Source organism: Natrononativus sp. DTA114 (genome assembly GCF_059736515.1).
Map to the genome: position 1 here is coordinate 1 of NZ_JCASSN010000005.1, position 56,429 is coordinate 56,429.

Genomic DNA, 56,429 nt, shown 5'->3' on the forward strand with positions numbered 1-56,429 from the left:
GGAGGATGTCTATCGATCCGATTAGTGCTCAGTCGAGCTAATGGATTCACTGACCGTAGCCAGCTCTTTGCTCGCTTGCATCACTGATGGAATCCGGTCGTCGGGCCACACAACGTTCACGTCAGGCTCGTAGTGAATCAACCCGTCGTCGGCCAGTTTCGGGAGTCGGTTGTGAACTAACTCGAGTTGTACCTCCTGTGGATCTGTCTCTTCAACCGTCGCGATCTGGGCGGCAAGCGATCCAACGTCGAGTGGTTCGTCCGCCAGTCTGAGCGCGCAGATAACGTACCACGATCGCGTATCTGCTGCGAGTTCGGCGAACGCCTGCGCGTCGGCGGAAAACGGTGCAGCACCCGCGGCAACCAGTCGGTGTTCATCGGTATCGAGAGCAACATCCAGATACCGTCGCTCGTTGGAGATCGCCGTGAACAGCGACACGACTCCTCCACCGAGAGCGCCCAGCAAGACCAGCAGTTCGGGGTTGAGGACGGTTTCCCCCCCTATCTGTTCGGCGCTCACATACCCAAAGAGGAGTACTGCTGCGACGACCGTCCCCGCGAGAAACCACTTCACAATGTACCAGCCATCACCACGAGGCATCTCGTGCGCCGCGATCCAGTAGCCACCGTAGACGATCGCTGCAGCCGGAGCACTGACGAGTACGAGTTCGACAGCCCAGACGGTGACCGGTTCTGGATGAGTGACGAGATACGTAACGCCAGCAATCCCCAGTACGATGCCGACAGCCGTAACGAGCCACGATGCCCAATCGTACTGGACATTCAAGGCTCCATGATTGTTATTAACTCCCATGATCTCTCGTATCGATATACGCAGCCACCGTAAAAAGACTTTCTCAGTAAGGATTACCCAATCAGGAAAGTAGGGAGTGTGACGGCCACTTACTGTGGGGTCCGGGAGTGTTCCTCTGAGGGGTCCTCGAACGAGGAAGCGATACCCTCCGTTTCGGTGGGGCGTGCGTTCTCGAGATCCCGATCGTCATCGCTCGAGTAGTACTCCGTGCGGAAGGTTTCGACGATAGCGACGAGCACGCCGATCAGGATGGGGCCAACGAACAGCCCGACGAATCCGAGAGTGTACACCCCGCCGAAGACGCCAATGAGGATTACTGCGGGGTTGAGCTGGGCGCGCGTGTCGATCACGATCGGTCTGACGTAGTAATCGATGAAGCTCACGATGAGCAGCCCGTAGGCGGTGAGAAAGGCCGCACCGGTCGGGTCGCCGACGAGATACAGGTACGCCGCCGCGGGCGCCCAGACGACGAACACGCCGATCAGCGGCAAGAACGCCAGGATCACCATGACGATCGTCCAGAACACCACGTTCGGGAGACCCACGATATAGAAGCCGACGCCCGCAACCAGGGCCTGGACGACGGCGGCAAAGGCGTGCCCGACGACGGCGCCCCAGGTCGTGCGGTCGATCTGGGCGACGAGCGTCGCACTGACTGTCGACGAGAGCGGACTCGCATCGGTGAGCCACGCGACGAGCGCGGGGCCGTCGATCAGGAGATAAAAGACCAGAAACAGGAGTAAGGCTCCGCCGAGCGAGAAGTGCAACATCGTCGCGAACAGCCCGGAGACGTCGCCGAAGAACATGCCGAATAGCCACTCGCTGGCGAGTGCGACTCCCTCCTCGAGATTGACGTGTACGCCTGCGGCGTCGGCGAGTTGCGTTTCGATCACGTCCGTCTCGAGGCCCGTCTCGCCACGGGCAAGTTCCTGGAGATCCGAGACGAACGCGAGCAACACGTAGCTGAGCGGCACGACGACTGCGACGAGACTCCCCACGATCAGGGTAAGCGCCGAGAGATGATCCGCGAAGTGCTTCGCTGGGGTGTATTGCTCGAGGGCGCTGGCCAGTCGAACGTGGAGGGGAAAGAGCACGTAGGCGAGGATCAATCCCAGAAGGACGTACTCCAGAAAGGGGCGGACGATCACGAACACGAAAAGAGAGACGATTACCAGGAGACTGAGAAGGAACCCGCGCCCACGATCCATAGGTCGGCATTACAGTCAATCTAAATGAGCTTTGTGGCTGAGAGCGCACTCGAGAGCGCCGCGTCGTCAGCTCAGCACGGTTCGACTGAACCTGTGGCTCTGTTGAAATCCTATTCTTTAGTGATACTGCTGTTCCAATTGTAGCGCTTTGGTGATTGCTGTATCGAATTTCTCCAAAAGTTCTTCACTGAACTCGTGGACGTGTGGATCTTGTTTCACGAGTGTTAGTGACTCCCAATCACCCGGTTCTGTCGCAGAATATAACTGCGTAAACCGTTGTCCGTTGTTTCCATACACAATTACGATTACGTGAGGACTGTCTTCGTCTTGGGTATCGATGTGAGATTCACTCAATCCAGTCGTCTCACTCACGCTCACCCGATTGAAGTCGGTCAGTTCAACACTGAATCCTCCTGTGCCGAGGCGCTGGACCAACCACTCTCGGTCCCACTCTTGGGACTCGTCTGTATCGATGTTTTTCCCGGTGACAGTATCTGTCGATATTGTCTCGATCCGCCACTTCGAGAGCGTTTGTGAGTCCATTGTTTGGGGTGTCTGCGTGCGAACGTCGCCTTCTTGTACCCGGTCTCCTTCCTGAACGCGAATGTAACGCGGCGTATTTGCTGGCAGGTCTAGAAAGAGTTCACCAGGGTCAAGATTGATGAGCGCCTCAACACCATCGATTGTCTGAAACGTGTGTTTTCGCATCGAGTTATGATCAGCCATTATGGATAGTAGGAGATGAAGACGGTTGATGTTGTTGTGTGGTTTTCACTGACGCTCTACTCATTTGGATGGAGTCCTCGGTGAGTATCGGACCCAAATTGATGGAACATCTTGGTTATGTGAACCGCAGGCGCAAAACCTCGCCCTTTAGGGCGGGGATACGCGCGAGTGCGATACGGTTGCGAACGCGGATGTGAACGGTGCGGAGAACATCCGACGAAAAGTAACTCCGAGTCCTTCCGAGGATAGGAGTAACGGCTGGTTGGCACAGCCTTCAGTCCATCTGTTCGATCGTAGCGAGGGCCGTTTTGCCCCGCGAGAACAGGTCGTGGACTGTGAACCTTAATATCCCAACGCGGAGGGAATCTCGTCCCTTTAGGGGCGGGAGGATGTCAACTGAGGAAGCGAGCTCTAATGAGACTTCGATGCAGTGGACTCACCGTCGGTCATCGTCTCGAGACGTGTAGAAACTGAGGCGATTGTACAGCAGTAGCACGGAGGATCAGTGGTTGGGACCCTACCGAACTCCGTGCCAAATGAACGTTCGGGGTAGTCCGGTATAACCTTACTGTGATTATCTGGGTGACTGAGTTTTCGGTACTACCACTGCCTAGTTGGTCTGCGTCGAACTGATGGTATCAGGGTACATAGGACGTGGTCTCGTAGGAGCACTATGGGCCGAGAACTAGACGAAATCGACAGAGGCATCCTGTACATGCTGCAGCGGGAAGCTCGCAACACGACCGCTCAAGAGATCAGTGAGACGATTGGCGTCTCACCCAGCACCGTTCGCAATCGAATCGACCAACTCGAATCTGACGACGTCATCCGGGGGTATCACCCAGAAATCGATTACGAGGCGGCGAATCTCCCCTTACGCGTGCTCTTCGTCTGTACCGCCCCGGCAACCAGACGGACGGAGTTAACAGACAAGGTCATGAACGTCCAGGGCGTAGTTGATGTCTGCGAAATGATGACCGGACGGCGAAACGTCCACATCGAGATCGTCGCTACGGATACGACCGATATTTCCCGTATTTCGGATGCGATCCACGAACTGGGGCTCGAAATCGAGAGCTCCGAACTCATGAAACGACGCCAAATGCAACCGTTTAATCACTTCCAGTTTATCGAGTTGGACGAGGAAGCCACAGACGCTACTGGCGAGTAGCTAGATGTTATATCCGCACTCAAACCCGCCAATTTTCCGACTTTCGCATCAATGAATTCGACATTCCAGGATTAGTTGCCCCTATATCTGTTGTAAGCGCAAACTGATCGCTACCATTCAAATAGGATTCATAGGTACTGAGCGACTGGAAGTCAGTATGGAACACAGTCGGGACCGTTCGGCTTCACAAGAACTCTCTTGTGCGCACCGAAACAATACCGAAGAGAGTACCGGCCACGCCGGTACCATGGTTGGGACCCATGAACGAATTATCTAATCATCAACGAGCGGTCGAATTGCTCCAGCAACTGGGTCTGAAAGAGTACGAGGCGAAGTGCTTCGTCGCCTTATCCCGGATGCCGAAGGGAACGGCCAAAGAGATCAGCGAGACCTCCGAGGTTCCTCGGACGCGTGTGTATGATGCGATTCGCGTGCTGGAAACGAAAGGACTCGTGGAGATCCAGCACTCGAATCCCCAGCAGTTTCGGGCCGTCCCGATCGATGAGGGAGCCGAAACACTGCGCCAAGAGTACGAATCACGGATGGAGACACTCGTCGAGGCAGTCGAAGGGATCGACCCAGCACCAGCAGACGACGACGAGGAAGTGTCACACGAGGTCTGGTCGCTAACGGGACAGACGGCGATCGCAACTCGCACCCAGCAACTCATCGATGGGTCTGGAGAGGAAATCGTGTTCGTCGTAGGCCGTGAAGATGTTCTCACAGAGGAGTTGTTCACGCACCTCCAGGAGGCGCAGGAGACGGGAATTACGGTCGTCGTCGGAACCGCCTCCGAACACCTCCGTGATACCGTTCAGGAGGTGCTCCCCGACGCTAACGTGTTCGTCTCCGGACTGGAGTGGCTGAGCAGTAATCCGACTGATAGCACCGACGACACGACGATCAGCCGACTGCTCCTGATCGACCGCAACACGATTCTGGTCAGTTCGGTACACGAGGCTGCTTCGGAGGCAGCAGAAACTGAGAGGGCAGTGTTCGGCAGGGGCTTCACCAATGGCCTGGTCGTCATTGCCCGGCGGTTGATGGCGACGGGCCTGGAGACAAGTGATGATCCCAAGCTATTCGAAAGAGACTAACCAGCACCGTCAGCAGAGAAACGATCTGAGAAGCAGTCGTTCCCGCCGCGATGCGATACGGTGAGGGCTACTTCTGGAACACTTCGCCGTCTCGGAGGCCCTCGTGATGTGCAGCCAGCAGTTCCAAGACAGGTTTAATCTCGTCGAATCGCGGGCCTCGTTCGACGCGGTCCGCACTGGGACTCCACTCGATAAACCCATTGTCGGCTAATTTGGGCAGATGAACGTGGTGGTATTCGACACGATTCGTGTCATCAGCGAGTGCAGTGTCAGGTGGTGTGTCGAGGTCACTCGGCACCTGTGTTTTGGGGGTGTTCCCCAGCAAGGAAAACATCAGGCGCCGCCGATGCACGTTCGACAACACAGCGTATAAATTGTCATGAATTTTTCCCATGTCTGAGTGTAGTGTACAGTCGCTAACCACTTATAACCGTCAACATTTCACACAGAGTCGAGTTTTGATTAACCGGGTGAATCGAACTGCTAACTAAGCAATTACTGCTTCTCGAGAATCGTCCCGCCACTTGTGCGACATTCGCGCTCCCGACGCGATCACCGCCGGCGAGGGTGCACCCGTGCACACCCACCAGCGCCTGGGTAACGGCACACTGCAGGTACGGTTCCGGGCGGGCCAGACCGGCTACGAAACCGACCACGCGCCAGGAGCCGCCTACCTCCACGGCGAACTCGAGGACGGCACACCGATCGCCGGAGCCGACCTCGTCGCACAGGTTTACCGCCCCTGAACGCGGGGTTCGGGTAGATTAGCGGTGTGTATGGAGCGTGTGATAACGGTGAACAGAACCGCGGTCGCGGGTTTCGGAAGTTTCGGAAACGACCCGCTACCGTTTATGTGGCTACCCGCTGAATCTGCCGGATGTGATCGCAGACGCCCGCGTCTTTCAGGATTCGTTCGTCCCGGAAGAAGTGGTTCATCGAAACGCCGAGCTGAACCGGCTGTCCGGGATCGTCGAGCCGGTCCTGCGGGGCGAACCCGCGGATACGGTTTGTCTGTTCGGCCCCACGGGCGTCGGGAAGACCTGCTGTGCACAGTACATCCTCGAGGAACTCCGCGAGACGACGTTCGACGTCAGAACGGCGTACGTCAACTGCTGGCACAACTACAACAGCTATCGCGTCCTGTATCGGCTGCTCGAGGAGCTCAATCGGACACTCGACGTCCACCGCCAATCCACCCCGCAGGACGAACTCTACGAACGATTGCGGCGGGCGGACAGCTACCCGTACATCGTCGTCCTCGACGAGGTCGACCAACTCGAGGACAAGGACGTCCTCTACGACCTCTATGCGCTCCCGCAACTGACGTTACTCCTGATCGCAAACGACGAACAGGATTTGTTTTCGGGACTCGACGACCGCCTCTACAGCCGGTTCAGAGGCAGCGAGTGTATCCAGTTCGACCGCTACAGCGTCGACGAACTCGTCTCGATCCTCGAAACCCGCGTTCGACGCGGGCTCGAAGAGGGGGCGCTCACGCACGAGCACCTCGAGGTCGTCGCCGACGCCGCCGCCGGCGATGCGAGAGTTGCGATCGGCATCCTCAGAACCGCTGCGCGGAGCGCGAGTCGGAGCAATACGAACCGGCTGACGATCGCGGAGATTGAAGAGGCGATTCCGCGCGCCCGGTCGAACCTGCGCCAGAAAACCATCGACCAGCTCATCGCCGACCAGCAACTCCTGTACACGATCATCGGAGAGCACGGTGAACTCGCCCCGGGCACGCTGTACGAGGAGTACGAGCGGCGAAGCGACGGGCCGAAGTCACGGCGCATGGTTCGAAACTATCTCTCGAAGATGGAACACTACAACATCATCGAGGCCGACGGCGAGAAGCGCAGTCGAGTGTACCGCGTTTCGGAACCCGAATTCGGAAACGGCGAACGGTAGGCGGGAATCGCCCGAGGGGGCGGAGCTGTCTCGGTGTCCCCACCGCTTTCGGAAGGGGTGGAAACCCCACGCCGGCGCTTATTCGACCACGTCGTGATCACAGAACTAAGATGTACGATCACGAGAGGTCATCCCGGCAGATTCCCGAACTCCCCACGCTCGAGACAGGAATTCACCTCCTGGAAACCGACGGTGAACCGCGGGGGCCGTTACACGCACTCGTCGTCGACCGGATCCTGACCAGCCAGGGGCCGGCGTACTGGGTGGATACACACGGCCACGCGACCACGCAACCGGTGGCTCGCCTCGCACCGAGCGCGCGGGTTCTCGACCGCATCCAGGTCGCCCGAGGGTTCACCCCGTACCAGCACTACGCGATCCTCGAGACCCTCGGTGATCTCGTTGACGAGGAAACCGCGCTACTCGTCGTTCCCGCGGTCGACGGCCTGTACAGATCCGGCGACGTCGACACCGGCGAACGGGAGACGCTTCTGGTTCGGGCGCTCGCGCTGCTCGCCCGGTACAGCCGCGAGTACGCGGTTTCGGTTCTCCTCACGCGGGCCAGCGACGATGCGTTCTCGAGGCCGATTGCCAACGCCGCGACCGAGGTGATCCGCTGTGAAAACACCAGCCAAGGGCCACGGTTCATCGCCGACAGCTTCGAGACGCTGGTGTATCCGGCGACAGACGGTCATCTTCAGACGACGCTCGCGTTCTGGCATCGCATCCTCGAGGCGCGCCGACCGCTGTACGACCGGCTCTCAGCGAACGCGAAGGCACCGTCCACGGAGGTGACGGCCCGTGGGTCGTACTAATCCGACGTTCCGGGACACCCTCCGGCGCCTCGAGAGCCAGTGGTCGGCGTACCGTCGCGGCCTTCGGCGAACGGATCAAGAACACTTCGACCGGTTGTTCGAGCGGGCGCGGAAACACGCCGACGCGAGCGGCTATCTGAACCATCCCGAGCCGATGTACGCCGTCCTCGTCTCGATCGCACTCGAGCAAGAAGCCCAACTCGCAGCGCTCGACGATCGCATCGAGGCGCTCGAGAGGTCAGCCGTGAAGGACTCCAACGAGACGTAGCGATGGCGTTCACGATCGACTACCGCGAAGACGGGCTCTACCTGTGGACGACGACGACGGACGGTGCCGAGTACGAGGTGATCGACGACTACACCCCCTCGTTCTACGTGGCGGGTGGCTCGGACTCCGTAAGTGCGGTAAACGGTCTCCGCGACCGACTGGACCGCCACCCCGCAGTCGTCACGACCGCAATCGAACGGTGGCGCCCTGGATTTCGACACGGCTACGAGGATGTCCTGCGGGTCGACGTCGACGACATCGAGGCGGTTCGGACCGTCGCACACGACGTTCGAAAACGGGGGCGACCCGGGACCTACAGGTGCTTCAACGTCGATTTCTCGCGGGAGTTTCGCTACTGTCTCGAAACCGAGACCGATCCGACGCCGTCGTCGGTGCTCTCGACGCTGGAAATCGACGTCGCGCCGCCAGAACTCGCGGAGATGCCGATCACGGCGGTAACGGTCGACGGCGACACGCTGACGGGGTCGCCGACTGCGGTACTCGAGGCAGTCCAGAACCGACTCGAGACTACCGATCCCGACGTGCTCGTCCTTTCCTCGGGTGAGATCGTGCCCGCACTCTACGCGAGCGCCGACGAGCACGATTTCGACCTCGCACTCGGGCGACTCCCGGGCTGGCAGCGACTCGCCGGGGCGTCGACGTACGAGAGCTACGGCGCCGTCGGCCACTCGCCGGCCCGTTACACCGTTCCCGGGCGGGCACTCATCGACAGATCGAACACGTTCTTCTATCGCCAGGCGGGACTCGGTGGCTGTCTCGATCTCGTTGCCCGGTCGCGAAAACCGCTGCAGGAACTCGGGTGGGCGTCGATCGGGAACGTCCTGACCGCGATTCAGGTCCGAGAGGCTCGCGAACGGGACGTCCTGGTACCCTGGAAGTCGTGGCGCCACGAATCGTTCAAGTCGATGCGGACGCTGCACGCTGCCGACCGGGGCGGCTATACGTTCACCCCGGAGGTCGGGTTTCACGAGGACGTCCACGAACTCGATTTCTCGAGTCTCTACCCCAACATCATCTGTGAATACAACGTCAGCCCCGAAACGATCCGGTGTGACTGCCACGCAGGTCGGGCTGACGTTCCCGGCCTCGACTATGCGATCTGTGACGAGCCGGGGTACCTGCCCGAGGTTCTCCGGCCGCTGATCGACGACCGCGACGCGATCAAAGCTGAACTCCGGACGACCGAAGACGAGGAACGAGCCGCCATCCTCCGGAGTCGGTCGGCCGCGATCAAGTGGATTCTCGTCTCGTGTTTCGGCTACCAGGGGTTCAACAACGCGAAGTTCGGTCGGATCGAGTGCCACGAGGCGATCAACGCCTACGCACGCGAGATCCTCCTCGAGGCGAAGGGGATTTTCGAGCGCAACGGCTGGCACCTGGTTCACGGAATCGTCGACAGCGTCTGGGTCACTCCCGTCGAGAACGAGCCTCAGACCCCGCTCGACGACCTCGCGGCGGAGATCACCGACCGGATCGGTATCCGACTCGAGTACGAAACCGCCTTCGACTGGGTCGCGTTCGTTCCGTTAGCGAACAGCGACGAGGGCGCGCTCACGAAGTACTTCGGCAAGCACCGCGACGATAACGCGTACAAATACCGTGGAATCGAGTGCCGACAGCGTTCCACGCCCGCGTGGATCGAAACGACCCAGCGGGAGCTCATCCGAACGCTCGAGGAGTATCGGACGCCCGAGGCCGTCTGTGCACGCCTACAGCGGGCACTGCAGGAGTTGCGCGCAGGCGACGTCGATCCGGAGTCGCTGCTGATTCGCAATCGGACGTCCAAACCGCTGGACGAGTACCAGCAGTCCACGCGAACGGTCGCTGCCCTCGAGCGCGCGGCGGCTGCAGGACTCGACCCCCGGCCGGGCCAGGACGTTTCGTACGTGGTCGTTAACGACGACAAACGCTCGCGCGACCGGGTTCGCATCGAGTACGAAGACCTCGACCGCTACGACGCCGAGTTCTACGCCAAGTTGCTGATCGATGCCGCCGAAGCCGTCTGTTCGCCGCTTGGCTGGCGTCGCGCTGAGATCGAGCGGTACCTCTCCGAGCGGGTCGACGCCTCCCTGACGACGTTCACGGTCGGTGGGGTAACCGATCGGTGACCGACCGGTACGGACCCCATGACACATCCGCAGGGGGGACAAAGCGGTCGTTGAGCGGGAGTAGGGACTCGATTACAAACGGGCAGTGTCGCGGACGACCGATATGGGCGAGTCTTTCCCGCAAACCGATACCTGTCCCTGGTGTACCGAACTCCTGACCGACGAGACGGTTCAGGTCGGCCCGCCGCCGTTCGCCGGCACCGACACCCACCGCTGGGAACTCCACCGTGCCTGCGTCGCCGAGTGGCACGCTTTCGCCGAACAGCTCCACCGCCTGTCGCGCATCGGTGCCGGACGCACCCTCGTCGAGTACCCTAAGAATCACGGGACCGAGAAGTTGCTCGAGGGCGCACAGCTCTCCCGCTCGTCAGCGACCCACGACTAAAAGTGGGGTTTGCACGCCGTCTTCGTGTGATCCGGATTTCGGAACCCACGAAGCCACAACACGCGCGAGTGGTCAGTTTTCGACCTTGATCTCGACGCCCTCGTCGGGATCCCACCGTGGTCGCCGCCACCGGCGCCATCTATCGATGATCTCCATGTCTATTTTTCTGTACTGTATGGAAATATAGATTGTGGTTCCGTCAGGTCGGCCTCGGCCCGGGGAGTACGACTCGAGACGCCGGCCGTGGCACGTATTACTACCTCTCGCGCGATGCCGGAACCCGGTGCGTTTAGTGGCTGTCTCCCCCATCGACGGGTATGGCCAGTTCGTTTCAGTCGACAGCCGACCTCTGTGCGACCCTCGAAGAGCATTCCTTCGACCGGGCGCCGGCGCTCGTCGCTAACGCCCACATCACGGGTGGGAGCGTCGCGCGGGCGCTCGCCGCCCACGACGTCCCCGTGGTCGCCCTGGACCGGAACGGCGACGGCGTCGGCCCCTACACCGACGCCGTCGTCGCCGCGGGCGAAGTCAGCTTCCCGCTCGACGATCCAGCGGGGTTCCGCGAGGACGTCGAACGCATCGCCGCCGCCTGCGACCACGAACCCGTGGCGTTCGCCTGCATGGACGAGTGGGTCCACGCGTTCGCGGACACCGAACCCGACGGGGTCAGACTCCCCTTCGCCGACCGGGAGGTGATCGACGCCGTCCTCGACAAGGAGTCGCTGTACGCCCTCGCCGAGGAACTCGAGGTGCCCTATCCCGAAACCTACCGTCTCGCGGAGGTCGATCCGGAGACCGCCGCCGACCGCCTGGGCTACCCGTTCGTCGTCAAACCCGCCCGCAAACGCGAGTTCGAGGAGTTGCTGGGGACGAACGTCGTCGAGGTCGGCGACGACGCCGAGTTCGAAGAGGTCGTTGCCAGCGCCCGCGAAGCGGGCGTGCGGGTGATGGCCCAGGAGAAGGTGCCGATTGCGACCGGCGAGGACCGGTCGTTCGCCTCCTACGTCTCACCTGAGGGCGAAACGATCGGCGTCGTCGGCAACGCTCGGGTCCGGTATCCGCGAGCCTACGGCACCTCCTGTGTCGTCGATACGGTGTCCGACCCCGTCCTCGAGGAGCGCGCCCGTTCGATCCTCGAGACCGCTGGCTATCACGGAATCAGCGAAGCCGAGTTCGTCTACGACGAGAGCCGCGAGGAGTACGTCCTCCTGGATATCAACACCCGTCCCTGGAAGTGGATCTCGATGCCGGTCGAAGCCGGCGCGAACCTCCCTTACGCCGCCTACGCCGACGCCGTCGACGCCGCATACGACCCAGTGCCGATCGCGGAGACGCGGTGGGTCTACCTCCGGGACTACCTGGCGGGACTCGCGAGCGACCCCACCGCGACCGACGTGCTCTCGAACGACGAGTGGCGGGCGCTGCTTTCGGGTGAGTTCGAGACCGCCCAGGGGCTGACCACCGGCGTCTACCGCCCCTCGGATCCGGGTCCGACGCTCCAGTTGCTCGAGACTGAGTTCGGCGGTCCCGACTACTACTGTTCGTGCTGAACCCGCCGGAAGAGAAGTAGCGGCTGTGAATACGGCTCAATCGGCGAACGCAAGTACATCAGTCCTGTACGCTTCGACACGGACTGTCTCGCCAGTTTCGAACTCCCGGTCGATGATCATGTCACGGTTGTAATCCACAAACAGTGTTCCGCCGGCAATATCGAGCGTGAGCCCAGACCCGGTTGCCGAATCGGACCACGACGGTTGCTCATTGCTCTCCTGGACAGCCCCGACGTATCGATGAGGAGGTTCTCCACCCGCTACGACCGCGCTCTTGTGGGGACAGTTCACAACGGACGCCGCTCGAGCAACGAGCGTTAAATCTGTAGTAACACCCACCAAATCGCGCTTGACAGTCGGCACAGTGCTATCGAACAGGTGGAGTCTTTCGCCAGTTAGAAGCGTTACCACCACGGTCTGGGTGTAGATCGAACCCCCGTACTGTGCTTCCGGAACGATGTCAGTGATTTTGCAGCGTATCATACGCTCTCATGGCTCTGTTGATATCCTCAGCAAATGAAGGGAATTGCCTGTTGAATACAGAGGGTGGGTGCAGCACAACGACTTCGTTTGTTTCACGCCGAGGCAGTGGATCATATGCTCACTACACGTATGAATCTATCACTCGTTCTCATGGCAATATTCTGTTCTGTAGGTGATGGAGAAGACCCCGGAAGGTCAGTCAAGCAGATACAGTGAGATCTCAGTGGAGGCGTTGTGTTGCTTCAGGACGCTGGGTGACCTCCTGACTGAAGATCAAAGCAGCTAAATGAATATCTGCTCAATTACTCAATCATGTCTCAATCGAAGTCACGCCTTCGCCGTCTCCTTTCTGATAAACTCGGCGAATGCTGCGATGCCGACATCGAACAGCGACTCAACGAACTGGAAGAACTCACCGAGACGGTCCCCGAAAACCATCGATCCGACCTGCGAACACTGAAAACACTCGGAAACGATACGCGTTACGAGATCGTTCGGTTGCTCACTGCCGCCGAGGATGAACTCTGTGTTTGTGAGATCACACCACTCATGGATGTGAGCGAAAGCGCCGTGAGTCACGCACTATCCGATTTGATGGATTCAGGGCTGGTCACTCGCCGAAAAGACGGAACGTGGCGTTACTACGAACCAACTGAACGAGCTGAGCAGCTCATTGCTGCGCTTGATTCAACACGGGAGCGAGGACATGAGTAGAATAGACTCAAATCACCCGTATCGGGTCGCGTTCGTCTGCGTCCAAAACGCGGGTCGGAGTCAGATGGCACACGCATTTGCCAATCGGGAGCGCGACCGACGCGATGTAGCTGATCAGATTGAGATCGTAGCTGGCGGTACGCAGCCAGCAGAACACGTTCACGGTGTCGTTGTGGATTCGATGCAGGAGCGCGATATCGATCTTAGTGACCGGACGCCGCGAGAAATCACGTTTGACGAACTGCAGGGTGTCGATATCGTCATTACCATGGGTTGTTCCGCTGAGAATGTGTGTCCTGCAACGTGGAGTGGAGACAACCGCGATTGGGCACTAGACGATCCCCACGACCGTTCGCTCGAAGAAGTCAGAACTATTCGTGACGAAATTGAACGGCGCGTTACCGATCTTTTCAACGAACTCCTCGCCGACAATGGAGACGGGCGCACCTAATTAGACATGGAAGTTGCAGACCTATGGGCGTGGGAACTGTTGTTGGCAGCGTTTGCAGGAGGAGCGTTCGGGGCAGCCATCGGAGCCCTCAATTCCTTCTCACTGGCTGGCTTGATAGTCATCGTCGGCGAATTATATACGCTCGTTCATCGAACCGTTGGCCCTGAGGCCGCTGTCGCTCCCGTAGATATTACTGGCTCAATTGCCTTCGGGGTAGTTCTCGGTCCTCACGTTGCGTTCGGGGGTGGCGCAGCGGCTGTTGCCTACGCTGCTAAGCGAGGGTATCTCGATACCGACTTCGACTACCACGAGGCAAAGAACGTCGTTCAAGGGCTCGGGAGTCGCCCCGATGTGTTGGTCGTCGGCGGTATTTTCGGCATCGTCGGATACTGGATCGCGACCGCCTCTACAGTCCTCGGCTTACCGACTGATGCGGTCGCGCTCGGGGTCGTCCTCTCGGCAATCATTCACCGGCTCGTATTCGGCTACAGCGTGATCGGTGCTTCCCCGGCGCAGTTATTCGATATGTCTCCGTTCGAACGCGGCGAACGCCGTCAACCGGGTGGAACGTTCGCAACTGATGGCGGGCGGGGGCGGTTCGTCGTCGAACCGTGGCTGCCGTACCAGTACCGCTGGTCGCACGTCACAATCCTGGGTGCCGTTGTCGGTATCCTCGGTGGGTATCTCGCATACCTCACCGGGAGTGCATTTCTCGCGTTCGGGATCAGCGTCGTCGCACTCACGTTTCTCTGCGCCGGCGTTGCACAAATCCCTGTCACTCACCACATGTCGCTTCCTGCGAGTACAGTCGTTATTGCCAGCGTCGATTCCTCGGCACCGCTCACCCCTGACCTCGTTTCCGCATCAGTACCACTCGGAGAGGCAGTCATACTGGGAGCCGCATTTGGCATCATCGGGGCTCTTACTGGAGAGATCACCCAACGAGTATTCTATGCACACGCTGAGACACATCTCGATCCACCGGCTGCAAGTATCGTCGTTACCTCATTTCTGATAGGTGTCTTGGCGCTGATCGGTATTCTTCCGAGTTCAGCGTGGATACCACTGCCATGACTGTGCTGTTTATCGTAGCCATTGAAAGTCAGTGCACACCTGCTCGCGATGACTCGGGCATCGAATGCGAGCAGTGTGTAACTCGTTTCAGTTGTTGCCATCGAAGTGTGACACTCCTCGGGGAGATTAATTGCTACTCCGTTACCTGTTTGACCTGTACTGACCGATCACTCCGTTCGCAGATCAAGCTGAATCTCGTGCCACAGTTGCGCTCTGTATCCGGCACAACTGCTGAAATTGTTGACATCCCCCTCCGTCTTCAGACGGAGGAATCCTGAGCGCTGGAGATATAAGCACCCATCGCAGTTCGCAGCCATCTTCAGTCCGTGGGATCGCCCGCCGCCGGACCTGCTCATGTCTTACCGGTGTCGACCGCTCTTTTAGGCGGGCGCCGAAACGGGCACACCATGAGCGAGCCGCTGCACTTCAACCTCTTTACGATGAACTCCGTCGAGCACGTCTCGCCGGGCACCTGGACCATTCCCGGCGACCAGTCCCACCGCTACACCGACCGCGAGTACTGGACCGAGGTAGCACGAACGGCTGAACGCGGCGGCCTCGACGCCATCTTCTTCGCGGACGTTCGCGGCATCTACGACGTCTACGGCGAGAGCCGCGACCCTGCCATTCGGCGGGCGATCCAGACCCCCTCGAACGCCCCCCAGGCGCTGGTGCCCGCGATGGCCGAGGTGACCGACCACGTCGGCTTCGCGATCACCCGCTCGACCTCCTACACCCACCCCTACCAGCTCGCCCGGGAGCTCTCGACGCTCGATCACGTCACCGACGGCCGGATCGCCTTCAACATCGTGACGTCGTACCTCGAGAGCGCCGCCGAAAACCTCGGTCTCGAGGGCCGGATCGACCACGACGAGCGCTACGACCGCGCCGACGAGTTCATGGCGGTCTGCTACCGCCTCTGGGAGGACTCCTGGGAGGATGACGCCGTCGTCCGCGACCGCGAGGCCGGCACCTACACCGACCCTGAGAAGGTCCACAGCATCGACTTCGAGGGCGACTACTTCTCGGTGCCGGGCCCCCACGGCTGCGAACCCTCCCCCCAGCGCACGCCCGTGCTCTACCAGGCGGGCTCCTCGGACCGCGGCCGCGAGTTCGCCGCGCGAAACGCCGAGGCGGTGTTCGTCTCCCAGCCGACGAAGGCGGCGACCCGCGACTACGTCGAGGACATGCGCGAGCGCGCCGCGAGCCACGGCCGCGACCCCGACGCTCTCAAATTCTTCCCCGGCGTCGTCGTGATCACCGGCGAGAGTGAGGCCATCGCCCGCGAGAAGTACGACACCTACAAGGAACACGTCAGCGTCGAGGGCACGCTCTCGCTGCTGAGCGGCTTTCTCGACATGGACCTCTCGGAACTCGAGGCCGACCAGCCGATCGAACACATCGAAACCGAGGCGATCCAGGGGGCGATGAACGCCTTTACGACCAACGACGACCGCGAGTGGACCGTCGGCGAGGCCGCCCGATTCGCAGGGCTGGGATCGACCTCGCCCGTCGTCGTCGGCTCGCCCGAACAGGTGGCCGACGAACTCGAGAGCTGGCGCGAGGAGGTCGGCGTCGACGGCTTCAACCTCAAGGAGGTCACCCGGCCGGGCACCCTTCAGGATTTCGTCGACCTCGTGGTCCCGGTGTTGCGAGAGCGCGGGCTGATCCGGGAGTCCTACGAGACCGATACCCTCCGCGAGAACGTTCTGGGACGGCGGCGACTGGCCGACGATCACCCCGCACGGCAGTCCTGAGAGGAGGATGTCAAGTGGTGTAGGAATACTTTCTGCTACTATTCTTCAAGGAGCGAATCCCGCCGTTTAAGGCGAGAAGAATGTGACTGTACCAGCACCACTGTAATCGCTACCGCGTTCTCGATCCACCAGAACACTCAAGTCATTATCGCAATAATCATTATCTAGAGTATGACCTTCTACAACCGGACTGACGAACTTGACGCGCTGGAAACTGCGTTGGCGTCACCCGGCTCTGCGTTCTACGTCGTCTACGGGCGCAGGCGTGTCGGGAAAACTGAACTACTCAAAGAGTTCTGCACCGAGCACCCACACGTCTACTTCCTCGCAGCTCAGGAGGCAGAGGACCGCCAACGAGAGAAATTCGTCGAGCAAGTCGCTACAACCTTCGACGACCGCCTCCCGCTGATCGACGGATGGGATGGTGCGTTCGAATATCTTGGAGAAAAGCTCACTGGAGAACAGCGGATCGTCGTCATCGATGAATTCCCGTACCTAATCGAAGAGAACGATTCGCTCCCGTCCTACATACAGGCGTTTGTCGACGAACAGCTCCAAAATACCGACTCGATGCTGGTGCTCTGTGGCTCGAGCGTGAGCACGATGGAATCGGCGGTGCTCGGTCACGAAAGCCCGCTGTACGGCCGACGGACTGGACAGATCGATCTCCAGCCGTTTTCATTCCAGCAAGCCCGCGAAGTAATCACGTACGACATCGTCGATGGGATTCGGTCATATTCAATCACTGGCGGCACGCCGATGTATCTCACACTCTTTGACTATGACCAGTCGCTTGCCGACAACATCAGGTCTCACATCCTCTCGCCGACAGCGGTACTCTACAACGAGCCGGAGTTCTTGCTTCGAACCGAACTGCGAAATCCGGCACGCTATTTGAGCATCCTGGAAGCGGTGTCGCTGGGCCACACGACACCGAACAAAATTTCTGGTGCCACTGGCATCAATCCGGGCCCACTTTCGAAGTACCTCGCGACACTTCGGCGACTTCGACTGCTCGAGCGCGACATCCCCGTCACCGCCTCCGCGAAGAAATCCAAACGATCTCGGTACCGCGTTGGTGATGAGTTTCTCCGCTTCTGGTTCCGGTACGTCGAACCGAACCGCTCCAGTATTCAGGAAGCGCCGGCCGTTGTGTTTGATAGCGCGATCGAACCCGATCTCCCCACACACGTTGCAGCGACGTTCGAGGACGTCTGTGAGGAAGCCGTCTGGGAATTGATCAGGGGCGGTGACCTCGATCCGTACGCTGACGTCGGGCGCTGGTGGTACGGTGAAGAGGAGATCGATATCGTCGGACTCGCTCCCGCTGATGATCGTCTCCTTGCCGCCGAATGTAAATGGACCAGTGAGCCGGTTGGTCACGGACTCGTTTCGGATCTTCGAGAGAAGGTCGACAGCGTTCGGTGGGGCCCCGACGATCGAAGTGAGCAGTTCGCTCTCTTTTCGAAAAGTGGGTTCGTCGACGGCCTCGAGAACGAACTCACTGACGAGTGGACGCTTTTTGACCTCGACGACCTGGATCGGATCTTCTCACGCGGGTGAAATATCAGGCGTGATCACGGTCCCGAGTACTCGAGCAACTCCATCTCGAGAACCGGCTCTCCGGTCTCTTCGTCGTAGTATGCGACGTATGCTGGAAACGCTAACTCGGGGGAAAGACAGCTCTCGTGGACGGCGACCTCATCGATTTCGGTAACGGCGACGTAACACTCGTAGCCAACGTAGTCGTCCGTCTCCTCGACTGCATAGCGGAGACTCCCTTCGTCAGTACCGATGCGCCACTCGTATCCCACGTACACTCCTTCGTTGGCCGCGACGTGGGGCGAGTGTAAGCCCGAACCGACGAAAATCGCTGCCGGTGTGGCCATCAGCTCCGAGAAGATCTCGTCTTGCGTCCCGGTTACCGTCCGGGCGAACTCCTCGCCTCCGTCGAAGGTGAGTTCGGTTTCGACTGTGAGGCGGTCTTCGCCAGCATCTTCGACGCTCCAGAGAAAGACGCCGGAACCGTCCTCTTCGTTCTCGACGCGATATTCGTAGGACTCGCCGGCGGCGAACTCGTACAGACGCCAGTCGTCGGTCGTCTCGGGTCCCTCGTCGGGAATTTCGACGTCGAATCCCGTTCGGTTGCTCAGTTCCTCGCTGGCGCGGCTCCGGGTCTCGTCTCGAACCCGGTCTCTGATAGCGTCGGTGCTCAGACAGCCGCTCAAGGCAGCGAGCCCGCTAATCCCACCGATGACGACTGTTCGTCGCCGGAGTGTCATCAGACGTGCCTCTCGGCGATCTTTCCGACGACGGGTAGTCCGTACTGCTGCCCCTTGTAGGCCTTCACGACCAGGAGGAGCCAGACGATGAAGCCGACTGGCAGCAAGAGCAGCGAGAAGAACCACAGCCCGAGCCCCATGAGCCAGCCGACGACGGGAATCATCTCGAGGACGAACCCGAGAATCATGATGCTCATGTAAAAGACGAACATCGCGCCGGCGATGAGCATACACTGAACCGAGTGAAAGCGAACGAACTCGTTGTCGTCCTCGAGCAGATAGAATATCACGGCGAGGATCGGCGCGAAGAAATATGCGAGTGCTCCCGCAACGTTTTCGCTCAATCCGCCGACCACCGTCGTGTCGGTATTCGCCGGCTGTGAACCGTCTGAGACGGCTTCCGATTGTTGTGCATCCAGTTCCGTATCGATGTGTGTATCATCTGTTGCCATTGGTATCACGTTGAGTTTCGCGGAGGAGAGGTTTGATCTGCGAGGGGTATCTGGCACGGCTACCCTGTACTGAAAAATTTTGATGGAATCTGCCCCCCAACCATACAGTGACAAGACCGTGAGAAGCGAACGCTGCCGTCCCCAAAGAGCGGGCCTGGCCGCTCCCCCCTTCTGGATCTCGTGAGCCGGTGTCGTTACGACACCCGCGAGCTCCCGGTGGATCTCTCGACCGGCGCTGACAGTGAGAACGGATCGTCCGAGTCCGTCCATCTGCTCGGGACGGAGCAGATGATCGAACGCTTCTTCGCGGGCAGGTCACTAACATGGTGCTTCGTTCGCTGTTGCGGTACCGGTGATCACCTTTGCACTCACGGTGAGCCTCGCCCACAGCCGCTGGAATCCGATTCTCTTCGGCTGTGGGTTCGCCCCGTCCCCCATGTCACTGCTGGCGCAGGTGAACCGTTCGTACCGCATGACACTCATACTCGAATCGAAGTAGAAGCCTTTCTACGCCATACATCGTGTGTTACACATCTCAATCACAAATTTACAGAGTGTCGGACACCGCACGGATCGACGTATGAAGACGGTACGTATTTCAGTTCGGCGTGCCAACGTACTACATTCCGGCTTCAAAGTAGCACCGTTCACGACGAGAGTACGCGCCGACGAAACACGTAGATCTCTACTGAACTCTGTTGACACCCGGCCCACAGAGAGGTGTCAGTCCTCTATGAGTGTCTGAAATACTTTCTGTTCGGCTGCGCGAAGATGATGTAGGTACGTGGAGTGAGCAATCCCTACGATTTCTGCAATCTCGCTCGCAGAGTGTTTTCGCTCCCGTTCGAAGTAGCCATGGTGATACGCAGCCTCCAGCGCCGCCGCCTGTTTGTCCGTCAGATCACTCTCATCAATGGACGGATTCGCTCGAAGTTGGGTTAGGTCGGCCTCAGTGCACGACAGTACGGCCACGCGACCATACTTGTCATCGAGCGCACTAACGAGTGAACTCAAGTTTTTCTTCGACGGCAACCCGATTCGCAATATCGTACGATCGGCGGTAATACGTGTGGACTGGACAAGGGCATTGTACGGTACGAGGGTTGACTCTGGAGTCGGGGCGGTTACTATCAGATGAAAGAGCGTCTTATCCGTGGAACGTATTGAGACGAGTTCGTGAACGGCAGGGTGGCTCTCTGCGGCTTCACAGAACGGTTCAGCGGATCCGGAAGCGAGAGAAACGTACTGGGAGACCGTGTCGTTTTCGTGAGGGGATGTGCTGTGTACGACGATCTCTACATTTGAGGGGTCTGTCTGGGAATCGTAGATGATCTCGCTGAGATAGTGGGCATCCGTTGGTAACTCGATGCTAGCTTCGACACCGTGGTCGGCGGTCAACGCCTTGCGAGCATCGAGATGGTGTATCGCATATCCAACCGTCGCCGCGAGGTTTGTGAGGAGTGTACGTTCGTCATCGCTCAACAGCTCCCGCTGGCTACTGTACGCGGTGAGTATTCCGTATGTAATACCCTCGTAGGCAAGCGGCAGCGCGATTGCAGCCTGAAATCCGGACTCGAGTGCAGCGTTCCGCCAGTCAGTCGAAAAGAGTGTTTCGAGGTCGTCGATCACTTGCGGTTCGCCAGTTCGGGCGGCCCAGACGCTTGGCTCACCTTCGGACGACGGCTGGTCGACTCGAAGCTCAACCCTCTCGAGATACTCAGAATCGCCTGCAACGGCTCGTGGCTGTACTCGTGTTTCGGATACCGATCCGATCCAGGCAAGACCGTATCCCAACTCGGCGAGTTCGGTCACGATCGCCGTCTCGAGTTCCTCTCGGGTTTGAGCGGTTACGAGTGTTCGCTGAACACGGCTGTTGAGGTTCCGTTCTCGACGGAGTTGTATCTCCTGTGCTCGTTTCTCCGTCACGTCTCTAATCGACAGCATAGTCGCTTTACTCCCGTCGTACGTGATCGCTCGGCCGGTGTACTCACAGTGGCGAATTCCCCGGTTGTCGGACAGGAGCCGGACATCGTGGATGCCGTCTCCGAGAAGGTCCTTTCTGGACTCATACACGATATCTCTGAATCGTCCTTGATCTTCATCGTCGACGAACGTTTCAGCAAAATTTGTACCGATGAGTTCCGTCATCGGAGCGTCAGTGAGGCGAGTCAACTGTTCGTTCCCGAAGACGACCCGCTCAGATTGAAGAATCACGATCGCATCTCGGCTTTGCTCGGTTACTGTCCGATACCGCTGTTCGCCGGCCTCGATTACCTTTCTCAGCGCACGTCGCTCGACGACGCTACGGATCTTGCTGGTCAAGACTGGTGCCTGGTCGACCTTTGGGTTTTTCGTGAGGTAATCCGTCACACCAGCATCGATGGCACGAGCGGCAACCTCCTCACTTCCCTCGCCTGTTACCAGTATACACGGGAGCTCAGGATAGTCGGCCCGGATTCGTTTCAAGAGTTGAATTCCATTGATCTCCGGCATCTGATAGTCGAGGATCACGCAATCGGTGTCGGCCTCCTCCAGCGCTGAGAGTGCCTCGTTCGCACTCGAGGACGTGCGAACCTCTAACACCGAATCATGGTGCTCTAGCTCTTCAGCGATGAACGTAGCCCACCGTTCATTGTCATCGACGAGCAAGACCGTAATCGACTCTAACACCGTTCCACTCCCGCCGACATCCGGTACTGTTTCGGTCATTGAATCATCCCCTTAGGCGAGACAGCGCAAGACGGAGGTCCGCCCTCGAACGATCATGACGAACCATGTTCACCATTCTCAATCAATCTTTGGTCACACTATGAAGAGGCGATATCACGGAGCGGACGGGTCATCCACCCTCACGTGAGGCTGGGCAGGTTGCTCGTCCATCGTCCGCTCCAGGTCGACTGTGATCGTCGTCCCAGATGGGTGGTTCTCGGCGACCGAGAGTTCAGCCCCGTAACGTTCTGCGAGTGAACAAACGATGTAGAGGCCGTATCCGTCCTCGGTATACTCTGCGAAATCGAACCGGTCGGTGAGCAACTGCTGTGTTCGCTCGGGCAGGCCAGGCCCATTGTCTGTGATACCGACTGCGATCCGCCGTTCTGTTCCCGTTACCGAGACAGACACCTGCGGGGTCGATTTGTCGTTGTGGACGACGGCGTTCGTCAACAGATTATAGAAGAGCGAGGAAAGCATTTCATCCGCCTGAACTGTGACGTCCGGAACCTCGGTTTCGATTGCGATAGTCGCATCCTCGAAGGCCGCGTCGACAACGGTGATCTGGTTCTCGAGAACTGGTTGAATTTCGACAGGCTCCGGGCTTCGCTCGTGGTGGGCGATCGCCTGGAGGATGTCACCGACCGTCTCGGTGAGATCGACGACGTGCTCACAGTTCTGTCTGACCCGTTCCGTAGATTCCAGTAACTGCGTCTGTGTTTCAGGGTCGATCGTGTCGAGTGTCTCGAGGTCCGAATCGACTCGACGGAGTAATCCAAGGACGAGATCCATCTCGTTTCGGATATCGTGTCGAACCAGTTGATTCAATAACTCGCTTTGCTCGTTTCGCAACTCGAGCGATCGCTCGTATCGCTTCTGAGACGTGACGTCTCGGAGGACAACGACGCGGCCGACGACGGAGTCCTGTGATTGCAGTCGCTGGGATCGGACCGAAAACACGCGAGACGTCTCTCCTCTCGTAATCTCGATCACCTGTTCATCATCGTGATCGATGCTATCGGTTGGGAGGATACGCTCGGCCGATTGGCCGACTGGAGACGTCGATAACCGCAGCAATTTCTCGACGCTGTCGTTCGTCTGAACGACGGTACCCGTCGAGTCGAGAACGAGGATTCCGTCCGGCGAGTTCCGCATCGTCGTCGTGTACGCGATCAACGGCAGATTGAGCAAGCGATACCGGAACGTAGCGATCCCAAGAACGGCGACAGAGACGCCTGCTGCGGACGGAACGAGGTTGACCGCTTCGTGGCCAAACGGGGGAATACCAACGACAGTCATGACACTCGCGGCGATCGGTGCGATAACGGCGACAGAGATCAGTGCTGCTTGCGGGTAGTACGCCCGCCCCGTTCGTATCGTCTCGTAAATCACGATACTGAGTGTAACTCCCGCCATGAGAACAGCGTACGTGAAGCTGAGTGCGACGCTTGCCGGGCCGCGTTCCGTGCGCAGAATTATCAGATCACTCGTTTCGATCAGGCGAGTCTCCAGGATTGCGATGTTGCCCGGGTTTGTGAACAATAGGGTGAGGAAGACGACCGGAACGACGAACAACCCCGCAGCGATCGGACGCGTAAGCCAGTTGCTGCGGTCGGTGTACGCGAGTACAAACAACACCAGTAGCGGACCGACTGCTGCACTCCCGATATGGAGAAGGCGGTAGCTGTGAAATTTAATGGTCGGGTCAGTACTGAGAAGCTTGAGAGCGGCGAATGCCGTCCAGATCGTAATTGCCACAGTCATCGCTGCAAACGTAAGGAGCGTTGTCGACTGCCCACGGTGTCGGATCTGGACGACCGTATACACACCTAACGTGAGCGAAAGCGCGGTCGCGAAAAGAATAGGGTACGCGAATGTGGTGTGTTGCCACGCCATACCAAATTCGTTGAACAGGAGTCATATAGTAATTCCGGTAAAATCAATTATAGTCACTGACAATCGCTGTCAGTTTAGCACATGGCGGCGGTTCCGGTAATATCCCCGTGTTGTGTAATTCAGTTGATTGGTCGGAGATATCTACTAGCTCCGGTGGAAAAGATCCTCTGTGACCTCCATCGTGACCCGAATCGAGTCCGTGTCTAAACGGGTAACGACGATATCGAGACGAGAGTAACACTGCGGACAGATCGCCTGTATGCGGATTTCCGCTTCCGTGACCTCCGGTCTGCTGATCGTGCGAAGCCTGTCGAAGTCGTTTGTCGGTTCGCGACAGCATGGATATCGTTGCCCCCCCTGTTGTTGTCCCATTGGGTACCCCATCTTTTGAATTGAAAACGTGGCTGTAAGTTCGTTTACTCGAATATATGCAATTACAAACACAAACATAGTACATTAATTCGATAGCATTGGGTTGGGGCGACGAGAGAATCGCCACACTTTCACTGTGCTCGGGAGTCACTACGCCAATTGAGGTACAATCGAATCCCACAGAAGTGTCAGACTCCATGCCGATCTCGCAACCGGCTTGCCAGTGGAAGTTCCGGTTATTTTTCCTTCCTCGTAGCGGTTTTCCTATGAGGCAGATAAGCAGGCGAACGGCACTCACACTGCTCGGGTCGGGGTTCGCTCTCTACGTCGCTGGAGGCGCACTTGCCCAGAAAGACGAGGAGGAACCGGACTACGGCGACTGGTTCGAAGACGTCGAGAACTACGAGGAAACCGAGGATCTGACCGACGAGGACGAAGTCACCGTCGAGGTCGGGGCCGGCGACGACGGCTTCGAGTTCGAGCCGCCCGCGATCCGTATCGCCCAGGAGACGACCGTCACCTGGGAGTGGACCGGCGAAGGTGGCCAGCACAACGTCGTCCACTCCCCGGAAGACGAGGAGGACGAAGAGATCGAAGACGCAACTGAGGCGGACGAACCCGTCTTCGAAAGCGATCTCGAGGACGAGGAGGGGTTCACCTTCGAACACGACTTCGAAGACGAGGAGTCGGGGACGTACCTCTACGTCTGTGAAGTCCACCGCGAACAAGGGATGAAGGGCGCGGTCGTCCTCGAGGAGTAGTTGACAAACGGCGGTCCGGGCCGGGACCTGTTCCGCCGTTGGACGCTGGACTAGTTCGTCGCGTCGTCCGTGTCGACGCCGATAGTGACCACGTCGGTCCCGAACGGCTGGAGAGTGTCCTCGAAGGTCGCCGTCAGTTCGGTGTTCGGGAAGAACCCGAGCACGCGGGCGGTCGTCTCACCGGTGTTCTCGAGCGCGTGGGGGACCATCTCGGGGACGATCGCACACGCACCGTCTGTAAGCTCGAGGGTGTCCTCGCCGATCGTCGCCTCGACGCTGCCGGCCGTGACGACCAGCAGTTCCTCGTTGCTGTCGCGGTGGGTCGGAAGGTAGTTCCCCGGTTCGATCTCGAGACAGACGAGCATGAGGTTCTCGCCGTCTACCTCGCTCGCATTCGGCGTCCCCGGCGAGAGCGGGAAGTAGCCGCGGAGTCGCGCCCGATCGTCGCCTTCCTGCCAGACGTCGACTCCGTCGAACTGGTAGAGGTCGATCGCTCGAGCGGGGTGGTTCTGTGTGTCGGTTGTCGTAGCCATGCATCTCACTCCATGTGATTCTCCGAGCATGCGAGGAAGGATCAAAGAACTCCGCTAGCTGCCCTGGAATCACTGTGCAGTAGGCTCGCACGGCGCATAACCGTTGCGCGACTCGACTCGAGATTGGTGGTCGAGCTGAGACTCACCACGAGACTGTGTCCGTGTCGCAGCTCGATTCGAGACAGCGACTCGCGTTGCGGTTCGCTCGGACCGGCGCACGAACGATCCTTCGAGCGCAAAAAGCGACGTCTAGAGGACGTACTGGTTTGCAACCTCCTCCGGCGAGATCACGTCGAGGTCACCGGCGTCTCGCAGTTCCGCGAGGCGCGAGGCCAGCGCCTCGAGGGACTCGGTGTCCTCCTCGTCGGTCATGTAGTAGACGATCGTCGTGAGCCCGCCGTGTTCGGCGGTCCAGTCGAGCGCGTCGACGACATCGTTTGCGTCGAGGTTCCGCCGACCCACCTCTCCCGAGATGCGGGTGAGGGTGTAGGGGTTGGCCGCCCAGCCCTGGGACCGGTGGCGACCCGCCCAGCCGAGTTCGTAGTTATCCTCGACGAGTCCGAACATCTCCTCGTTGTATCGGCCGCCGGGGAACGCGTAGTAGTTCGCGTCGTCGTAACCGTGTTCGTCGAACCACTCGAGGGGGCTGAGGACCTCGGATTCGATCTCGTCCTCGCTGTACGTGTCCATGTGAAGCCCGCGCGCACCGACGGTGCCGAGCGACCAGCCGGCGTCGACGAGTTCCTCAAGCTGGCTCTCGGTCAGCCGAGAGCCGTCGGTTCCGCTGGTGGGACGGATTCTGGAGGTGGGAACGAACGTCGAGGCCGTCAGGTCGTGCGCCTCGAGGATCGGGAAGGCGTGCGTGTAGTCCGACTCGTGACCGCCCTGGAACTGGATCATCACCTGCCCCGTGTTGATCTGCGGGACGAAGTGGAGGTCGTCGACCCAGAGCTCACCTTCGTGTTCGTCACCGGTCCAGTAGATGAGCTGGATCTCGGTGATCTCGCTCATATCGATGTCCCCGGAGACGCTCGTGAACCCGAAGTTGTGTCGGTGGAACGGGTGGTCCATGTGGACGTGCTGGCGGTACTGGGCGACGTTGCCGTCGGCGTCGTGGAGCTGAATCGACGGCGTCGCCGCTCTCGCCGCCTCGCTGGTCGCGAGCGCCAGTCCGGGGACGAGTCCTTCGACGTCGATCGGGTCCTCGAGTTCCCGGGCGATCCGGACCTGATCCTCCGATTCTGCCGTCGACAGGTACGCCGACTGCGAGCCCTCGTAGGAGAATCCCGTGTCCGGCGCGAGCGATCCGAGGATCGTCTGCCAGGCCCCCAGATCCTCGAAGTCGTCGAAGGTGCCCACGAGATCCGGGTGGTCGTCCTCGCCGTTCTCTTCGTCCTCGCCGTTGGCTTCGGGGTCATCGTCCCCGTTGGCTTCGGGGTCGTCGTCCCCGTTAGCTTCCGGGTCGTCGTCGGTGGTGTTCGTGTCGTTGTTGACGTCGTCGCCGCCCATACAGCCGGCGAGTGTCGCCGCGGCGGTCGCTGAGGCCGCCGTGAGATAGGTTCGTCGTTTCATGGAAGGCCGTACCTCCCTCGAAACCGGCTCACCTGTTTGTTATTCGGAGCGTGATTCTCTTCCGGCGGTGACTACGGGAGCCGGGACGGTCCGACAACAATCAGCGCTGGAGCTGTAGGGCCGGTGGCTCCGTGCGGGCCCGATCTACCCACTGTGACGGTCATCGACGCCTCACAGCCACACCCTACCCGACCGTAGGCGCTCGTTTCGGTGGTCTGGAGAGAGACGTCAACTCAGGTTCCGACCTCGAATCAGATCAGTCGATTCGCATGCCGGTTTCGGAACGTTTGAGACGATCAGCCGGAAACAGTGACTGTGGCCCGCGCCCGACTCTTCGCCTCCCTCTGTGGACTCGTCTTCTTTCTCAATCTCGCGAGGATCATCTTCGCACCGCTGCTGGACGTGTTTATCGCCGAGTTCGCCATCGGCGAGGCGACTGCTGGGCTCATCGTTACCCTGACATGGGTCGGGAGCGCCTCCCTTCGCCTCCCGACCGGCTGGGTGCTAACGAAAGTCCCCCGCCACCACGTCGTCCTCGGCTCCGGTGTGATCCTCGCGGGCTCCTCGGCTATCGCAGCGACTGCGACGACCGTCCCACACCTCATGGTCGGTGCCTTTCTCATGGGAATCGCCTCCGGCGTCTACTTCGTCTCGGCGAACCCGCTGTTGAGCGAACTCTACCCCGATCGCGTCGGCCGGGTTCTCGGGATCCACGGAGCGGCCAGCCAGCTCGCCGCGGTGGTCGCCGCCCCGTTCGTCGTCCTCACACTGCTCGTCGACTGGCGCCTCTCGCTGTGGACGATCGCAGTCGGTGCGGCGGTCCTCACGGCATATACGTGGCTCGCCGCACGAAAGACCGATCTCCCCCGGGCGGGTGACGCCGACCGCGACTTCGTCGGCGGCGCGCTCTCCGAGTGGCGGATCATCGCGACGGCGCTGGCGCTCGTCGGACTGACGTCCTTCATCTGGCAGGGTGTGTTCAACTTCTACGAACTGTACATGCAGTCAAAGGGGCTCTCGAGCGCCGCTTCGGGAGCGATGCTTACGGTCGTCTTCGCCGCCGGCGTCCCCGCATTCTTCTTCGGCGGGGATCTGGCCGACCGCCTTCCACACGTCCCGTACCTGCTGGGGATCATCGGGGCGTTCGCCGCGAGTCTCCTGGCATCGACCGTCATCGACGGCTTGTTCGGATTGATCGTGATCAGCGCGGCCCTCGGCTTCGTTATCCACGCGTTGTTTCCGGCGGTCGACACTTACCTGCTCGATACGCTTCCCGACTCGACGCGGGGGAGCGCCTACGCGGTCTTCAGTTCCATCTGGGTGCTGGCCCAGTCGCTCGGATCGCTCGGACTGGGCGTGCTCATCGAGGAGGGGTACGGTTACGATTCGGTCTTCGCCGGCGCCGCACTCACCCTCGGCGTGACGATCGTCGTTCTCATCGTACTCGAGCGGGCCGGCCGGCTTCCCGGATGAGTTGATTCCCTATGTCGCCTGGAACGCAGTCTTGGGGGCTGATACGGTCAAAAAGACCATCAAATCGCCGACAATCGTTATGGCTGCAGACGTGGTCCACCATACTATGACCCCACAGGCCGAAAAGCGACGGGCACCGGCGATCTGCGATCACTGTGGCTCCGTGTACACCGTTCGCGTTCTCCCGGACGGAACGCTCGAGCCGATCGGCGCAGTAGCGTGTTCGTGCGGGAGCGACGAGTTTCATGTCGTTACTTAGAGAGCTAGCAGATCCGGAACAGGCCGAGTGCCGCCCGAGAGTGGTACTTGGTCTGTTCGTGCTCACACGATTCGAGCGCCTTCTCGAGATGGTCGTCTCCCCCACAGTCGTCGGGGCCACTACCGTCCAGAATCGGCTCCCTCCGGTGGCGAGGTATGGCGGCTATCTGGATCTCGAATCCTCGCTCGAGTCCGGAGGCTCGGGCGCACTTGACGATTCGTCGCCCGACCGGGCTAACTCGTTACCGGGGCCGACGTCCTCGCCCTCCTGGATCGCCTGGGCTTCCCGCTCCATCGCTTCGACGTCCATGTCGGCTTCCTCGTCGATCTCGCCGATCATCTCGCTGATGTCGTCGAGCCCGATGAGTTCGCGGGTTTCGTCGTCGAACTCGAGGCTGTCGAGCACCTGGCCGTCCTCCTTGATGTCGCTGCCCGAGAGGTGTTTGCCGTAGCGTCCGAGCATCGAGGACAGTTCCTGCGGGAGAACGACGGTCGTCGACTCGCTCTGGCCGATTTCGGCGAGCGTGTCCATCCCCATGTCGATGATCGCGCGTTCGCCCATCGATTCGGCGGCGCGGGCGCGCAGGACCGTCGAAATCGCGTCACCCTGCGCCTCGAGAATCTGGCTTTGCTTTTCCCCTTGTGCCCGAATGATATTCGACTGCTTGTCACCCTCCGCACGCTCGACGGCGCTGCGGCGTTCACCCTGTGCCTCGAGAATCATGGCGCGTCGACTCCGTTCGGCGGAGGTTTGCTGTTCCATCGCTCCTTTGACGTCTCGGGAGGGCGTCACCTCGCGAACTTCGACGGCTTCGATGCGGATCCCCCACTCGTCGGTTGGTTCGTCGAGTTCGGTCCGAATGCGCGCGTTGATCTGGTCGCGTCGGCTCAGCGTATCGTCGAGTTCCATGTCCCCGAGCACCGCCCGAAGGGTCGTCTGCGCGAGGTTCGACACCGCCCGCTCGTAGTCGTCGACCTCGAGAAACGCCCGTTTGGCGTCCATCACCCGGATGTAGATGACGGCGTCGGCCGTGACCGGCGAGTTGTCCCGGGTGATCGCCTCCTGGGAAGGGACGTCGATCGTCTGGGTCCGGATGTCGAAGCGGTGGACCCGGGAGACGAACGGCGGCACGACGTTGAGTCCGGGCTCGAGGAGTTTCCGGTACTCGCCGAAGACGGTGAGTGCGCCTCGGTCGTAGGCGTCGACGAACGTAACCATCTGCCAGACGGTGATGACCGCGACGAGGACGACGAGCGCGGTAACGCCGAGGGCCAGTTCGCCGACCTGCAGGGGGTGCTGGAGAAACGCGATCATTGTGCGGATATAGTCCTCTCAGCCGGATAGCTCTTGGCCCTCTTTGGAGCCGGTATATCGTCCTCAACTAGCCCCCCTGACAGATGCCGCAGATATCGTACAGAGTGGACGCATGAGACGCACCCGCTCGGTGTGTACTGCGTGGTCCCGGTTCCGTCGCTACTCACTGGCACTGATGCTGATAAACTCGAAGTCGTCCGACCGCGTCTCGAAGCGGTCGATAGCGAACGGCTCGAGCGGGAAGTGTCTCCTCGCCGGTCAGCACCGACCGGATCGCGGTCGCGGCGACGGGCGCAGTCATCACGCCCCTGCCGTTGAACCCAGTCGCGACCAGCAGTCCGTCAGGGGCGTCGGCTGGCACATCGAGGATCGGCCGCGTGTCCGGCGTAGCGCCGTCGACGACCGCCCAGTCGCCGACGTACCCTGCATCTTCGAACCCCTCGAGGAACGTCGGGACGAGGTCGGCGACGTGGTGGCGCAACAACTCGTCGGCGCTCCCGCTCGCTCCCTCGGGATCGTCTTCGGCGAGCGAAAAGCCGCCGATGAGTTGGACGGCCGATACAGAGCCATTCAGCCTGTCACCACGGACAATTCTCGACAGGATTCACCACTGGCGGACGAAACCGCCGCTCTGGATATTGGCGCGAACAACCTCGTCGCCTGTACGACCACGACCGGCCAGCAGTATCTGTACGAAGGGCGAGACCTCTTCGAGCGGTTCCGCGAGACAACGCGCCGAATCGCGGACCACCAATCGACGGTGAAGCGAGAAGAAGGCCGGTACACGTCGAAGCGGATTCGACGGCTGTACCGCCGACGGACGCGACGGCGCGATCATGCGATGGACGCACTCGCTCGCGGCCTGTTCGGACGGTTGCACGCCGAGGGCGTTTCAACGGCGTACGTCGGCGACTTAACCGACGTACTGGAAACGCACTGGTCGGTCCGGGCGAACGCGAAGACGCACAACTTCTGGGCGTTCCGTGCATTCGTGAAGCGTCTCGCGTGTACTGCCGAGGAGTTCGGTATCACCGTCGAAGTCCGCCCAGAAGCGTGGACCTCCCAGGAGTGTCCGGACTGCGGGTCGACCGAGGACACGACTCGGCATCAGGACACGCTCACCTGTCCGTGTGGCTTCGAGGGCCACGCGGACCTCACGGCGTCGGAGACGTTCCTTCGACGTCACGAATCGAACGTACCACGGCCGATGGCACGGCCCGTATGCCTCAAGTGGGACGACCACCGATGGTCGGCGTCACTCCGCGCTCACCGTCCCAACGAGGAGCATACAGACCAGAGTATCCGACGATCGGCGTAGGAGAAAGTTGCCTCCGTGGGGGCTGGTGCTGATGCCAGACCCCCAACGCGAAGAATCCCACGGCTTCAGCCGTGTGGAGGATGTCAAAAAACCGCACAGAACAGCTAGTCGAGTCGAAGCAGACCGAGCGCCTCTCGAATGTGATATTTCGCCTGCTCGTTTTCGCTCGCGGCCAAGGCCTTCTCGAGGTGGTCGTCGATCCGCTCGCCACCATCTTGCTTCTCCGACTCGTCGTACTCGAGGAAATCCCCCATAACAGACACATATATTACGTATACACGGATGCTCCTTGAGCATGAACTTTCAAGTCATTTATCACATGATATTCTCCCCGCGTTCACGCCAAGTCCCAGACCACGTCGGAGTAATAGGAGTCGTGGCCCACAATCAGTTCCAGCGGTGCGAAACGATACCCGCGATGATCGGGTCCGGTCGGGAATAACTCAAGGCCAAAGCGGAACGCTCGGTGACGCAACAGGTAATTTGTTCGGTCGAGTCGATAGTACACCCGAATGGCCCTCCTCGAAAATCTCACGCTAGTTTTCGTCGCCGGCCTCCTAACGGCGTTGGCGACCGGACTGGGCGCGATACCGTTTTTCTTCTTCGACGAACTCAGCGAGCGGCGAAGCGTCGTCCTCTGGGGGCTCTCCTCCGGAATCATGGTATCCGCCTCCGTGTTCGGGCTGATCGACGAGGGACTCGCCGAAGGAACAGCCCTCGAGATCGGCGCTGGCCTGGCGGTAGGTGTGTTACTGGTGGCCGTCGCACGCGACGTTCTGGTGAACACGGAGATCGATCCGCACGAATACGAGGAAGCGGACTTCAAAAAGCTCGTACTCATTCTCGGAATCCTCACCGTTCACAGCTTCCCAGAAGGTATCGCCATCGGCGTCTCCTTCGCCGATCTCGGACTCGAGGGAGGGGCGGAGCTGCTCGGATTTACGATTCCGCTTCTGGCCGTGTTCATGACGGTCGCGATCTCCATCCATAACGTCCCCGAGGGAACCGCGATCTCGATCCCACTGAAATCGATGGGGGTTCCCAACTGGAAACTCGTGTGGTGGGCCGTGTTCTCGAGTCTCCCACAACCGATCGGCGCCGTGCTCGCGTTCGCGTTCGTTCGGGTCGCACGGGAGTTTCTACCCTTCGGCTTCGGCTTCGCCGCGGGCGCGATGATCTATCTCGTGTTGACGGAGTTCGTTCCCGAGGCACTCGAGATTGGGAGTGGGCTCCCGAACGGCGGCAAACCCGAACTTACTGTCGGGATCGCGGTCGGGATTCTCCTCATGGTTCCGCTCGCTTTTATCTGAATGGCGAACTACCTCACACGCGGGAGTGATCAATTACACATGAGGGTGGTTCGCAGCGGCCGACAGGAGACCCCGGACACCGAGTGAAAATTTTACCACCGATAGAGATGACGGTTTCGATCAGGCACCCCTCGAAACGAGTGAAAATACCAAGCGGAGACACCCCGGATACCGAGTGAAATTGCGGACGGTTACTATTCGTCGACGACGATGGAGACACCCCAGATACCGAGTGAAATGGCGAGGGTGTCACCCATCGCCGACGGCGGACGGGACACCCCAGACACCGAGTGAAAAATAGATAGTACACCCCCGACAGACCGTTTCGTTCGGTTCCAAAGATACAGAATTTCGGAGGGGATCAGTCACCACCCACACCCCTCGCACCGAGTGAAGATGAAATCAGGTACCCCCTCGGGATAGACGTTGAATAACGGCCGAAACACCACTCCGATAGCACGACAACAACGTTGTGACTAGCAATGCAACGGGTGAACAAAGCGTCACCACGCCGGTCGGTTCGTATTATTATATAACTAGGTGTAGAAGCAATACATACATACATAGACAGCCTCCAGATGGACTGAAACCACCGAACTGTTCTACACGTCTCTCTTCTTTATATACAGCATCCAATCTCGAGGACGAACCCACTCCCAGTCTCCCGCATCTTCACTCGGTGCCTGGGGTGGGTGTCAAGCCATATTCTCTCGAAGATCATGTTTTACACCGGTTATAGATGGCAGGTTCTGGGTTTTCACTCGGTACAGAGCCCCGTAGGTTTATAGTCCAACACTGAGAGAGTCAGCTATGACACAAGGAAGTCGCTCGCGTGGTGGTTCGGTATGAGCCGAGACCCTCAACGCGAGGATTCCAGCACGGAGGATGTCAAGAACCGTGAGCCCGGCTCTGACAACGACCTCTTCAAGACGGGTGACATTTTCGCTCGTCGCGAACTCTTGCGCGTCGGGCACGTCCCGGAGCGCGATCGTATCGTGGGTCGAGACACCGAACTGCAAAACGTCGGACGGGCACTCGGCCCCGCTATCGACGGCGGTCCCCCTTCGAACATCGTCATTTACGGAAAGACGGGAACCGGAAAGTCACTCGTCGCACGCCACGTTACCCAGCGTGCCCGAGAACGAGCCGTCTCGAACGACATCCGGTTCAGCCACGTCTACGTCGACTGTTCTGACGCGGATACGGAAACGCGCGTCGCTCGGGAGATAACGACGCAGCTCGCGGCGGAAACCCCCGCTGCGCCGACGATCCCGGACAAGGGAATCGGCGCTAACGAGTACTATCGCTACCTCTGGGACCTCCTCGAGGCCCGTGACGTCTGTATCGTTCTCCTCGACGAGATCGACATCCTCCGCGACGATGACGTGCTAATGCAGCTTTCCCGGGCCGAGGAAACCGGGAAAACTGACTGCTATCTCGGCGTAATATCCATCAGTAACAAAATCGAGTTCCGGGATCGACTCAGCGAACGTATCGATTCGAGCCTCCAGGACGAAGATATCATCTTTCAACCCTACGACGCCGATCAGTTACGGACGATACTCGAGAATCGCCGCGACGCGTTCGAACCGGACGTACTCAGAGACGGCGTGATTCCCAAAGTCGCCGCGCTCGCCGCGCGGGAACACGGCGACGCGCGGAAAGCGATCAATATCCTGCAGAAAGCCGGCGAACTCGCCGAGCGGGAAAACGACGACCACGTCACCGAAGTGCACGTCGAACGCGGACAACGCAAAGCGGAGGTACAACGGTTTCAGGAACTCGTCTCGGGATCGACGCCGCACGTCAAGTACCTCCTCCGAGCGCTGGCGAAACTCACGGAGAGTCGCGAGGGCGATGCGTTTTCGACCCACGAGATCTATCAGGTGTATCGGAGCATCGCGGCCGCCGAGGGGAGCGATCCGTTGAGCCAGGATCGTGTGTACCGTCTCCTGAAAGAACAGTCCTTCCTGGGCGTTACTGAGTCCCGGCATACGGGCGGTGGTCACAGCGAGGGGAGCTACCTCGAGCACCGACTCATGCGCGGGACGGACGTCGTGCTCGCTGCGCTCACGGAGTAGCCAGTAGCGACCAGTAGCAGAATATTTATAATATATTATCTATGTTGTAATCATATCCGATGTTCGATCTGACCGGATTCCAACGCGACCTCCTGTACGTCACCGCAGGACTCGAGGAGCCACACGGGCTTGCGATTCAAGAAGAACTCGAAGAGTACTACGGGAAAGCGATCCATCACGGGCGACTCTACCCGAACCTCGATACGCTCGTGGAAAAGGGACTCATCGACAAGGGGGTCAAAGACAAGCGGACCAATATCTACACACTCACACGGCGTGGGCAACGCGAACTCGAGGATCGCCGCGAGTGGGAAACGCAGTACGTCGACAACCTCTGACGACACCGGGGAGCGACGACCAGTCCGGTCTGTATCACCGTTCAGGGAACATCAGATGTCTGCCTACTCGAGTGTCGACAACCGTGCGTCCCGCAGCAGCACCTTCTTGACGATTTCGGGGTTCTCGAGGAGGCGATGTTTCGCGTGTGCACCGCGCCCGCGGCCCCGCCCTTCTCGTTCGGACTGGATGACGTTCAGGAAGTTCTGTTCCTGAAGGATCTCCTGAACACGCCGTTCGGACAGCGGTTCGAGGTCGAGTCGTCGGGCGATCTGTTTGTACTGATTGTATATGATCTTGGTCGGGAACTCCTCGCTCGAGCTATTCTCGGTTAACACCGTCAGCGCGTAGAGAATCGTTTTCGCTTGTTGTGGGGATCCCTCGATCAACTCGCTGAATCGGTCGGCTTCCGTTTTCTCCTTCGCGGATCGAACGTGGGCTTCGGTGACCTGTGCGTCATTTTGTTTCTTCGCGAGGCGGCCGGCGTTGCGAAGGATATCGATCGCCTTGCGGGCGTCGCCGTGCTCCTGTGCCGCCAGCGCCGAGGTGAGCGGAATGACGTCGTCGGTGAGTACGCCCTCGTGGAACGCATCGCGGCGCTTATCCAGAATATCGACCAGCTGGTTCGCATCGTACGGCGGGAACACGAGTTCGTCCCGCGAGAGACTGGACTTGACGCGTTCGGAGAGGTGATCAGGGAAGTCTATCTTGTTCGAGATACCGATGATCCCGATGCTCGAGTTCGAGATACGCCGATTTTCTCCCGCACGCGAGAGTTTCCGGAGGACTTCGTCGTCCTCGAGCATATCGATCTCGTCGAGGATCACGATCGTGACGTCCGTACAGTGGTCAACGCTTTGCCAGAGACGTTTATAGTAGTCACCGGTTCCGAGGCCCCGGTCCGGGATCGTGACGCCGCTTTTTTCGGGTTCGTTGACGGTCTGTGCGATCGTTTTCACGATCGCCGCTTCGGTATTCTGTTCGCCGCAGTCGATAAAGGCGTACTTGATACCGACGCCGTCCCGTTCGCCTTCAGAGATGACACGTTGGGTGATCGACCTCGAGATGAGCGACTTTCCGGTCCCGGTCTTTCCGAAAATAAAGAGGTGAGCCGGTTCGCTTCCAAAGATTGCGGGGTTGAGTGCGTTGGCGACGCGCTGCATCTGTTCGTCGCGACCAACGATCCGATCGGGTCCGGGAAGATGGGTGATCTCGAGCAATCGCTCGTCCGCGAAGATCGGATCGTCGTACCGAAAGAGCGGATCGCGGTCGTCCTCCGAAGCCATGGTGATTGTGGTGGTGTTACAACCCGACTGAAATAAAGCTATGGGGGGTGCGTCGCGGATGTATAACTCCTATATTGTAGGCAGACGGAGGATGAGAGTAGTATTTCGGATCGAATAGCACAGATCAGTAGCCTCGCGGGTTTACTTCCGCCTCGGAGAGCGTGCTTCGTTACGGTTCGGGAACTGAGTCCGACACCCCTTCGCGCGCGTGACGGAAACCGAGATGCCGCCGGAAATGCAGTTTTCACAGGGTGAAGCGGAATATGACTCGAGTTCGGTTCCGTTTGAACGCATACACACACCTACGTCGCGCTTGTAACGGGATGGAGTGGGGGAGGGGTAGATCTCAAACGGTGTATTCCGGAGAACGAGTCAGGAATAAGCACGATTTACAGCCGCGACGGTGGTGTGTGGCGGTACTATCACTCCATCCTCGTTACCGTTACAAACGCGAAGGGGGTGTCTCCGTCGTACTATCTTTAAGAGAATCCCGCCGTTCACGGCGTCCTCAGAACGCAACGCGTTCTGATGGGCATCGCAAACCTTCGGTTTGCTCAACGGGCGTGAACCGCGTCACTCGATTACGCAACCCACGAGCAACAGCGCTCCGAATACCCCACGCCAATACAAACTTTTATAGTACGATAAAACGTACTGGAAAACGGATGCGAGTTGACATCGCCATCAACCGTGGAAGCGACCTCCACGAACGAGTGAAAGAATACTCCCGCAAGAACGGTCTGCGAATGGACTTCGCATACGCCGAACTCATCGAACAAGGACTCAACGCTGAAGAATGAGTGAGGAGTGCAAGACGCTCGAAGCGTATCTTGTCCCACCCACTCAGCACAAACAGCGCAAGCTCCACGACGAACACGACCGATACGAATCACTCCTTCACGAGAGTTTCAACAACGAGTGCGACACGATGACTGCTGTGAACGAGGTTGTCAGCGGTGAAGGCCTCAACTGGCACTCCAAAAACGCACTCAAAAGATACGTCCCAAACCTCTTGGATGAGGACACGTACGATGCGAAGCAACTCGCAGACGACCATCCCATCCGCTACGCCAACACCGCAGCCGTCTTCGACCGCGATGACGACCGACACCACGAAATCTGCTGGGAAGTTCCCCTCCCAGGTCGAGGGACGAACGTCTGGATACCGCTCCAGTTGAATCCCGAACAGGAACACTGGTGGCATTCTCTGATTGACGAAGACGACGAAAGCGTGTGGGCAGGTGAACTCCGCCTGCAACGCGACGGTACTCGCTGGGTGTTGCACGTCACCGCGAACTACGAAGTCGAACCAGACCACGAATGTTCGCATGAAAGCGACGATGTGACGCCAGTCGGCTTCGACGTGGGCGAGTCAAAACTCCTGGTGGGCTGTGCCCTCCGAGATGAGACGCCCGTTGCCCCGTTGTTCGTGGATGGTGGTCGCGTCCGACACCTCCGCCAGAAACAAGCCTCTGCCGAGGATCGGTTGAAACCACGCTACGCCTCGACGCTCTTGGACGAACTCGTCTGGGGGACGTGGCAAGACACCATCGATGATGAGATTGAGAAAGCCTCGAGACGAGCCGTCGAATACGCCTCCCGATTCGAGAACCCGATTATCGTCCTCGAATTCCTCGATGGGATCACCGACAAAGATATCGGGAAGTACTGGAATCGACGCCTCGGCAAGTGGCTGTTCTCCCAACTACAGTCACGTATCGAGGAGAAGGCGGTGGAACGCGGGATTCCTGTGGAATACGTGTATCCGCATTATACGTCGAAGACGTGCCATGCTTGTCAGCGTATCGGGTATCGGCCGCATCAGGGTACGTTCAAGTGTACGAACTCGGCGTGCTGGGTGTCGGAGTATCAGGCGGATTTGAACGCAGCAGCAAACATAGCCAACCGGCTAAATCCGTGGGGAGAGAGCCTGCCTTGGAAATCGGCAGGCGATGACTCGCCACGGAGCGGGGGCCAGTGGCAGGCCCACCAAGACACGTCACCGAACGAGGGACTCCCGGCCGAGAGGCGGGCTTCCGATGACAAGGTTTCGTCTAGCTCACCAGCGGTGGGAGCGGGGGCGAAGCCGGAGACCGGTGACGCGCACACGTCTTGAAACCTCAATCCAGCACCTTTGCTGGTATTCCACCTGCGGTGGAAGCCCCGGCGTTTACGCCGGGCGAGGATGTCACCGTCGACTAATATGGCATGTAGAACATTGTACGAAAAACGAGCGACGCTGTATCTCCTCCCTGCTCGCACTTTCGGTGCTCGCTGAGGTGGGAATTCCCATCTCAATTCCCCCAAAACAGTGATAGAGAGAGTCCCGTCGTTTACCGCAGGGAGGATGTCACTAACTCCAGTAACTGCCGTTCGGAAATTGGCACCAATCTGACCACTCTATCTAGACTAGTTCATTCTAAATCAATGAATAATACTCGTGCCATCACACGACCGTGAATCGAGTCACGACTTGCAGCGGCATGTGTGACGTTAATTATCGCTGTTGTGGTCATCCCTCTTGCAATGTCGTTACAAAACCTCCCACACGCCGACGACGAGATGCACGAGTGTATGGACAACTGCCTCGAGGCCGCTCAGGCCTGCGAGTGGTGCGCGGATGCCTGCGCTGACGAGGGCGAAGGGATGGCCGAGTGTATTCGACTCTGTCGAGACGTCGCAGATCTGACCACGCTACACGCGAGGTTCATGGCGCGCGATTCGGCGTATCATGCGGACCTGGCGGCGATCTGTGCGGACGCGTGTGAGGCCTGTGCGGAGGAGTGTGCACAGCACGATCACGAGCACTGCCAGGTCTGTGCTGAGGTGGTGTCGGAGTGTGCAGAAACCTGCAGGGCGATGGCTGGCCACTGAGAGCGAACCACCCCATTCTTCACAATTCACTGTTGATACTTGCAGGTGTGTCGGAACTCATTCACGAATCACTCTTGGGAGTTGCAGGTGTGTAGGTACCGAATCAACTACCTACTTCTGTGCTCTATATTGTACACACCATACAAAACCCTTAACCGCTCGTGGTCCGTACTACGGAACGATGGCAACCGAATCACCACATAGTGCGCCCGATTCGACCGACGAGCCCGTTCAGATCGAGAGTCAGGAGCAGTTAGCGGACGTCATCGCCAGCAACGATGTCGTGGTAGTGGACTTCTTTGCGACCTGGTGTGGGCCGTGTCAGATGCTCGAGCCCGTCCTTCGGGGACTCGCAAGCGACACCGACGCCGTCATCGCCAAAGTCGACGTCGATCAACACCAGCCGTTGGCCAGCCAGTACGGTGTTCGCGGCGTTCCGACGCTCGCCTTCTTCGCGGACGGCGATCAGGTCGACCAACACGTCGGAGCCTTACCGGCCGACCGACTTCGCGATCTGATCGAAGGGCACACAACCGACTGACCTCGAGTTCGAAGGTCGGGGTGGCGGTCCACCACTGGGGCTGTGGTACCACACAACCACCACTGGGGCTGTGGTACCACGTGAGCGACCGAACCCAATTGTATTTACTCGACAAATATCTATCGATTTTCCGGCCCAGCGCACAGCCATGGGTGTTTTGTGTTTACCCTCTCTTAGTGGGAGTAGCAAGAGTCTCAAATGACGACCTATCTACTTGCGTTCAAACCTGCAATCGGTCTGTACGGGCAGCACGATCCGAGCGCTGTGCTTTTCGCCGACGGAACACCTGTCTTCGGCGTCGAAGAAGAGCGGTATACCCGCGAGAAACATGCGACGGAGACATTTCCGGAACAGGCGATTCAGGCCTGCCTTGATCACCGGAATCTGGAAATTTCGGATCTCGACCGCATTTTGCTCCCTTACGATCCACGGCTCCAAGGCAAGATTGCGGGCCACTATCTCACCGACGCGATCCGGGCGCCCGGCATTGCTCGGAAGCTCTCTGCGCTCGAGCGGACGCTCGTCACACAGGTCCGCAGCCGATACGTTCCGACGCGACAAATCGAAGCCCAACTCGAGGATTCCTTCGGTGGGTCGCTCCCACCGATCGAACTCGTCGAACATCACCGCTGTCACGCTGCGAGCGCGTTTCACCCCTCTGGATTCGACGAGGCGGTCGTGCTCACTGTCGACGCCAAGGGAGAGTACGATTCGACGGTCGTCTGGCACGCCACCGACCGTCAACTGAAACGGGTTCGAACGTACGACCACCCCAACAGCCTCGGCCTATTTTTTGCCATTATCACGGAGTATCTCGGCTATCGGATGTTCAACGGTGAGGGGAAAGTCATGGGGCTTGCACCGTACGGTACCGACAACCCCGGAATCGAAGACGTACTCCGGAACCTGATCGACACCGGCGTCGACTACGACGTGACCGACCTTACGAAACGCTGGGGAACCGGCCACGGCGTGGAGATCCTCGAGGACGTCTTCGACCGGCCGCGAAACGACACACCCGGCGAGTTCGACCAATGGCAAAAGGATCTCGCCCACACTGCACAGAAGCTCCTAGAGGAGACGGTTCTCGAGATTACGGAGACGGCGGTCGAGCGGCTCGGAACCGGGAACGTCGCGCTGGCGGGCGGCGTCGCACTTAACTGCAAACTCAACAAGAACGTTCGGGAATCGCCGGTCGTCGGCGACCTGTTCGTCCAGCCCGTCGCCCATGACGCCGGTCTCGCACTCGGTGCAGGTTGGGAACGGCAACCGGCGGCCGACGTCGACCGTCAGACGACGGTGTATCTGGGCCCGGAGTACGATACCGACGAGATCCGGTCAACGCTCGAGACGAACAAGATCGAGTACACCGAACCCGACAACCTCGAGGGTCACGTCGCAGAACGGCTCGCAGACGGAAAACTAGTCGGCTGGTTCCAGGGGCGGATGGAGATGGGGCCGCGAGCGCTCGGCGGCCGGAGCATCCTCGCGGATCCGCGTTCGGTCGATTCCCGAGACCGGGTGAACAAGTTCGTCAAGCACCGCGAGGAGTGGCGGCCGTTCGCGCCGTCGCTGCTCGAGTCGGCCGCCGAGGAGTATCTCGTCGATGGTGGTCCGGCGCCGTTTATGATCAACGCCTACGACGTCAATCCGGAGAAAACCGGCGACCTCGAGGCCGTCTTGCACCCGGCCGACGACTCGACGCGTCCCCAGACCGTTCGCGAGGACCAGCATCCGCGCTATCACCGTCTCATCTCCGAGTTCGAAGCCATTACGGGTGTCCCTGCCGTTCTCAACACGTCGTTCAACGATCACGCCGAACCCATCGTTCGAACGCCGACGCAGGCCATCAAGGACTTCTACGGAATGGGTCTCGACGTGCTCGTTCTCGAGGACCTGGTCGTCGAGAAGGGGTGACAGCTCACCCGACGTGATGACAGCTCTCCTGAGGTGGTGCCGGAGGAGATGCTCGTATTCGATCCTGAATAACAAGAGTTCAAGACCTTTCGGTGCGGGTTCGCCTCGTCATCCGAACCGATAACGACACTCCGTCGAGGACTCTCTCGCCACCGTACTCCTTCGTCACGTTCGAAAGTTCGATTGCAGACACTGGATTCACTCACCCAATCCTTGCTGAACGGACACATGTGATTTTCAGTAATATCAAAACAAACGTAATACATAGCTCCACATAAATACCTAATAGAATCGGATGGGGCTTCGACGGTATTGTTATGTGTGTCACTACAGTACTGATAGGAGATGCGACCGTTAGTGTCGTGGATGACGAAGGTCGATGATACAATACTCGAGTGGCTCCGTGGCACCGATGTAGCTGCGCCACCGAAAGTCATCCATGCGAACCTCGAAACACCGGTTTCGTACTCCCAGGTGAAACGCCGTGTTCGGGTGTTGCATACAAACGGCCTGATCCACAAGGACGAAGACCGTAGCGACTACTACGCCATTTCGACCCTGGGGCAGTGGTATCTAGACGGCGAGATTGCGGGGAGCAAACTCGAGGAGCTAAACACCGACGCCAGTAACCCTGCTGATTTCCTGGGATCTGATAGCGGCGCTTGACTACCGAACAAGAACTGCTCCGGCGTAGTTCCGGAGTCGTCTGCTGTCCTCACGATTGTGGGTACACTCAGGGAAGCAACTCACGCTACTGAACGCCCATCTCATGCTGTAGCACCAACCGCTCGAGAGCGTAGCTCACCGTCCACTCAACGGCTCTCCTTGCGACCCGTGAGCCGCTCCGGGACCAGGCGGAAGTCGTGGAACTCGATCTCTTCGCGCGGTCGGTCGAAGACATCGACGACCGGAATCTCGACGCCCCACATCCCCTGGACGGCTGCTGATTCGTGGGGAAGGTCTGCGAGTTCCTCGAGCGACCCGGTGGCGATGACGCTGCGCCATCCCTCGTCAGTCTCGTCGTAGGTGACGAACGTCACGGGATTTTCGATCAGATTCTCCTTGGAACTTCCCGGTGGGAACGAGAGCCGGAAGTAGATGCTTTCGTCGGCAGTGAGGTAGCCGTAGGACACCGGAAACGAGGCAGGGGGGTCGTCCGAGCCAGTCGCAAACGAGAGCACGCCGGTGCCGCCGGTTCCCAGGAAGTCGTTGCGTTCGTCCGCGGTAAGCTGCGCCCAGCGCAGTCCCTCCATGGCTTTGTGCTACGACGTGGGCGGTAAAAATCCCCAATCACTGGTCGCTGATGTGTCCCAGCCTCGAGTCTCTTCGAGAAGACGAACAGAACGCAGCCAGTCGGTCCGGCCGCTGGCTGTAATTCCAACCGACGGCAGCGACCACGCAGAGCGCGCAGCGACCGTTGCTCTCGAGTACGCGACGCTCGTCGGAGCCGAGGTCGACGTCGTCTACGTCGTCGATCGAACGATCTACGACCTCGAAGATGCGCCCCGCAGTATCGTCGGCCTTCTCAGAGAGGGTGGCCGAAACGCGCTCGAGACGGTCGAACTCGAGGCTCGAGACCGTGATCTATCGGTGACGACGGCGCTGTTGCGCGGCGTTCCGGAAGCGGAACTGCTCACGTACGTCGACGATACCGGCGCCGATCTGCTCGTGATGGGAACGCGTGGCCAGGGTGGAGCCGACGACCGCCTACTCGGCAGTACGACGGCCAGAGTCCTCCGTCGGGCCGACCTGCCGGTGATGAACGTCGGCCGGTCGCGATAGCAGCGGACTCCTGTATATTCCGCCACCGGTATCGGCGAATCAATTAGGCCGACTCGAGGTCGAGCGACCAGTCGCCGTCGGCTTCGACGGTGAGCCAGACGACGCCGCCGGCGCTGTACGATCGCGAGCTATCGAACTCGCCGTCCGTCACGATGAGTGACTCTCGGTGGCCGTCCGCACCGTGTCCGTCGACGCGGAACTCGTCGTCACCGTCGTGTGTCGCGGTGAGTCTGACGCCGGCCTCTGCCCACACCGGCCCGACGAACGAGGTGCCGCTGCCGCTCGCCTCGACCGGAAGGTCCTCGAGATCGTCGCTGTCGACTTCTGGCTGGTTGAGTTCGATCGACCACTCGTCGTCGGCGTCGATGTTGAGCCGGTAGGTACCCTCGCTGACGGTGACCATCGACTCGCCGCCCTGGTCGCCACTGGTGTCGACCAGTAGGTCGTGGCTGGTATCGCCGTCGACCGCCTCTACCTCGACGACGAACGCTCCGTCGCCATCGTGGGAGAACTCGCCGACGAGCAGCCCCTCCGAGAGATCGAACTCGTCGGATTCGCCGCTTCGCGAGCCTTCGAGCGTGTACGACTCGCCCTCCTCGAAGACGGTTCCGTCCGGCCGCTCTGCCGGCTCGCTGTCGACGCTTCCCGATCCACCGTCCATCCCGTCGACGAGCTCCGAGGGGGTGATTACGTCGAGGCCGCGGTGCTCGATGTGATCGAGCAGGTGCTCGAAGTCGTCGAGGGACATCTCGCTACCCTCGGGGTCCTCTTCGACGATCGGCGGGACGCGAATAACGGTGAGCTGGTTGTACTGATCGGAGAGATTGATCTGTCGGCGCACCCCCGAGTGAAGGGCGGGCCCCCAGATGATCGGGATCGTATGCATACCGGTCGGCGGCGCTGGGGTCGGACAGCTTCCGAACATGAATCCGGTGTCGTGGCGTTCGCGGACCATCTCGACGGTTGCCTCGTCCATCCGACGCCATTCGGGAGCGAAGAAGTGACGCGAGCCGTCTTCGAATCCGTGATCGGCGAGGGTCTTGCGGGCGATATCCATCACCTGTCGGCGCTTTCCCTCCTCGAGTTCGAGGAGGTCTCCCTCTGCTCCCGGGGAGGAACAGACCTCCCAGCCCTGTTCGCTGAGCTCACGGAGTTCGTTTACGTCCATCCGGCCGGCGGTGCCGATGTGTTCAGGGATGACCGGAACCGTCCCGGGCCAGTCGCGCTCCTCGAGCAGCGGTGCGGCGGTCTCGTAGTGGGAGTCCCGTCCCTCGTAAAACGCGAGAATCGCCTTGCCGTTGTCGGCGGTTTCGGTCATGCGAAGGTCGTCGACGACCATTCGAACGGGTTCGCCGTCCGGATCGTCGGCGATAATGTTTATCTGCCACACCTCCGAGATGTCCGGCTCCTCTCCGGGTTTGTCGTTGTATCCGCAGTCGAGCCGGAACCAGCCGTCGTACGTGTCCAGAACCGGGCGAACGGTGGCGAGACGTTCGTTGCTACTCGGGGCGAAGAACTCGACGACGATTCGTGGTACCGTTTCGGCCTTGATCGCCATCGAGAGCATCCGGCCGTCGAGATCTAGCGGCTCGGAGAACTCCCGTCTGATCGCGGCTCGCCCGTCCTCTCCCTCGAGCACCGCCGCTTGCGAGCCGGTTCGCGCCTCCTCCGAGGAACCCTCGACCGAGCCAACGACCGGCTCCCAGCTATCGAGATCGTCGAAATCGGAGATGACCTCACCCGAATCGATCGCGGGCCACAACGCTCCGTCCCCGTTGCCGTCGGAGTCTCCGCCGTTCGAGCCGTCACCGGTGCCGTCGCCGTTGCCGCCGCCATCGGTGTTCGAGTCGTTCTCGTCCGGATCGTCGTTCTCGAGACAGCCCGCCATCGCCGCCGACGCTGCCCCAACCGTCGCTAGCATTCGTCGCCGGGTCGTGTAGCGATCCATTACTCGGGGTTGGCCACAGGGATACTTCTTAATGAAGTACGTAAAATCAGATGTACGGCACGACTCCCGTTGCGTTTAGTACGAATGTGTAGAATGATTTCTACATCTCGAAGCATCTTTTCCTCCGCTGGCCATATGATACCGGATGACAGGGGTCCGGACAGGGCTGATCGCCATCCTATCCCGGTGTGGGTCACGGACTGGGTGCGGGGTTGTGCACCGAGGTTCCGGTCGGTGACGGGACGTCGTCGGGGGTTCGAACGGGGGAGTTGAAGAACTCGGGATAGTTTCGGATTCGTTCGTCGTCCCAGTTCCACCACGACAGTTCGAGTAGCGCGTTTCTGACCTCGCTTGGGAACCGCCATCCGATCCGCTCTGCAGGGGTACCCGCGACGATCGCGTATGGTTCGACGTCACTGGTCACGACCGATCCGGCGGCGACGACCGCTCCGTGGCCGATGGTTACGCCCGACAGGACGATACAGCGGGTTCCGATCCAGACGTCGCTTCCGACGGTGATCGGTCCCTTGGTCGAGTACGCCAGCTCGCTATCGAGGATGTTCTGGTACAGCCGGCGTTGTATCGACGGTTTCTCCATCTCGTGGTCCGTTTGCTGGAAGGTGTTGTCCCGGGCGATCGCACAGTAGTTACCGATCTCGACATCGCCGACGAACTCGCACTCGGGCTCGACGTTGGTCTGCTTGCCGATCGACACTTCGCCGTTGAGGACGCATCTTGTACTCAGGCGGACACCCGACTCGATATCGACCGTTCCGCGAAGCAGGCAGCGTGGGGCGATGTCGGCCGACGGTGCGACGGTTAGCGTCGTCGTCGTGAGGGCGTTGATCGCTCTGTGGGTGATCCGCGGATAGCCGGCTGCCGACACCACCGCCTCCGCCAGATCACTGGGTGTCATTGATGGTTCGGACGTACACACGCCGGTGGTAAACTCCACACGATCGTTTTTGGATGTTCGCTGCCAATACCGAATACATTCGCTACCTAGCCCGGAACCCGGTATCCTGGTGAGATGGTGTCATCGGTGCGCCATCGGGTAGACGCAACTTACAGCTGTCCTCGAGCCGTCGTCCCCCTCTCGAGAACGGTACCACAACTGTCGCCGAAACCCGAACGTGACGCTCATCCGTCGAGGACGTCTACGAACCGATCGAACGCACCGCATTCGGGATGAACGTGGGCGTACGTCCCGAACGAGGCGTACTCACAAAGTCCGTCGTGGTCACCGTCGATCCCGTGGCCACGCCGCGTCTCGAATGCGAACCGTGCGTCGGCGTCGACGTCGGCCGTCGAATAGTGAAACTCGTGGCCACGGAGGCGCGTCCCCGCGGCGGCCGTGAGCGTGTCGGTTTTCGCCTCGAGTTCGACGTGATCGAGCGCCCGATACTGATCGTTCATCCGTACGTCGGCGGGGAGGAGTCCCGCCATCCGAAAGCGCTCGCCGTCGGTGGTCGTTAGCGACTGGCCCATCGCCATTAGCCCGCCACACTCGCCGAACACCGGCAGTCCCTCGCTCGCCAGCGTCCCGAGTTCCGCGAGCGTCCCGCCGGACTCGAGTTCCGATGCGTATCGCTCCGGGTAGCCGCCGGGGAGATACACCGCGTTGCAGTCGGGAACGGGGTCACCGGCGACCGGGGAGAACGGGACGACAGTGGCACGCTCGCGGAACCGCTCGAGCGTCGCCGGATACCGAAAACAGAACGCCGCGTCGTCGGCGACGGCGATCCGATTGCCCGTCCGTTCAATTTCCTCCGTCGGTTCGTCTACGCCTGCTGGGGGCCTCGCGAGTCCGGCAAGACGGTCGGTCGCGAGCGACGCCGCCGCCCGCTCGAGAGCGGACTCCGGAACGGGCGCTTCGTCACCCATGTAAAGGCCCAGGTGGCGGTCCGGAACCTCGAGGTCGTCGACCGGCGGAACGCGCCCGAAGTACGCGAGATCGTCGGGGAGCGCCTCGCGGATTCCCTGTTCGTGGCGGCCGCCGTGAGCCCGCTGGGCGATGATCCCCGCGACCTCGATCTCGGGGCCAACCTCTGTGGCGTACCGGCGAAAGCCGAGTGCGGTCGCCGCGACGCTCTCCATTCCGGCGTTTGCATCGACGACCAACACGACGGGAAGGTCCAGCGCGCCGGCGACCGCGGCGGTACTTGAGACGTCGCCGTCGTACAGCCCCATCATTCCCTCGATCACGCAGACGTCACCCCCTCCACGGGCGTAGTTTCGTCTCATCCCCTCGGTGCCACAGAGCCACGGATCGAGCGTCCGAGACGGTCGCTCGGCCACCGCCTCGTGGTGACTCGGATCGATAAAGTCAGGCCCCGCCTTCGCCGGCTGGACATCGTAGCCCGCGGCCTCGAGCGCCGTGACGATCGTCAGGGTCGCGATCGTCTTGCCGACGCCGGAGCTCGTGCCACCGACGACGAGGCCGGGTGTGCCGCCGCCTCGAGACCGGGCTGGCTCCCTCATTCGCTGGTTTCCACCTCGACGTGGTCGGTGTTCATCTCGGCTTCCAGTTGGATGCCCGTCTCCGTGGCCGTTCCGGTTCGGCTCTGTCTCCGTTTTCGGGCCCATACTGACTAGGGTGGACCCGACCGGGCGGTGTGTTCCGCGGTCAGTGCTGTTCTCGACGGGGGCTCGCAGACGGAATTGTTCCCTCACGCCGCTGCGTTTTTCGGTCGTCGTTTATGCACCCGCTAACCTTCCGCTTGTGGCTCGAAATCCCGCTAACTTTCTCGTCGATTCACACACCTACCGTACCATCTACGAAAACAAATACATTTGCTGATAAATCGACTTATACATGTCTAATATGGTATCTTCGCTACCGTAGTGAAAATCATCCGATGACCTGGGAAAGGGAGATTACGCCATATTAGATCGCGGTTCGGAGCTAAGATCGTACGACAGAATAAAAATGGCCTATCTCCGCAGCAGACCCGGTTCTTTGACCTCGATGTGCTGAGGGCGTGTAACTTCAATCACATCCCTGCCACAATCACATCAAAACACATCTCATAGTTCAAAACTGATACGATCGTGAAGTGGACTGTAACTGACCGATCCATTGGTGGCGGAGTGAAGCGGCTCGAGTAACATCCATGAACAGTTCTCGAAGCCAACTCCATATCGGACGCGAAATGGGACCTGGTGAACCGATCCGGTTCGGTCAGGCTGGCTCCCAGTTCCCGTCGAACGCCCGATACCAGTCGTCGTTTCGGGTATCTCGGATGAGCGCGTTCGACTCTTCGGCGAACTCGGCGTAGCCGTGCCACTCGCCGCGTTCAGATGGATCGCCGTCGTTGGTCCCACGCCCGTTGGTCAGCACGCGCGGGACCGAGCCGACGATCGCAGGGTACTCGTCCCACTCGCGCGCGTCCTCGTCGATCAGGACGAGCGAGTACAGCGCCATATTGTAATCGTCGGCGTCCTCGTTTTTCCCGATAACTTCGAAGCGCAACGAACTGGTCCCCTCCTGCAGGTCGCGCTCGTAGGTGATCGTCTCTCGACCGTCCCCATCGGCGTAGAAATCGAGGGTATCGACGTGTTCGCCGTCGATATACATGTCGTAGACCCCGTACGTCGTCGGGCCGAACAGCGCGTCGAGGTCCATCACGTACGTACCGGTTTCGGGGACGTCGAACTCGAACTCCCACCAGTCGCCCTCGCCGTCGGCGTTCAGCTGGATCGCCTCGGGGAAGGTGTCGTCGACCTCTGCCGACGCCTCGACGAACAGGTCGCTCGTGTCGTAGTTGATTCCGGGCGAGCGGGTCTGTACCTGGGTGTTGTCCAGAAGCCGGGCCCTGTCGACGCCCTCGTCAATCATCGGCGCGTTGTGGATCGTGTTGTGGGCTGCATCCAGGTGCTCGATGTCGTTTTCGGCGTCCGATCCGTCGACGAACGCCGCCGGATTCTCACCGTCCGGATCGAACACGTTGTTCGTTAGCGTCACGTTTGAGACAGTTACACCCTCTACCAGCTCGTTCGAGAGGAACACGTCGTCCCGGCTGTAGCAGTCGGACACCTTCAGGGTATCCAGGCTCCCGTCGGCGGACCATTCGTAGCTCTGGAGCCGGATTGCCTGTGAGAACCCCGGCTGGTAGTTCTCCCCAGATCGGCTCCCCTGACCGGTGATCCGAACGTTCTTCAGGTCGTCCCGGATCGCGATCTGCGAGGCGTTCGTCCGGTTGTCCTGCAGTACCACGTTCTCCACCGGCCCGTCGGCGATCAGCGAGATGATCCGACTTTCGTTATCTTTGATGAGAACGTCCTCGAGCGGGTCACTCACGTGGATGGTGATGAATTCGTCGGTGATACACTCTCGGACGACGATGTCGTCAGGGTCGCCCGTCGCCTCCTGGGCGTCCCAGGCGAACTGGATGCCGGTTCCGGGGATGTCGTACGCCTCACAGCCGATCATCTTCCCGCCGGTGCGCGTTCCGCGGTTTGCGATCCCGTCGTAGCCGACGCGACGGGCGACGCAGTTCCGCTGGATCCCGTTCGAGGAGCGCGTGATGTACACCCCGAACTGACGAGTCCCCGCCTCGCTGGCGTGATCGTACATCACGTCCGTGACGGTGACGTCCTCCTGGCGCGGCGACTCGCACTCGTGGAACCAGACAGGTGCGTGGCTCCGTTCGTCCCAGTCCAGGTTCTCGAAGGAAATGTGCCCGCCCTCGACGGCGACGTTCTCGTTGCCGTCGTCGTGATCGGTGTTCGTGATGAGGGTCCGATACGTCCGGTCCCTGCCTTCGCCTTCGTCCAGACTGTGATCAGATGGCGGGACGAGCCGAACGCTCGAGTCGATCTCGAGCGTGAAGTTATCGGGAATCCGAACCGTCGTCGTCGGTTCGAACACCCCCACGCCGTGGACTACGAGTCTGCGTTCGTCGTTCGCCGCCGCAGCATCGATCTCCGCCTGCAACTGCTCGTCCCACTCGCCGGCGTGGACGTGGCGAACGTCGTTGACGATTCCGGCGTCGATCCGTTCGGCGACGATCGATTCGACGGGTGCAGTCGCACCGAGCCGGGCCGTCGATCCGTTCTCGCCGCTGTGATCGTGCTCGACGGGAGCGAACGGTGGTCCGTCCCCATCACCCTGCCCAGCTACTTGCCCATCACGACCACCCAGTGCAGTTCCCGTGAGAAGCAGCCCCGCGGCACCGGCAGTGAGCATGTTGCGTCGCGAGAGTGGGAGCACTCCGTTCCTGTTCGAGTCCGTCCGCTCGTCCGTTCGTCTGTCTTCAGTCATCTGTCTCGCATGCGTGACTGTACCACACGATATCAAGTACCATCGGGTATGGCCCATACTTGCCGGCTTTGTGCCCGGTCGCCCGAGCCGTGTACGGACCGTCCGGCGGTGGCCCCAACGCACCGAGGTCGCAGGCCGAACTTACGACCCGTTTTTGCCGCCGTCGAGGTTCCCCTTCGAATCCCAGATGGTCGTCATCAGGTCGGCGTACACCGACGCCCGGAGCGGGTACTCCCCGTCGGTCGCATCCGCGTCGATGGCCTCGAGGTTGCGCACGAACTCCTCGTCGTAATCCATCGTCGACACCGTCTCGACCACATCGAACGACAGCGTCCCGTCGTCCGTCTCGAGCCAGGGCATCTGCGCGCTCTCGTCGCCGTACTCGATCGTGTACGTTCGGCCGCCGACCAGCTCGCAGATATCCTCGAGCGGACCGATCTCGAGCCAGCCGTCGTCGGTCTCGAGGTACAACACGTCGCCTCGCACGTCCGTCTCGTAGCGTTTCATACAGGTCGACCTCGTCGGAGCCACAAGAGCGTACCTCTTCGATCCGAGCGGGGCCGACGGTCAGTCCATGACCGACACCGGCTCGCCTCGGTCGGCGGATTCGTATGCGGCCTCGACGACTGCGACGGCCTCGAGGCCGTCTTCCGGCGACACAGCGGGATCGCCTCCGGTGGCGACGCTGTCGACGAAATCCCGCAGGAGGCCCGCGTTCGGATCGGTGCCACAGAAAACGGAGTGCATGCCGGCGTCCTCGCCCGACCGCACCGTGTGTGACAGCGACTGGTCGAAACAGTCGACTGCGACGGTGCCGTCGCTACCGACGAACTCGAGGGTCGCGTCGCCCCACGTGTGCCAGCTATCGGGTCGGCTCCAGGAGCCGTCGAGGAGGAACGTCGTCCCGTCGGTGAGTCGCATCGAGAGTACGTTGACGTCCTCGACCTCGAGATCGTGCATGCAGGTCGCGGTTTCTGCGTACACCTCCGCGACGGATTCGCCGGTAAGCGCCAGCACGAGATCGACGATGTGGACGGTGTGATCCATCACGGCCCCGCCACCCGCCTCTTCGGGGTCCACGAACCACTTTCCGGGCATCCGCCCGCGGTTCGTCCCCGAGATAGAGTGGACGGTGCCAATGGTTCCCGCCTCGAGGGCCGTCCCAGCCCGCTTTGCAGGCTCGCTAAACCGAAGCGGCATCGCCACCCCGAGTCCGATCCCCGACTCCCGCCAGCGGTCGACGATCGCTCGAGCGCCGTCGACGGTCGGTGCGAGCGGTTTCTCACTGAGGACGTCCACCTCCGCTGCGGCGGCGCGGTCGATCCACGACACGTGGCGGGCGTTCGGCGAGCAAACGACGACGCCGTCGACCGCCTCGAGTAGGTCGTCGGGATCGGCGACGTACTCCGTACCGATGGACTCGGCGAGGTCGCGTCCCCGGTCGGCCTGTTCGTCCGCGATACCGGCGAACTGGACGTCGTCCATTCCCGCGAGTAGCGAGGCGTAGGCGTTCGCGTGGGGATGAGCCGCCGATAGGATTCCGATAGAAACGCTCATGATTCCACCTCCTGGGGCGACACCGGCGTTCCCTGCGCGGCCGATCGGTTCGCGGCCAGCGCCAGACGCAGCGAGTCGACCGCGTCAACGGGCGTGACTGCGGGCTCCGTCCCGGTTTCGAGACAGTCGACGAAGTGTTCGAGTTCGCGCCGATAGCCGTCTCTCGCGACCGGATTCTCGACGGCGCGACCCTCTCCGTCCCACTCGACGTAGGGCTCGTCGTCCGCACTCGAGAACTCGACCAGCCCCTCCGAGCCCGCGAGTTCGAGTTCCGACGCGAGCGGGCGTCCGCCCGGCTGGGCCCAGGAGGCCTCGACGTAGCCGACGGCGCCGTTCTCGAACCGGAGGGTGACGAACCCGTGTCTCCCCTCCGCGCCGTCTGCGAGCCGTGCGAAGACGCGCTCGACCGGTCCCCAGCACCACCGCAGGTAGTCGAGGTCGTGGAGCGCGAGGTCGACGAACACGCCGCCGCTCTTCTCGGTGTTCGCGAACCAGTCCTCGGAGCCCCAGTCGGGAAACGGCGACAGCCGCCGTGCTCTCGCGACGCCCGGCTCCCCGATGTCGATCGACTCGGCCTGGCGATATTTCGGCATGAATCGGAGGACGTGACCGACCATACACGTGCTATCGGCGCGGTCGACCATGTCCCGCAGTTCGACCGCCTCGGCCATTGTCGCCGCGATCGGTTTCTCGAGAAAGAGGTCGATCCCGGCGTCGACGGCCGTCCGCGCCAGCGACAGGTGGGTGTGCGTCGGCGTACAGACGTCAAGAAAGTCGATCTCGGCCCGCTCGCACATCGTCGCCACGTCGGTGTAGGCGTCCGCCTCGAGCGAGAACGCCTCGATCGTCTCTCCCGGCCCGCTCGGGGAGGCGACGGCGGCGACGTCGACGTCCATCTCGGTGTAGGCCTCGAGGTGCGTCTCGGCCATGAACCCGGCACCCGCAATTCCAACTCGCATGCGTTGTCCAGAGATACCACAGCACAATAATGGTTCGGAGATACGCCCCCTCGAGCGACCACCGGCTCAGTTGATGCGGTCGACGTCGTAGCCGTCGGCTTCGATCACCTCGATGATATCGCGGGCGTGGCTCACGCCGCTGGTTTCGACGAGGAAGACGAGGTGGGCCTCGCCGACCGACAGCGAATCGTCCGCGCGGTAGTGGTGGACCGTCCTGATGTTCGCCCCGCGGTCGGCGATCCGCGCCGAGAGGTGAGCCATCTCGCCGGGGCCATCGTCGATGCGGATGCGCAACCTGATGAGCTGGCTGCGCGTGCTGAGTTCGTGGGTCAACAGCGTCTGGAGCATCGACATGTCGAGGTTTCCGCCCGACAAAAGCGGGACGACGACCTCGTCGGAGACGTCGACCCGGTCGCTCACCAGCGCCGCGACGGCCGCCGCGCCCGCTCCCTCGACGAGCTGTTTCGCCCGCTCGAGCAGGAACACGACCCCCGTGGCGATCTCCTCGTCGGTAACTGTGACGACCTCGTCGACGTGGTTGTCGATCGACTCGAGGGTTCGGGCGGAGGTTCCGCCCGTCGCGATGCCGTCGGCGATCGTGTCGACGTCGTCGAGCGCGATCGGCTCGCCCTTGTCGAGGCTGTCTGGAACCGTCGCCGCCGAGGCCGCCTGGACGCCGACGAGGCGAACGTCCGGCGCCCGCGCCGCGAGTACGGCGCCGATGCCGGCGATCAGCCCGCCGCCGCCGATCGGGACGATCACCGTGTCGACGTCGGGGACGTCCTCGAGGATCTCGAGGGCGACGGTGCCCTGACCGGCGACGATGTCGGGGTCGTCGAAGGCGTGAACGAACGCCGTTCCCTCGCCCTCGGCGAGCGTTCTGGCGTGCTCGACGGCCCCGTTGAAGTCCAGGCCCTCGAGGACGACCTCGGCGCCGTATCCTTCGGTTGCTTCGATCTTGGTTTGTGGGGCGGTCGTCGGCATGACGATCGTCGAGGGAACGCCGGTTTTCGTCGCCGCCAGCGCGACCCCCTGGGCGTGGTTGCCCGCGCTCGCGGCGACGACGCGGTCGACGTCGTCTCGAGCGGACAGCGACAGGAGTTTCGCGTACGCGCCTCTGGTTTTGAACGAGCCGGTTCGCTGCAGGTGTTCCATCTTGAGGAGGATCTCCGCGTCGGTTCGCTCGCTCAGCGTGCGACTGTACTCGACCGGCGTCCGCTGGACGATATCCCGGTCGTCGAATCGGCGGGCCGCGGCCTCGACATCGCTTGCGGTTATCTCCGACATTTGTATGGCGGTATCCTGCAACCGCTCGATAATAGTAGTACTGACTGTCAGGGTGTGGACTCGCGCTCGGCAGTGGCCGCCTCGAGGTCGACCCACTGGCCCGTTTCGGCCGACTCGTAGGCGGCGTCGAGGATCTCGAGGACCGTCAGCGCATCCGAGAGCGTCACCGGCGGTTCGGCGCCCATCTCACAGGCGTCGAAGAACGCTTCGACGAAGGCTCGTCCCCACGCGCCGCCGTAGCCGGGGGCGGGATCGTAGTCGTGGACGACCCGACGATGGGGTGTCGCTTCCCACTCGTCGGCGGCCGAATCGAGCTCGAGTTCGGTTTCGTCGTCGAACCCGAACTCTCGACCCATCGGGTCCCAGCGGCAGCGACCCTCGCTCCCGTAGAGGTTCAGCTGCGTATCGTAGACCCCCTCGCGGAGGTAGTACCCGCAGTTGACCGTCCCGATCGCGCCGTCGGCGGTCTCCAGCTGGAGGGTCGCCCCGTCCTCGACGTCGATCGCCTCCTCGTTGTTCGTCATCGTCGCGTTCACGCGAGAAATCGGCGACTCGAGGAGATAGGAGAGCAGTTGAATCCAGTGGATGCCGAGCCACTGGAGGATACCGCCCCGGCTCGCGTCGGCGTCGAAGATGAAGTGATCGGCGTCGCGGTAGGCGAGCTGTGAGGCGATAAAGCGGGCCTCGAATCCGCGAAGCTCGCCGAAGAAGCCGTCGTCGAACAGCGAATCGAGTTCGGCTGCGATCGGGTGGTGCTGCCAGGGGTAGGAGACACAGACGGTGACGTCGGTGTCGGCCTCGAGGTCGATCAGCGAGTCGAGTTCGGCCGCAGTCCGTGCTCCCGGTTTCTCCGTGTAGACGTCGATCCCCGCTCGTATCGCCCCTTCGATCACCGCTGGGGTGTCACGGTTCGAGAGCGTAAGGAACACCGCATCGAGTGACTCGGCGTCGAACATCGCCTCGGGCTCCGTGTACACGGGGACGTCACCCAGACTCGCCACACCATCGACGTCGAAGCTGTCGCTCGGCTCGCAGGCGCAGGTCACCGTCGCCGGCAGCGACTCGAGGGTCTGTAGGTACGGTTCGGCGTGATGGTGATCGAGACCGACGTAGCCGACCCGTGGCTCGTCTCGATCTGCGTCCGTCAGTTGTCTGTCGGCGTTCGTCATAATCAGTCGAAGGCGGGAATGACTTCCTCACCGAAGCGCTCCAGGCACTGCAGGGTCGTCTCCTGGGGCTGGCCGGGGAACTGACACCGGATGTAGATCTGGTCGACGCCCAGATTCTCGTACGTCTGGAGCTGTTCGATACACTCCTCGGGGGAGCCCAGAATGAACTTCTCGGCGAGTTCGTCGTAGTCGACCTCGACCTCGTGTTCGTCCATGTAGGTCTGTCCCCAGCGGGCGTACATCTCGTACAGCTTCAGCAGGTAGGGTTCGATCGTCTCGCGGGCTTCCTCGACCGAATCGGCGACGAAGCAGTCGCGCATCAGGACGATTTCGTTGTTCTCGCGATCCTTGTCGAACTCCTTGAGGGCGTCCTCGTAGACGCCGATCTGTTCCTCGAGGTCGTCCGGGGTCGAGGAGGCGCTTGCGATCCAGGCGTCGCCGCGATAGGCCGCCCGTTTGAGCGCGATGTCGGCGTGGCCGCCGATCCAGACGGGCATCTCTCCCTTCGGACGGGGACTGATGAAGACATCGTCGAACTGCCACTTCGTTCCGTCGTGGCTCACGGACTCTTCGGTCCAGAGGCGTTTGAGCACGTGCAGCGCCTCGATCATTGCCTTCGAGCGGTGCTC

General features: G+C 60.5%; 52 protein-coding genes and 2 pseudogenes (1 of these 54 running past the window's edge). 29 read left to right on the forward strand and 25 right to left on the reverse strand.

All coding sequences use genetic code 11. The annotated features are described in order from the left end of the window. Nucleotides 1-21: 21 nt before the first annotated feature. The 3 genes from AC6I6S_RS17620 to AC6I6S_RS17630 all read right to left on the reverse strand — a co-directional run bounded on the left by AC6I6S_RS17620 (nucleotide 22) and on the right by AC6I6S_RS17630 (nucleotide 2,747). Complete coding sequence (locus AC6I6S_RS17620) at nucleotides 22-813, reverse strand: DUF7344 domain-containing protein (RefSeq protein ID WP_497951971.1); 792 nt, start codon at nucleotides 811-813, stop codon at nucleotides 22-24. A gap of 89 nt (nucleotides 814-902) precedes the next feature. Further along, nucleotides 903-2,021 carry an AI-2E family transporter gene (locus AC6I6S_RS17625; RefSeq protein WP_497951972.1) on the reverse strand — a complete coding sequence of 373 codons (1,119 nt, stop codon included), beginning with the start codon at nucleotides 2,019-2,021 and terminating at the stop codon, nucleotides 903-905. A 117-nt stretch (nucleotides 2,022-2,138) separates the two neighbouring features. Continuing rightward, a complete protein-coding gene (locus AC6I6S_RS17630) occupies nucleotides 2,139-2,747 on the reverse strand; it encodes a hypothetical protein (protein WP_497951973.1) in 609 nt (202 codons plus the stop codon). A gap of 166 nt (nucleotides 2,748-2,913) precedes the next feature. Between AC6I6S_RS17630 and AC6I6S_RS17635 the strand changes: the two are divergent. The 10 genes and pseudogenes from AC6I6S_RS17635 to AC6I6S_RS17680 form a co-directional block, all read left to right on the forward strand. Next, a pseudogene (locus AC6I6S_RS17635) lies at nucleotides 2,914-3,093 on the forward strand (RNA-guided endonuclease InsQ/TnpB family protein); the annotation flags it as partial. 327 nt (nucleotides 3,094-3,420) lie between these two features. Next, on the forward strand, nucleotides 3,421-3,918 hold the full coding sequence (locus AC6I6S_RS17640) for an Lrp/AsnC family transcriptional regulator (RefSeq protein ID WP_497951975.1): 498 nt from the start codon (nucleotides 3,421-3,423) through the stop codon (nucleotides 3,916-3,918). A gap of 260 nt (nucleotides 3,919-4,178) precedes the next feature. After that, nucleotides 4,179-5,015, forward strand: a complete 837-nt coding sequence (locus tag AC6I6S_RS17645) for a TrmB family transcriptional regulator (protein ID WP_497952348.1) — start codon at nucleotides 4,179-4,181, stop codon at nucleotides 5,013-5,015. Between the two features lie 524 nt (nucleotides 5,016-5,539). Beyond that, a complete protein-coding gene (locus tag AC6I6S_RS17650; RefSeq protein ID WP_497951977.1) occupies nucleotides 5,540-5,761 on the forward strand; it encodes a hypothetical protein in 222 nt (73 codons plus the stop codon). Between the two features lie 133 nt (nucleotides 5,762-5,894). Beyond that, nucleotides 5,895-6,923 carry a Cdc6/Cdc18 family protein gene (locus AC6I6S_RS17655; RefSeq protein WP_497951978.1) on the forward strand — a complete coding sequence of 343 codons (1,029 nt, stop codon included), beginning with the start codon at nucleotides 5,895-5,897 and terminating at the stop codon, nucleotides 6,921-6,923. A 110-nt stretch (nucleotides 6,924-7,033) separates the two neighbouring features. Beyond that, nucleotides 7,034-7,738, forward strand: coding sequence for a P-loop NTPase family protein (locus AC6I6S_RS17660; RefSeq protein ID WP_497951980.1), 705 nt, complete (start codon nucleotides 7,034-7,036; stop codon nucleotides 7,736-7,738). Continuing rightward, nucleotides 7,725-8,006 (forward strand): DUF8156 family protein, encoded by a 282-nt coding sequence (locus AC6I6S_RS17665; RefSeq protein ID WP_497951981.1) that lies wholly within the window; start codon nucleotides 7,725-7,727, stop codon nucleotides 8,004-8,006. Before AC6I6S_RS17660 ends, AC6I6S_RS17665 begins: the two co-directional genes overlap by 14 nt. A gap of 2 nt (nucleotides 8,007-8,008) precedes the next feature. Continuing rightward, complete coding sequence (locus AC6I6S_RS17670; protein WP_497951983.1) at nucleotides 8,009-10,135, forward strand: type B DNA-directed DNA polymerase; 2,127 nt, start codon at nucleotides 8,009-8,011, stop codon at nucleotides 10,133-10,135. A 103-nt stretch (nucleotides 10,136-10,238) separates the two neighbouring features. Further along, nucleotides 10,239-10,520 (forward strand): hypothetical protein, encoded by a 282-nt coding sequence (locus tag AC6I6S_RS17675; RefSeq protein ID WP_497951984.1) that lies wholly within the window; start codon nucleotides 10,239-10,241, stop codon nucleotides 10,518-10,520. 317 nt (nucleotides 10,521-10,837) lie between these two features. Continuing rightward, the gene (locus AC6I6S_RS17680) at nucleotides 10,838-12,070 is read left to right on the forward strand and encodes a carboxylate--amine ligase (RefSeq protein ID WP_497951985.1); all 1,233 of its coding nucleotides are present in this window, start codon (nucleotides 10,838-10,840) and stop codon (nucleotides 12,068-12,070) included. A 36-nt stretch (nucleotides 12,071-12,106) separates the two neighbouring features. Here the strand turns inward: AC6I6S_RS17680 and AC6I6S_RS17685 are convergent, their stop codons facing one another. Beyond that, nucleotides 12,107-12,553: a hypothetical protein gene (locus AC6I6S_RS17685; protein WP_497951986.1), complete on the reverse strand. Its 447-nt coding sequence runs from the start codon at nucleotides 12,551-12,553 to the stop codon at nucleotides 12,107-12,109. 312 nt (nucleotides 12,554-12,865) lie between these two features. Between AC6I6S_RS17685 and AC6I6S_RS17690 the strand changes: the two genes are divergently transcribed. From AC6I6S_RS17690 to AC6I6S_RS17710, 5 genes are all read left to right on the forward strand, one after another. After that, nucleotides 12,866-13,267, forward strand: a complete 402-nt coding sequence (locus AC6I6S_RS17690) for an ArsR/SmtB family transcription factor (protein WP_497951988.1) — start codon at nucleotides 12,866-12,868, stop codon at nucleotides 13,265-13,267. Beyond that, complete coding sequence (locus AC6I6S_RS17695; protein ID WP_497951989.1) at nucleotides 13,260-13,718, forward strand: arsenate-mycothiol transferase ArsC; 459 nt, start codon at nucleotides 13,260-13,262, stop codon at nucleotides 13,716-13,718. Before AC6I6S_RS17690 ends, AC6I6S_RS17695 begins: the two co-directional genes overlap by 8 nt. Before the next feature lie 6 nt (nucleotides 13,719-13,724). Further along, nucleotides 13,725-14,792 (forward strand): DUF7973 family transport facilitator, encoded by a 1,068-nt coding sequence (locus AC6I6S_RS17700; RefSeq protein WP_497951990.1) that lies wholly within the window; start codon nucleotides 13,725-13,727, stop codon nucleotides 14,790-14,792. 407 nt (nucleotides 14,793-15,199) lie between these two features. Beyond that, nucleotides 15,200-16,549 carry an LLM class flavin-dependent oxidoreductase gene (locus tag AC6I6S_RS17705; protein ID WP_497951991.1) on the forward strand — a complete coding sequence of 450 codons (1,350 nt, stop codon included), beginning with the start codon at nucleotides 15,200-15,202 and terminating at the stop codon, nucleotides 16,547-16,549. Between the two features lie 171 nt (nucleotides 16,550-16,720). Beyond that, the gene (locus AC6I6S_RS17710; RefSeq protein WP_497951993.1) at nucleotides 16,721-18,112 is read left to right on the forward strand and encodes an ATP-binding protein; all 1,392 of its coding nucleotides are present in this window, start codon (nucleotides 16,721-16,723) and stop codon (nucleotides 18,110-18,112) included. A 14-nt stretch (nucleotides 18,113-18,126) separates the two neighbouring features. Here AC6I6S_RS17710 and AC6I6S_RS17715 read toward each other — a convergent pair whose 3' ends face one another. The 4 genes from AC6I6S_RS17715 to AC6I6S_RS17730 all read right to left on the reverse strand — a co-directional run bounded on the left by AC6I6S_RS17715 (nucleotide 18,127) and on the right by AC6I6S_RS17730 (nucleotide 23,888). Next, on the reverse strand, nucleotides 18,127-18,831 hold the full coding sequence (locus AC6I6S_RS17715) for a hypothetical protein (protein WP_497951994.1): 705 nt from the start codon (nucleotides 18,829-18,831) through the stop codon (nucleotides 18,127-18,129). After that, nucleotides 18,831-19,283, reverse strand: a complete 453-nt coding sequence (locus AC6I6S_RS17720) for a DUF4870 domain-containing protein (protein WP_497951995.1) — start codon at nucleotides 19,281-19,283, stop codon at nucleotides 18,831-18,833. The genes AC6I6S_RS17715 and AC6I6S_RS17720 overlap by 1 nt, the downstream gene beginning before the upstream one ends. Nucleotides 19,284-20,006: 723 nt before the next feature. After that, nucleotides 20,007-21,992, reverse strand: coding sequence for a response regulator (locus AC6I6S_RS17725; RefSeq protein WP_497951996.1), 1,986 nt, complete (start codon nucleotides 21,990-21,992; stop codon nucleotides 20,007-20,009). Nucleotides 21,993-22,106: 114 nt separating this feature from the next. After that, the gene (locus tag AC6I6S_RS17730) at nucleotides 22,107-23,888 is read right to left on the reverse strand and encodes a sensor histidine kinase (protein ID WP_497951998.1); all 1,782 of its coding nucleotides are present in this window, start codon (nucleotides 23,886-23,888) and stop codon (nucleotides 22,107-22,109) included. A gap of 638 nt (nucleotides 23,889-24,526) precedes the next feature. On the opposite strand from AC6I6S_RS17730, the gene AC6I6S_RS17735 reads away from it, so the two are divergent. After that, nucleotides 24,527-25,021: a halocyanin domain-containing protein gene (locus AC6I6S_RS17735; RefSeq protein ID WP_497951999.1), complete on the forward strand. Its 495-nt coding sequence runs from the start codon at nucleotides 24,527-24,529 to the stop codon at nucleotides 25,019-25,021. 50 nt (nucleotides 25,022-25,071) lie between these two features. On the opposite strand, the gene AC6I6S_RS17740 is transcribed toward AC6I6S_RS17735, so the two are convergent. Both AC6I6S_RS17740 and AC6I6S_RS17745 read right to left on the reverse strand, forming a co-directional pair. After that, nucleotides 25,072-25,554, reverse strand: coding sequence for a cupin domain-containing protein (locus AC6I6S_RS17740; RefSeq protein ID WP_497952000.1), 483 nt, complete (start codon nucleotides 25,552-25,554; stop codon nucleotides 25,072-25,074). 249 nt (nucleotides 25,555-25,803) lie between these two features. After that, nucleotides 25,804-27,126, reverse strand: coding sequence for a polysaccharide deacetylase family protein (locus AC6I6S_RS17745; RefSeq protein WP_497952002.1), 1,323 nt, complete (start codon nucleotides 27,124-27,126; stop codon nucleotides 25,804-25,806). A 315-nt stretch (nucleotides 27,127-27,441) separates the two neighbouring features. Here AC6I6S_RS17745 and AC6I6S_RS17750 point away from each other — a divergent pair, with 315 nt between their 5' ends. Further along, entirely contained in the window at nucleotides 27,442-28,599 is a 1,158-nt protein-coding gene (locus AC6I6S_RS17750) for an MFS transporter (protein WP_497952003.1), read from the forward strand. A gap of 106 nt (nucleotides 28,600-28,705) precedes the next feature. Beyond that, a complete protein-coding gene (locus tag AC6I6S_RS17755) occupies nucleotides 28,706-28,858 on the forward strand; it encodes a hypothetical protein (protein ID WP_497952005.1) in 153 nt (50 codons plus the stop codon). A 162-nt stretch (nucleotides 28,859-29,020) separates the two neighbouring features. Here AC6I6S_RS17755 and AC6I6S_RS17760 read toward each other — a convergent pair whose 3' ends face one another. Together AC6I6S_RS17760 and AC6I6S_RS17765 are read right to left on the reverse strand one after the other, a co-directional pair. Beyond that, nucleotides 29,021-30,172, reverse strand: coding sequence for an SPFH domain-containing protein (locus AC6I6S_RS17760; RefSeq protein WP_497952006.1), 1,152 nt, complete (start codon nucleotides 30,170-30,172; stop codon nucleotides 29,021-29,023). Between the two features lie 163 nt (nucleotides 30,173-30,335). After that, on the reverse strand, nucleotides 30,336-30,656 hold the full coding sequence (locus AC6I6S_RS17765) for a hypothetical protein (RefSeq protein WP_497952008.1): 321 nt from the start codon (nucleotides 30,654-30,656) through the stop codon (nucleotides 30,336-30,338). Nucleotides 30,657-30,734: 78 nt separating this feature from the next. Here AC6I6S_RS17765 and AC6I6S_RS17770 point away from each other — a divergent pair. Continuing rightward, nucleotides 30,735-31,598 (forward strand): annotated as a pseudogene (locus AC6I6S_RS17770) (RNA-guided endonuclease TnpB family protein); the annotation flags it as partial. On the opposite strand, the gene AC6I6S_RS17775 reads toward AC6I6S_RS17770, so the two are convergent. After that, a complete protein-coding gene (locus AC6I6S_RS17775; protein WP_497952009.1) occupies nucleotides 31,595-31,744 on the reverse strand; it encodes a hypothetical protein in 150 nt (49 codons plus the stop codon). The pseudogene AC6I6S_RS17770 and the gene AC6I6S_RS17775 sit on opposite strands and share 4 nt — an antisense overlap. 258 nt (nucleotides 31,745-32,002) lie before the next feature. Between AC6I6S_RS17775 and AC6I6S_RS17780 the strand changes: the two genes are divergently transcribed. The 3 genes from AC6I6S_RS17780 to AC6I6S_RS17790 all read left to right on the forward strand — a co-directional run bounded on the left by AC6I6S_RS17780 (nucleotide 32,003) and on the right by AC6I6S_RS17790 (nucleotide 35,219). Then, entirely contained in the window at nucleotides 32,003-32,800 is a 798-nt protein-coding gene (locus AC6I6S_RS17780; protein WP_497952010.1) for a ZIP family metal transporter, read from the forward strand. Nucleotides 32,801-33,645: 845 nt separating this feature from the next. Next, a complete protein-coding gene (locus AC6I6S_RS17785; RefSeq protein ID WP_497952011.1) occupies nucleotides 33,646-34,881 on the forward strand; it encodes an orc1/cdc6 family replication initiation protein in 1,236 nt (411 codons plus the stop codon). Between the two features lie 59 nt (nucleotides 34,882-34,940). Next, nucleotides 34,941-35,219 carry a PadR family transcriptional regulator gene (locus tag AC6I6S_RS17790; protein ID WP_497952013.1) on the forward strand — a complete coding sequence of 93 codons (279 nt, stop codon included), beginning with the start codon at nucleotides 34,941-34,943 and terminating at the stop codon, nucleotides 35,217-35,219. Between the two features lie 63 nt (nucleotides 35,220-35,282). On the opposite strand, the gene AC6I6S_RS17795 is transcribed toward AC6I6S_RS17790, so the two are convergent. Beyond that, the gene (locus tag AC6I6S_RS17795; protein WP_497952014.1) at nucleotides 35,283-36,503 is read right to left on the reverse strand and encodes a Cdc6/Cdc18 family protein; all 1,221 of its coding nucleotides are present in this window, start codon (nucleotides 36,501-36,503) and stop codon (nucleotides 35,283-35,285) included. A gap of 665 nt (nucleotides 36,504-37,168) precedes the next feature. On the opposite strand from AC6I6S_RS17795, the gene AC6I6S_RS17800 reads away from it, so the two are divergent. From AC6I6S_RS17800 to AC6I6S_RS17825, 6 genes are all read left to right on the forward strand, one after another. Next, entirely contained in the window at nucleotides 37,169-37,303 is a 135-nt protein-coding gene (locus tag AC6I6S_RS17800) for a hypothetical protein (protein WP_497952015.1), read from the forward strand. After that, the gene (locus tag AC6I6S_RS17805; RefSeq protein WP_497952017.1) at nucleotides 37,300-38,619 is read left to right on the forward strand and encodes an IS200/IS605 family accessory protein TnpB-related protein; all 1,320 of its coding nucleotides are present in this window, start codon (nucleotides 37,300-37,302) and stop codon (nucleotides 38,617-38,619) included. Before AC6I6S_RS17800 ends, AC6I6S_RS17805 begins: the two co-directional genes overlap by 4 nt. Before the next feature lie 410 nt (nucleotides 38,620-39,029). Beyond that, nucleotides 39,030-39,377 (forward strand): four-helix bundle copper-binding protein, encoded by a 348-nt coding sequence (locus AC6I6S_RS17810; RefSeq protein ID WP_497952018.1) that lies wholly within the window; start codon nucleotides 39,030-39,032, stop codon nucleotides 39,375-39,377. A gap of 181 nt (nucleotides 39,378-39,558) precedes the next feature. Beyond that, nucleotides 39,559-39,918: a thioredoxin gene (gene trxA / locus AC6I6S_RS17815; protein WP_497952019.1), complete on the forward strand. Its 360-nt coding sequence runs from the start codon at nucleotides 39,559-39,561 to the stop codon at nucleotides 39,916-39,918. Nucleotides 39,919-40,116: 198 nt separating this feature from the next. After that, the gene (locus AC6I6S_RS17820) at nucleotides 40,117-41,835 is read left to right on the forward strand and encodes a carbamoyltransferase family protein (protein WP_497952020.1); all 1,719 of its coding nucleotides are present in this window, start codon (nucleotides 40,117-40,119) and stop codon (nucleotides 41,833-41,835) included. Between the two features lie 345 nt (nucleotides 41,836-42,180). After that, nucleotides 42,181-42,501, forward strand: a complete 321-nt coding sequence (locus tag AC6I6S_RS17825; RefSeq protein WP_497952022.1) for a winged helix-turn-helix domain-containing protein — start codon at nucleotides 42,181-42,183, stop codon at nucleotides 42,499-42,501. 146 nt (nucleotides 42,502-42,647) lie between these two features. Here AC6I6S_RS17825 and AC6I6S_RS17830 read toward each other — a convergent pair whose 3' ends face one another. Continuing rightward, nucleotides 42,648-43,088, reverse strand: a complete 441-nt coding sequence (locus AC6I6S_RS17830) for a pyridoxamine 5'-phosphate oxidase family protein (RefSeq protein WP_497952023.1) — start codon at nucleotides 43,086-43,088, stop codon at nucleotides 42,648-42,650. Nucleotides 43,089-43,140: 52 nt separating this feature from the next. Here AC6I6S_RS17830 and AC6I6S_RS17835 point away from each other — a divergent pair, with 52 nt between their 5' ends. Beyond that, nucleotides 43,141-43,617, forward strand: a complete 477-nt coding sequence (locus tag AC6I6S_RS17835; protein WP_497952024.1) for a universal stress protein — start codon at nucleotides 43,141-43,143, stop codon at nucleotides 43,615-43,617. Between the two features lie 43 nt (nucleotides 43,618-43,660). On the opposite strand, the gene AC6I6S_RS17840 is transcribed toward AC6I6S_RS17835, so the two are convergent. The 10 genes from AC6I6S_RS17840 to AC6I6S_RS17885 all read right to left on the reverse strand — a co-directional run. After that, nucleotides 43,661-45,565, reverse strand: a complete 1,905-nt coding sequence (locus AC6I6S_RS17840) for a polysaccharide deacetylase family protein (protein WP_497952026.1) — start codon at nucleotides 45,563-45,565, stop codon at nucleotides 43,661-43,663. A 193-nt stretch (nucleotides 45,566-45,758) separates the two neighbouring features. Further along, nucleotides 45,759-46,481, reverse strand: a complete 723-nt coding sequence (locus AC6I6S_RS17845; RefSeq protein WP_497952027.1) for a CatB-related O-acetyltransferase — start codon at nucleotides 46,479-46,481, stop codon at nucleotides 45,759-45,761. A gap of 224 nt (nucleotides 46,482-46,705) precedes the next feature. Continuing rightward, on the reverse strand, nucleotides 46,706-48,046 hold the full coding sequence (locus AC6I6S_RS17850) for a cobyrinic acid a,c-diamide synthase (protein ID WP_497952028.1): 1,341 nt from the start codon (nucleotides 48,044-48,046) through the stop codon (nucleotides 46,706-46,708). Nucleotides 48,047-48,746: 700 nt separating this feature from the next. Beyond that, nucleotides 48,747-50,828, reverse strand: coding sequence for a hypothetical protein (locus AC6I6S_RS17855; protein ID WP_497952030.1), 2,082 nt, complete (start codon nucleotides 50,826-50,828; stop codon nucleotides 48,747-48,749). 141 nt (nucleotides 50,829-50,969) lie between these two features. Then, entirely contained in the window at nucleotides 50,970-51,335 is a 366-nt protein-coding gene (locus AC6I6S_RS17860; RefSeq protein ID WP_497952031.1) for a hypothetical protein, read from the reverse strand. Nucleotides 51,336-51,395: 60 nt separating this feature from the next. After that, nucleotides 51,396-52,385 carry a Gfo/Idh/MocA family protein gene (locus tag AC6I6S_RS17865; RefSeq protein WP_497952032.1) on the reverse strand — a complete coding sequence of 330 codons (990 nt, stop codon included), beginning with the start codon at nucleotides 52,383-52,385 and terminating at the stop codon, nucleotides 51,396-51,398. Beyond that, nucleotides 52,382-53,344 (reverse strand): Gfo/Idh/MocA family protein, encoded by a 963-nt coding sequence (locus AC6I6S_RS17870; protein ID WP_497952033.1) that lies wholly within the window; start codon nucleotides 53,342-53,344, stop codon nucleotides 52,382-52,384. The genes AC6I6S_RS17865 and AC6I6S_RS17870 overlap by 4 nt, the downstream gene beginning before the upstream one ends. Nucleotides 53,345-53,410: 66 nt before the next feature. Then, the gene (ilvA, locus tag AC6I6S_RS17875) at nucleotides 53,411-54,631 is read right to left on the reverse strand and encodes a threonine ammonia-lyase (RefSeq protein WP_497952035.1); all 1,221 of its coding nucleotides are present in this window, start codon (nucleotides 54,629-54,631) and stop codon (nucleotides 53,411-53,413) included. A gap of 47 nt (nucleotides 54,632-54,678) precedes the next feature. Next, nucleotides 54,679-55,800: a Gfo/Idh/MocA family protein gene (locus tag AC6I6S_RS17880; RefSeq protein WP_497952036.1), complete on the reverse strand. Its 1,122-nt coding sequence runs from the start codon at nucleotides 55,798-55,800 to the stop codon at nucleotides 54,679-54,681. 2 nt (nucleotides 55,801-55,802) lie between these two features. Continuing rightward, a protein-coding gene (locus AC6I6S_RS17885; protein WP_497952038.1) for an LLM class flavin-dependent oxidoreductase crosses the window boundary here: on the reverse strand, nucleotides 55,803-56,429 show its 3' portion. The gene runs 354 nt beyond the window's last position; only the last 627 of its 981 coding nucleotides appear in the window; its start codon lies off the right edge, out of view; it ends in the stop codon at nucleotides 55,803-55,805.

What these genes read in the sequence shown, in the direction of transcription:
- AC6I6S_RS17755 (WP_497952005.1), top strand. Translation starts at nt 28,706, where the DNA reads ATGACCCCACAGGCCGAAAAGCGACGGGCACCGGCGATCTGCGATCAC.
- ilvA (WP_497952035.1), bottom strand. Translation starts at nt 54,631, where the DNA reads ATGTCGGAGATAACCGCAAGCGATGTCGAGGCCGCGGCCCGCCGATTC.
- AC6I6S_RS17630 (WP_497951973.1), bottom strand. Translation starts at nt 2,747, where the DNA reads ATGGCTGATCATAACTCGATGCGAAAACACACGTTTCAGACAATCGAT.
- AC6I6S_RS17710 (WP_497951993.1), top strand. Translation starts at nt 16,721, where the DNA reads ATGACCTTCTACAACCGGACTGACGAACTTGACGCGCTGGAAACTGCG.
- AC6I6S_RS17810 (WP_497952018.1), top strand. Translation starts at nt 39,030, where the DNA reads ATGTCGTTACAAAACCTCCCACACGCCGACGACGAGATGCACGAGTGT.
- AC6I6S_RS17760 (WP_497952006.1), bottom strand. Translation starts at nt 30,172, where the DNA reads ATGATCGCGTTTCTCCAGCACCCCCTGCAGGTCGGCGAACTGGCCCTC.
- AC6I6S_RS17830 (WP_497952023.1), bottom strand. Translation starts at nt 43,088, where the DNA reads ATGGAGGGACTGCGCTGGGCGCAGCTTACCGCGGACGAACGCAACGAC.
- AC6I6S_RS17660 (WP_497951980.1), top strand. Translation starts at nt 7,034, where the DNA reads ATGTACGATCACGAGAGGTCATCCCGGCAGATTCCCGAACTCCCCACG.
- AC6I6S_RS17860 (WP_497952031.1), bottom strand. Translation starts at nt 51,335, where the DNA reads ATGAAACGCTACGAGACGGACGTGCGAGGCGACGTGTTGTACCTCGAG.
- AC6I6S_RS17620 (WP_497951971.1), bottom strand. Translation starts at nt 813, where the DNA reads ATGGGAGTTAATAACAATCATGGAGCCTTGAATGTCCAGTACGATTGG.
- AC6I6S_RS17780 (WP_497952010.1), top strand. Translation starts at nt 32,003, where the DNA reads ATGGCCCTCCTCGAAAATCTCACGCTAGTTTTCGTCGCCGGCCTCCTA.
- AC6I6S_RS17790 (WP_497952013.1), top strand. Translation starts at nt 34,941, where the DNA reads ATGTTCGATCTGACCGGATTCCAACGCGACCTCCTGTACGTCACCGCA.
- AC6I6S_RS17725 (WP_497951996.1), bottom strand. Translation starts at nt 21,992, where the DNA reads ATGACCGAAACAGTACCGGATGTCGGCGGGAGTGGAACGGTGTTAGAG.
- AC6I6S_RS17735 (WP_497951999.1), top strand. Translation starts at nt 24,527, where the DNA reads ATGAGGCAGATAAGCAGGCGAACGGCACTCACACTGCTCGGGTCGGGG.
- AC6I6S_RS17670 (WP_497951983.1), top strand. Translation starts at nt 8,009, where the DNA reads ATGGCGTTCACGATCGACTACCGCGAAGACGGGCTCTACCTGTGGACG.
- AC6I6S_RS17785 (WP_497952011.1), top strand. Translation starts at nt 33,646, where the DNA reads ATGAGCCGAGACCCTCAACGCGAGGATTCCAGCACGGAGGATGTCAAG.
- AC6I6S_RS17800 (WP_497952015.1), top strand. Translation starts at nt 37,169, where the DNA reads ATGCGAGTTGACATCGCCATCAACCGTGGAAGCGACCTCCACGAACGA.
- AC6I6S_RS17625 (WP_497951972.1), bottom strand. Translation starts at nt 2,021, where the DNA reads ATGGATCGTGGGCGCGGGTTCCTTCTCAGTCTCCTGGTAATCGTCTCT.
- AC6I6S_RS17840 (WP_497952026.1), bottom strand. Translation starts at nt 45,565, where the DNA reads ATGGATCGCTACACGACCCGGCGACGAATGCTAGCGACGGTTGGGGCA.
- AC6I6S_RS17640 (WP_497951975.1), top strand. Translation starts at nt 3,421, where the DNA reads ATGGGCCGAGAACTAGACGAAATCGACAGAGGCATCCTGTACATGCTG.
- AC6I6S_RS17775 (WP_497952009.1), bottom strand. Translation starts at nt 31,744, where the DNA reads ATGGGGGATTTCCTCGAGTACGACGAGTCGGAGAAGCAAGATGGTGGC.
- AC6I6S_RS17795 (WP_497952014.1), bottom strand. Translation starts at nt 36,503, where the DNA reads ATGGCTTCGGAGGACGACCGCGATCCGCTCTTTCGGTACGACGATCCG.
- AC6I6S_RS17645 (WP_497952348.1), top strand. Translation starts at nt 4,179, where the DNA reads ATGAACGAATTATCTAATCATCAACGAGCGGTCGAATTGCTCCAGCAA.
- AC6I6S_RS17675 (WP_497951984.1), top strand. Translation starts at nt 10,239, where the DNA reads ATGGGCGAGTCTTTCCCGCAAACCGATACCTGTCCCTGGTGTACCGAA.
- AC6I6S_RS17855 (WP_497952030.1), bottom strand. Translation starts at nt 50,828, where the DNA reads ATGACTGAAGACAGACGAACGGACGAGCGGACGGACTCGAACAGGAAC.
- AC6I6S_RS17705 (WP_497951991.1), top strand. Translation starts at nt 15,200, where the DNA reads ATGAGCGAGCCGCTGCACTTCAACCTCTTTACGATGAACTCCGTCGAG.
- AC6I6S_RS17730 (WP_497951998.1), bottom strand. Translation starts at nt 23,888, where the DNA reads ATGGCGTGGCAACACACCACATTCGCGTACCCTATTCTTTTCGCGACC.
- AC6I6S_RS17845 (WP_497952027.1), bottom strand. Translation starts at nt 46,481, where the DNA reads ATGACACCCAGTGATCTGGCGGAGGCGGTGGTGTCGGCAGCCGGCTAT.
- AC6I6S_RS17865 (WP_497952032.1), bottom strand. Translation starts at nt 52,385, where the DNA reads ATGAGCGTTTCTATCGGAATCCTATCGGCGGCTCATCCCCACGCGAAC.
- AC6I6S_RS17715 (WP_497951994.1), bottom strand. Translation starts at nt 18,831, where the DNA reads ATGACACTCCGGCGACGAACAGTCGTCATCGGTGGGATTAGCGGGCTC.
- AC6I6S_RS17740 (WP_497952000.1), bottom strand. Translation starts at nt 25,554, where the DNA reads ATGGCTACGACAACCGACACACAGAACCACCCCGCTCGAGCGATCGAC.
- AC6I6S_RS17870 (WP_497952033.1), bottom strand. Translation starts at nt 53,344, where the DNA reads ATGCGAGTTGGAATTGCGGGTGCCGGGTTCATGGCCGAGACGCACCTC.
- AC6I6S_RS17700 (WP_497951990.1), top strand. Translation starts at nt 13,725, where the DNA reads ATGGAAGTTGCAGACCTATGGGCGTGGGAACTGTTGTTGGCAGCGTTT.
- AC6I6S_RS17720 (WP_497951995.1), bottom strand. Translation starts at nt 19,283, where the DNA reads ATGGCAACAGATGATACACACATCGATACGGAACTGGATGCACAACAA.
- AC6I6S_RS17695 (WP_497951989.1), top strand. Translation starts at nt 13,260, where the DNA reads ATGAGTAGAATAGACTCAAATCACCCGTATCGGGTCGCGTTCGTCTGC.
- AC6I6S_RS17850 (WP_497952028.1), bottom strand. Translation starts at nt 48,046, where the DNA reads ATGAGGGAGCCAGCCCGGTCTCGAGGCGGCGGCACACCCGGCCTCGTC.
- AC6I6S_RS17685 (WP_497951986.1), bottom strand. Translation starts at nt 12,553, where the DNA reads ATGATACGCTGCAAAATCACTGACATCGTTCCGGAAGCACAGTACGGG.
- AC6I6S_RS17745 (WP_497952002.1), bottom strand. Translation starts at nt 27,126, where the DNA reads ATGAAACGACGAACCTATCTCACGGCGGCCTCAGCGACCGCCGCGGCG.
- AC6I6S_RS17880 (WP_497952036.1), bottom strand. Translation starts at nt 55,800, where the DNA reads ATGACGAACGCCGACAGACAACTGACGGACGCAGATCGAGACGAGCCA.
- AC6I6S_RS17805 (WP_497952017.1), top strand. Translation starts at nt 37,300, where the DNA reads ATGAGTGAGGAGTGCAAGACGCTCGAAGCGTATCTTGTCCCACCCACT.
- AC6I6S_RS17825 (WP_497952022.1), top strand. Translation starts at nt 42,181, where the DNA reads ATGCGACCGTTAGTGTCGTGGATGACGAAGGTCGATGATACAATACTC.
- AC6I6S_RS17680 (WP_497951985.1), top strand. Translation starts at nt 10,838, where the DNA reads ATGGCCAGTTCGTTTCAGTCGACAGCCGACCTCTGTGCGACCCTCGAA.
- trxA (WP_497952019.1), top strand. Translation starts at nt 39,559, where the DNA reads ATGGCAACCGAATCACCACATAGTGCGCCCGATTCGACCGACGAGCCC.
- AC6I6S_RS17820 (WP_497952020.1), top strand. Translation starts at nt 40,117, where the DNA reads ATGACGACCTATCTACTTGCGTTCAAACCTGCAATCGGTCTGTACGGG.
- AC6I6S_RS17690 (WP_497951988.1), top strand. Translation starts at nt 12,866, where the DNA reads ATGTCTCAATCGAAGTCACGCCTTCGCCGTCTCCTTTCTGATAAACTC.